The 57,671-nt window shown below is 68.4% G+C and carries 50 protein-coding genes (1 of these 50 running past the window's edge); 24 read left to right on the top strand and 26 right to left on the bottom strand.

All coding sequences use genetic code 11. The features are described 5' to 3' along the window. From VEW47_12960 to VEW47_12950, 3 genes are all read right to left on the bottom strand, one after another. Positions 1-25, bottom strand: partial view of a hypothetical protein gene (locus tag VEW47_12960; protein HYS06095.1) — the 5' portion only. Its footprint begins 1,667 nt before the window's first position; the window shows 25 of its 1,692 coding nt (coding positions 1-25); it begins with the start codon at positions 23-25; its stop codon lies off the left edge, out of view. A 398-nt stretch (positions 26-423) separates the two neighbouring features. Beyond that, positions 424-2,304, bottom strand: a complete 1,881-nt coding sequence (gene asnB / locus VEW47_12955; GenBank protein HYS06094.1) for an asparagine synthase (glutamine-hydrolyzing) — start codon at positions 2,302-2,304, stop codon at positions 424-426. 15 nt (positions 2,305-2,319) lie between these two features. Beyond that, the gene (locus VEW47_12950; GenBank protein ID HYS06093.1) at positions 2,320-4,239 is read right to left on the bottom strand and encodes an asparagine synthase-related protein; all 1,920 of its coding nucleotides are present in this window, start codon (positions 4,237-4,239) and stop codon (positions 2,320-2,322) included. A gap of 265 nt (positions 4,240-4,504) precedes the next feature. Between VEW47_12950 and VEW47_12945 the strand changes: the two genes are divergently transcribed. Next, positions 4,505-5,647: a DUF4388 domain-containing protein gene (locus VEW47_12945; protein HYS06092.1), complete on the top strand. Its 1,143-nt coding sequence runs from the start codon at positions 4,505-4,507 to the stop codon at positions 5,645-5,647. On the opposite strand, the gene carB is transcribed toward VEW47_12945, so the two are convergent. Beyond that, the gene (carB, locus tag VEW47_12940; GenBank protein HYS06091.1) at positions 5,629-9,045 is read right to left on the bottom strand and encodes a carbamoyl-phosphate synthase (glutamine-hydrolyzing) large subunit; all 3,417 of its coding nucleotides are present in this window, start codon (positions 9,043-9,045) and stop codon (positions 5,629-5,631) included. The two genes, VEW47_12945 and carB, sit on opposite strands and share 19 nt — an antisense overlap. Positions 9,046-9,073: 28 nt before the next feature. After that, positions 9,074-10,204, bottom strand: coding sequence for a glutamine-hydrolyzing carbamoyl-phosphate synthase small subunit (carA, locus tag VEW47_12935; GenBank protein ID HYS06090.1), 1,131 nt, complete (start codon positions 10,202-10,204; stop codon positions 9,074-9,076). Between the two features lie 141 nt (positions 10,205-10,345). On the opposite strand from carA, the gene VEW47_12930 reads away from it, so the two are divergent. The 3 genes from VEW47_12930 to asnB (VEW47_12920) all read left to right on the top strand — a co-directional run bounded on the left by VEW47_12930 (position 10,346) and on the right by asnB (VEW47_12920) (position 13,330). Further along, positions 10,346-11,050, top strand: a complete 705-nt coding sequence (locus VEW47_12930; protein ID HYS06089.1) for a hypothetical protein — start codon at positions 10,346-10,348, stop codon at positions 11,048-11,050. 115 nt (positions 11,051-11,165) lie between these two features. Further along, positions 11,166-11,465: a glycosyltransferase family 4 protein gene (locus VEW47_12925; protein ID HYS06088.1), complete on the top strand. Its 300-nt coding sequence runs from the start codon at positions 11,166-11,168 to the stop codon at positions 11,463-11,465. Next, positions 11,465-13,330, top strand: a complete 1,866-nt coding sequence (asnB, locus tag VEW47_12920) for an asparagine synthase (glutamine-hydrolyzing) (GenBank protein ID HYS06087.1) — start codon at positions 11,465-11,467, stop codon at positions 13,328-13,330. The genes VEW47_12925 and asnB (VEW47_12920) overlap by 1 nt, the downstream gene beginning before the upstream one ends. A gap of 15 nt (positions 13,331-13,345) precedes the next feature. On the opposite strand, the gene VEW47_12915 is transcribed toward asnB (VEW47_12920), so the two are convergent. After that, positions 13,346-14,242, bottom strand: a complete 897-nt coding sequence (locus tag VEW47_12915; GenBank protein ID HYS06086.1) for a cation diffusion facilitator family transporter — start codon at positions 14,240-14,242, stop codon at positions 13,346-13,348. 41 nt (positions 14,243-14,283) lie between these two features. Between VEW47_12915 and VEW47_12910 the strand changes: the two genes are divergently transcribed. Further along, a complete protein-coding gene (locus tag VEW47_12910; GenBank protein ID HYS06085.1) occupies positions 14,284-15,180 on the top strand; it encodes an aminotransferase class IV in 897 nt (298 codons plus the stop codon). Here the strand turns inward: VEW47_12910 and VEW47_12905 are convergent. The 9 genes from VEW47_12905 to VEW47_12865 all read right to left on the bottom strand — a co-directional run bounded on the left by VEW47_12905 (position 15,132) and on the right by VEW47_12865 (position 23,128). Beyond that, positions 15,132-15,866, bottom strand: a complete 735-nt coding sequence (locus VEW47_12905; protein ID HYS06084.1) for a metallophosphoesterase — start codon at positions 15,864-15,866, stop codon at positions 15,132-15,134. The two genes, VEW47_12910 and VEW47_12905, sit on opposite strands and share 49 nt — an antisense overlap. Continuing rightward, positions 15,853-16,308, bottom strand: a complete 456-nt coding sequence (locus tag VEW47_12900) for a hypothetical protein (GenBank protein ID HYS06083.1) — start codon at positions 16,306-16,308, stop codon at positions 15,853-15,855. Before VEW47_12900 ends, VEW47_12905 begins: the two co-directional genes overlap by 14 nt. Continuing rightward, positions 16,305-17,396 (bottom strand): hypothetical protein, encoded by a 1,092-nt coding sequence (locus VEW47_12895; protein ID HYS06082.1) that lies wholly within the window; start codon positions 17,394-17,396, stop codon positions 16,305-16,307. The genes VEW47_12900 and VEW47_12895 overlap by 4 nt, the downstream gene beginning before the upstream one ends. A 14-nt stretch (positions 17,397-17,410) precedes the next feature. Then, on the bottom strand, positions 17,411-18,643 hold the full coding sequence (gene tgt, locus VEW47_12890; protein ID HYS06081.1) for a tRNA guanosine(34) transglycosylase Tgt: 1,233 nt from the start codon (positions 18,641-18,643) through the stop codon (positions 17,411-17,413). Continuing rightward, positions 18,640-19,692: a tRNA preQ1(34) S-adenosylmethionine ribosyltransferase-isomerase QueA gene (gene queA / locus VEW47_12885; protein HYS06080.1), complete on the bottom strand. Its 1,053-nt coding sequence runs from the start codon at positions 19,690-19,692 to the stop codon at positions 18,640-18,642. Before queA ends, tgt begins: the two co-directional genes overlap by 4 nt. Next, positions 19,689-20,375 (bottom strand): 7-cyano-7-deazaguanine synthase QueC, encoded by a 687-nt coding sequence (gene queC / locus VEW47_12880; GenBank protein ID HYS06079.1) that lies wholly within the window; start codon positions 20,373-20,375, stop codon positions 19,689-19,691. The genes queA and queC overlap by 4 nt, the downstream gene beginning before the upstream one ends. Before the next feature lie 15 nt (positions 20,376-20,390). Further along, on the bottom strand, positions 20,391-21,068 hold the full coding sequence (locus tag VEW47_12875; GenBank protein ID HYS06078.1) for a radical SAM protein: 678 nt from the start codon (positions 21,066-21,068) through the stop codon (positions 20,391-20,393). Continuing rightward, positions 21,065-21,946 (bottom strand): deoxyribonuclease IV, encoded by an 882-nt coding sequence (locus tag VEW47_12870; GenBank protein ID HYS06077.1) that lies wholly within the window; start codon positions 21,944-21,946, stop codon positions 21,065-21,067. The genes VEW47_12875 and VEW47_12870 overlap by 4 nt, the downstream gene beginning before the upstream one ends. Positions 21,947-22,042: 96 nt before the next feature. After that, on the bottom strand, positions 22,043-23,128 hold the full coding sequence (locus VEW47_12865; protein ID HYS06076.1) for a nucleotidyltransferase family protein: 1,086 nt from the start codon (positions 23,126-23,128) through the stop codon (positions 22,043-22,045). Between the two features lie 210 nt (positions 23,129-23,338). Between VEW47_12865 and VEW47_12860 the strand changes: the two genes are divergently transcribed. Both VEW47_12860 and fusA read left to right on the top strand, forming a co-directional pair. Beyond that, positions 23,339-23,815: a hypothetical protein gene (locus VEW47_12860; GenBank protein ID HYS06075.1), complete on the top strand. Its 477-nt coding sequence runs from the start codon at positions 23,339-23,341 to the stop codon at positions 23,813-23,815. A gap of 26 nt (positions 23,816-23,841) precedes the next feature. Continuing rightward, entirely contained in the window at positions 23,842-25,947 is a 2,106-nt protein-coding gene (gene fusA / locus VEW47_12855) for an elongation factor G (protein ID HYS06074.1), read from the top strand. Positions 25,948-25,967: 20 nt separating this feature from the next. On the opposite strand, the gene VEW47_12850 is transcribed toward fusA, so the two are convergent. Next, positions 25,968-26,861, bottom strand: a complete 894-nt coding sequence (locus tag VEW47_12850; protein HYS06073.1) for a GNAT family N-acetyltransferase — start codon at positions 26,859-26,861, stop codon at positions 25,968-25,970. A 159-nt stretch (positions 26,862-27,020) separates the two neighbouring features. On the opposite strand from VEW47_12850, the gene asnS reads away from it, so the two are divergent. The 4 genes from asnS to VEW47_12830 are packed head-to-tail and all read left to right on the top strand — an operon-like array spanning position 27,021 to position 31,141. Then, positions 27,021-28,343 carry an asparagine--tRNA ligase gene (gene asnS, locus VEW47_12845; protein ID HYS06072.1) on the top strand — a complete coding sequence of 441 codons (1,323 nt, stop codon included), beginning with the start codon at positions 27,021-27,023 and terminating at the stop codon, positions 28,341-28,343. A 13-nt stretch (positions 28,344-28,356) separates the two neighbouring features. Next, positions 28,357-29,715 carry a 30S ribosomal protein S12 methylthiotransferase RimO gene (gene rimO, locus VEW47_12840; GenBank protein HYS06071.1) on the top strand — a complete coding sequence of 453 codons (1,359 nt, stop codon included), beginning with the start codon at positions 28,357-28,359 and terminating at the stop codon, positions 29,713-29,715. A 29-nt stretch (positions 29,716-29,744) separates the two neighbouring features. Beyond that, positions 29,745-30,197, top strand: a complete 453-nt coding sequence (locus VEW47_12835; protein ID HYS06070.1) for a phosphatidylglycerophosphatase A — start codon at positions 29,745-29,747, stop codon at positions 30,195-30,197. Next, on the top strand, positions 30,194-31,141 hold the full coding sequence (locus tag VEW47_12830) for a bifunctional riboflavin kinase/FAD synthetase (GenBank protein HYS06069.1): 948 nt from the start codon (positions 30,194-30,196) through the stop codon (positions 31,139-31,141). The genes VEW47_12835 and VEW47_12830 overlap by 4 nt, the downstream gene beginning before the upstream one ends. Positions 31,142-31,181: 40 nt before the next feature. Here VEW47_12830 and VEW47_12825 read toward each other — a convergent pair whose 3' ends face one another. Continuing rightward, complete coding sequence (locus tag VEW47_12825) at positions 31,182-31,469, bottom strand: hypothetical protein (protein HYS06068.1); 288 nt, start codon at positions 31,467-31,469, stop codon at positions 31,182-31,184. 60 nt (positions 31,470-31,529) lie between these two features. On the opposite strand from VEW47_12825, the gene tmk reads away from it, so the two are divergent. The 4 genes from tmk to VEW47_12805 are packed head-to-tail and all read left to right on the top strand — an operon-like array spanning position 31,530 to position 36,947. Beyond that, positions 31,530-32,198, top strand: a complete 669-nt coding sequence (gene tmk / locus VEW47_12820) for a dTMP kinase (protein HYS06067.1) — start codon at positions 31,530-31,532, stop codon at positions 32,196-32,198. Beyond that, complete coding sequence (locus VEW47_12815; GenBank protein HYS06066.1) at positions 32,195-33,346, top strand: hypothetical protein; 1,152 nt, start codon at positions 32,195-32,197, stop codon at positions 33,344-33,346. The genes tmk and VEW47_12815 overlap by 4 nt, the downstream gene beginning before the upstream one ends. 8 nt (positions 33,347-33,354) lie before the next feature. Beyond that, a complete protein-coding gene (locus VEW47_12810; GenBank protein HYS06065.1) occupies positions 33,355-35,097 on the top strand; it encodes an ABC transporter ATP-binding protein in 1,743 nt (580 codons plus the stop codon). Continuing rightward, entirely contained in the window at positions 35,094-36,947 is a 1,854-nt protein-coding gene (locus tag VEW47_12805; protein ID HYS06064.1) for an ABC transporter ATP-binding protein, read from the top strand. The genes VEW47_12810 and VEW47_12805 overlap by 4 nt, the downstream gene beginning before the upstream one ends. Here the strand turns inward: VEW47_12805 and VEW47_12800 are convergent. Next, entirely contained in the window at positions 36,882-37,229 is a 348-nt protein-coding gene (locus VEW47_12800) for an MGMT family protein (GenBank protein HYS06063.1), read from the bottom strand. The genes VEW47_12805 and VEW47_12800 overlap by 66 nt on opposite strands. A 46-nt stretch (positions 37,230-37,275) precedes the next feature. Between VEW47_12800 and VEW47_12795 the strand changes: the two genes are divergently transcribed. After that, positions 37,276-38,334 (top strand): P1 family peptidase, encoded by a 1,059-nt coding sequence (locus VEW47_12795; protein HYS06062.1) that lies wholly within the window; start codon positions 37,276-37,278, stop codon positions 38,332-38,334. On the opposite strand, the gene aroC is transcribed toward VEW47_12795, so the two are convergent. After that, the gene (gene aroC / locus VEW47_12790) at positions 38,331-39,500 is read right to left on the bottom strand and encodes a chorismate synthase (GenBank protein ID HYS06061.1); all 1,170 of its coding nucleotides are present in this window, start codon (positions 39,498-39,500) and stop codon (positions 38,331-38,333) included. The two genes, VEW47_12795 and aroC, sit on opposite strands and share 4 nt — an antisense overlap. 239 nt (positions 39,501-39,739) lie before the next feature. On the opposite strand from aroC, the gene VEW47_12785 reads away from it, so the two are divergent. Genes VEW47_12785 through tsaE form a run of 3 tightly spaced genes read left to right on the top strand, consistent with a single transcriptional unit; the run spans position 39,740 to position 42,425 of the window. Then, positions 39,740-41,314: an NAD(P)H-hydrate dehydratase gene (locus VEW47_12785; GenBank protein ID HYS06060.1), complete on the top strand. Its 1,575-nt coding sequence runs from the start codon at positions 39,740-39,742 to the stop codon at positions 41,312-41,314. Continuing rightward, entirely contained in the window at positions 41,311-41,970 is a 660-nt protein-coding gene (locus VEW47_12780; GenBank protein HYS06059.1) for a GNAT family N-acetyltransferase, read from the top strand. Before VEW47_12785 ends, VEW47_12780 begins: the two co-directional genes overlap by 4 nt. Positions 41,971-41,978: 8 nt before the next feature. Further along, on the top strand, positions 41,979-42,425 hold the full coding sequence (gene tsaE / locus VEW47_12775; GenBank protein ID HYS06058.1) for a tRNA (adenosine(37)-N6)-threonylcarbamoyltransferase complex ATPase subunit type 1 TsaE: 447 nt from the start codon (positions 41,979-41,981) through the stop codon (positions 42,423-42,425). Here tsaE and guaB read toward each other — a convergent pair. From guaB to VEW47_12760, 3 genes are all read right to left on the bottom strand, one after another. Next, on the bottom strand, positions 42,410-43,873 hold the full coding sequence (gene guaB / locus VEW47_12770; protein ID HYS06057.1) for an IMP dehydrogenase: 1,464 nt from the start codon (positions 43,871-43,873) through the stop codon (positions 42,410-42,412). The two genes, tsaE and guaB, sit on opposite strands and share 16 nt — an antisense overlap. A 43-nt stretch (positions 43,874-43,916) precedes the next feature. Continuing rightward, positions 43,917-46,613 carry a preprotein translocase subunit SecA gene (gene secA, locus VEW47_12765; protein HYS06056.1) on the bottom strand — a complete coding sequence of 899 codons (2,697 nt, stop codon included), beginning with the start codon at positions 46,611-46,613 and terminating at the stop codon, positions 43,917-43,919. 197 nt (positions 46,614-46,810) lie between these two features. Next, on the bottom strand, positions 46,811-47,710 hold the full coding sequence (locus tag VEW47_12760; protein ID HYS06055.1) for a peptidoglycan DD-metalloendopeptidase family protein: 900 nt from the start codon (positions 47,708-47,710) through the stop codon (positions 46,811-46,813). A 342-nt stretch (positions 47,711-48,052) separates the two neighbouring features. On the opposite strand from VEW47_12760, the gene VEW47_12755 reads away from it, so the two are divergent. Beyond that, a complete protein-coding gene (locus VEW47_12755; protein ID HYS06054.1) occupies positions 48,053-49,165 on the top strand; it encodes a glycoside hydrolase family 3 N-terminal domain-containing protein in 1,113 nt (370 codons plus the stop codon). 24 nt (positions 49,166-49,189) lie between these two features. On the opposite strand, the gene VEW47_12750 is transcribed toward VEW47_12755, so the two are convergent. Further along, entirely contained in the window at positions 49,190-50,077 is an 888-nt protein-coding gene (locus VEW47_12750; GenBank protein ID HYS06053.1) for a phosphoribosylaminoimidazolesuccinocarboxamide synthase, read from the bottom strand. Positions 50,078-50,288: 211 nt separating this feature from the next. Here VEW47_12750 and VEW47_12745 point away from each other — a divergent pair, with 211 nt between their 5' ends. Continuing rightward, positions 50,289-51,473 carry an ABC transporter substrate binding protein gene (locus VEW47_12745; GenBank protein HYS06052.1) on the top strand — a complete coding sequence of 395 codons (1,185 nt, stop codon included), beginning with the start codon at positions 50,289-50,291 and terminating at the stop codon, positions 51,471-51,473. Between the two features lie 35 nt (positions 51,474-51,508). Here the strand turns inward: VEW47_12745 and VEW47_12740 are convergent, their stop codons facing one another. Beyond that, on the bottom strand, positions 51,509-52,195 hold the full coding sequence (locus VEW47_12740) for an MgtC/SapB family protein (GenBank protein HYS06051.1): 687 nt from the start codon (positions 52,193-52,195) through the stop codon (positions 51,509-51,511). A 90-nt stretch (positions 52,196-52,285) separates the two neighbouring features. Between VEW47_12740 and VEW47_12735 the strand changes: the two genes are divergently transcribed. Beyond that, positions 52,286-53,470 (top strand): Do family serine endopeptidase, encoded by a 1,185-nt coding sequence (locus tag VEW47_12735; protein HYS06050.1) that lies wholly within the window; start codon positions 52,286-52,288, stop codon positions 53,468-53,470. Positions 53,471-53,501: 31 nt separating this feature from the next. Here VEW47_12735 and VEW47_12730 read toward each other — a convergent pair whose 3' ends face one another. Further along, on the bottom strand, positions 53,502-56,717 hold the full coding sequence (locus tag VEW47_12730; protein ID HYS06049.1) for a DNA polymerase III subunit alpha: 3,216 nt from the start codon (positions 56,715-56,717) through the stop codon (positions 53,502-53,504). 77 nt (positions 56,718-56,794) lie between these two features. Between VEW47_12730 and VEW47_12725 the strand changes: the two genes are divergently transcribed. Then, positions 56,795-57,145 carry a type II toxin-antitoxin system RelE/ParE family toxin gene (locus VEW47_12725; GenBank protein HYS06048.1) on the top strand — a complete coding sequence of 117 codons (351 nt, stop codon included), beginning with the start codon at positions 56,795-56,797 and terminating at the stop codon, positions 57,143-57,145. Position 57,146: 1 nt separating this feature from the next. Further along, a complete protein-coding gene (locus VEW47_12720; protein HYS06047.1) occupies positions 57,147-57,461 on the top strand; it encodes a helix-turn-helix transcriptional regulator in 315 nt (104 codons plus the stop codon). Positions 57,462-57,469: 8 nt separating this feature from the next. Here VEW47_12720 and VEW47_12715 read toward each other — a convergent pair. Further along, positions 57,470-57,671 (bottom strand): hypothetical protein (locus VEW47_12715; protein ID HYS06046.1); only part of this gene is annotated, 202 nt, incomplete at its 5' end.

Here is a 57,671-nt window from a genome sequence, read left to right as displayed (position 1 = left end):
CGCTGTCGTGAACGCCCGCTGGCATGGTCGGCCGCGTCAAGGCGAAGCCGATTACGGCGGAGCAAGAAACTGCGAGCAGGACTGGAAGAGCACCAACCTTCAATCGATCGATGCCCCACGAGGGCAGCATACTTGCGGCCTCCCGATCCTGCCGGAGGTCGCGGCCGTGCCGTGCCGGTTCGTCCGGGACTGAAAGGCGCGCCGGATCGTTGCGCGCCGTGCTGGGTTTGTCTGTTCACGCGCATCCTAGCAGGGCCTGCGAGGGACCGTCAACAATGCCGCAGGGACTCCATCCTCACCACGAGCAGGCTTGTGTAGACTCCCCCGACCAAGAACGTCGTGAGCAGTCCCGGGATGGTTTGCAGACTCGTGCCGCAACGCGAGCCAATCGTGGAGCTCAGCAGCGTACAGCCAGACCGCGCCTCAAGCGGCGATCTCCCCCGGGTTGTCGATGAAATTGCGGGCCCAGAGTTCGAGCGCCCCCAGAATCCACACACTGTCGGCGGAAAGCTCCGGATTCGTCTCATAGGCGCGCAGGATCGTGTCGAGCGCGCGGGGATCGAACCACTCGCGCTCGCGGAAGGAACGGCTTGCGATGAGCTCGCGAAGGTGGCGCTGCCCGCTTCCCCGAAAAAACGGGGCCGGCAAGCCGAAGCCCATCTTGGGGCGCCGAAAGAGGTCGGTGCCGAGGCGCTTCTCCGCCAGCGCTATCAGCGGAATCTTGCCCCGCTTGGGATCCAGCTTGAGCGCACCGGGAGCGCGGAAGACGTACTCGACCACACGGTGGTCCAGCAGCGGCACGCGGTTCTCGAGGCTGTGTGCCATGCACATCTTGTCGATGCGCATGAGGAGGGACACAAGGTACGTCTTCAGCTCGTAGTACAGGTGGCGATTGATGGGGTCGTCGCTCGGTGCCGCGCGCAGCAGCGGTCGCCGGTACTCCTCCGCGCGCTCGATCCCGTCGCTCCCGAAGAGCGTCCGCACGAAGCTGTTCGGGAGAAAGGCGGACGACCAGATGATGATGCCGTCGGGGTCGCGGGAGAGGTCGATGGCGGCGCGTCCGACCCTTCCGCGGAGGACCCGCGCGAGGACGGGCGCGAGCCACGCGAGGCCGGGCACGCGGGCGCGCAGGTGGCGCAGCCGCAGCAGTCTCCGGAAGCGATCATATCCGCCCAGCAGCTCGTCGCCGCCCTCTCCGGAAAGCAGCACCGTCACTTTCTCGCGGGCCAGCCTCGCGAGCAGCCAGATTCCGACCGAGTTCGGATGGTTGATCGGCTCGTCCATATGCCAGGTCAAGCGGGGAAGGCGCTCGTGGAATTCCTCCTCACCCAGCACCTGGCTGTAGTTCTCGATGCCGAGTCGCTGGGCAACCGTCCGGGCCCAGGGGCGCTCGTCGAACTCGGCTGCCGCAAAGCCAATCGTGAACGATCGCATGGTCGATGTGGCGGCCTCACAGGCCAGCGCCGTGACGAGCGAGGAGTCTACGCCGCCCGAGAGGGCGCAACCGACCGGCACGTCGGCGATCAGTCGGTAACGGACGCTCTGTTGTAGATGCTCCTCCAGCCGCTCCTGGAATTGGATCGCCGTGAGCTGCCGGTCCGCGACAGCGGTGGGCACCTCCCACCAGCGCTGCGCACGAAGACCCGTAGCGCTCACGATGAGCTGGTGTCCGGGCTCCAGCTCACGGACGTCGCGCAGCAGAGTGCGGCCCGCGGTCAGGTAGCGGAACGCGACGAGCTCCGGAAGTGCGTGTCGATCGATCCTGGGTTCGACTCCGTCTGCCTGCAGGATCGCCTTTGTCTCCGACGCGAACACGAACTGACGGGCATCCGCAAAATAGTAGAGCGGCTTGATGCCAAGCCGGTCGCGGGCGAGAAACAGTTCGCGGCGGCTGACGTCGAAAATTGCGAAGGCGAACATCCCGATGAAGCGCTCGAGGCACGCCGCGCCCCAGCGACGATACGCGAGGAGAAGCACCTCCGTGTCGCACTGCGAGCGGAAGGCATATCCCTCCGACTCCAGGTCGCGGCGGAGCTCGCGGAAGTTGTAGATTTCGCCGTTGTACACCACGATATTGCCAGTCTCGGCGTCGCGCATGGGCTGGTGCCCGGCCGGTGAAAGGTCGATGATCGCCAATCGGTTATGGGCGAACCCGACCGGACCCTCAGACCAAAGACCCTCGTCGTCGGGACCGCGGTGCCGCGTCGAGATCCTCATGCGCTCGAGCGCGCTCGCGTCGATGGGTCTGCCGTCGAAGCGGAAGATGCCTGCTATGCCGCACACGAGGGGACCCTTCGCAGACAAGGGAGCATCATCGTGCTAACTCCTCGGACGATATCGGAGGCGAGCCTCATAGCGGAGCAGGCCCAGGCGCGCCGCGCGCACTGCACCGCGGACCGCGGGAAGGTTTTGCAGCAGTCGACCCAGCTTGCCGACGGGATCGTAGGGGACGCGAACCTCGTACGTCGCCGGTCGCACCCCACCGGGGTCGAGACGGAGGCGCTTCCCTTGCGCCTCCGCCCACTCCACGAAGTGCCGGAAGCAGGCTAACCACGCAAAGATTTTGAAGGGGCTCACCGCGTACGGCCGGGCCGCGCCGTCCGGATCCTCGCGAGCCAAGCGCGACAGCTCGCGCACGCGATCTGCATCAAACAGACCCGTACCGGCGCACCAATCGGGGTCGACGCGTCGCGCGAACTCCTCGTAGAGCGGTCCGGAGATCCATCCGGCGTAGTCGTGGAAGTCGCGGCGCAACCCGGCCCGTGCACCCACAGTGCGGCCGCGGAGAGCGCGGTTGGTGCGGGCCCAGGGCAGTCTGGCCAGGTTTGGATGCAGGCGTCGAATCAGGACCGCGTACACCTCGTCGGCGCGGAGAGACGGGTGCAGCGACCACATGTAGGAGTACACGCGCGGGTCGGTGAACATCTGGTAAACGCTGCAGAAGTGATCGATGACACTCATTGCATGAGCGATCAGAGAACGCGTGTAGTGACCGTGCATCTCGTGCTCGCACAGGACGTAGGTGGGTTTGCCGGGCGAGCGCGCGTGCAGGGCGTTGAGCTCGGAGCGCAAGCCATCCGCGGCGGCCTCCAGGATCTCGCGACGCAACAGCCCGAAAGGATTCGTCGGCACGAGCGGGCGAAGCTCGAGAAGTCGCCTGCCGCTGAATTCGGCGCGTCCGACCATGTCGCCGTAGTTACCCGCGAGCACGAGGGCGTCCCTCGGCAGCGTCCGAAACCACGTCATCCGATGCAGGTGGATCGGCGACACCAACGCGCCGAGGAGCTCCGCGGTGTCTGGCAGGTTCTGCCGGAGGTGCTCGGGGCCGAGATCTGCGTGCACCCACTCGAGACCGAGGATTCGGGCCGTCTCGCGTCCGTACTGGTAGTCGCGGGAATCCGGGAGCCCCCAGGTCAAGGCGATGGGCTTGTTGGGCAACCTCCCGTCGTCGACCAATCTGGAGAGCGTCGCCGCCACGATCCGACTGTCGATCCCGCCCGAAAGGAGCACGTAGATTTCCCGGCGGCCCCGGCAGACGCGGAACGCCTCGTCGCAGAGCAGGCGGCCAAGCTCCTCGGCGATCCTCTCGTAGGATTGCCAGTGGAGGTCGTGTTCCGGAATCGACGAGAGAACGGGCAACCCCTTGGGATCGATTGACGAGAGCCATGGCCGCCGCCGGATCTCGTGGAGCAGGGTACGATCACCACAAACAAAGTTGAAAGACAAAAGGGAGAGCACCGCGGCGCCATCGAGCGTAAGCTCAGGAGCGCTCTGCGCGAGCGCATTTCCGTAGGTGGCGTGCCAGCTGCCGTCCGAGGCGCGATAGCGGGGTGGCTGAAAGAGGTGAAGGTTTGATTCGATTTCCTGCATTTGCTTCGTCCCCTCGGCCACCGGCTTCCGCGCAGAGAGCAGACCCTGCGGCGCGGCCGCCAGCGCAACGTGCGCAACGCAAGGCAGCTGTTCGAGTGGATGCTTGCGCAGCGATCCCCCGTCGAGGATGGCGCCGCGCTCTCTCGTCACGAAAGTGCCGGGAATTCTATCTTGCTCCGCGCACCCACGCCAGCATTCCGGGTTCCAGGCGCCCACCGACGACGCGCCGTGCCCGATCTGCCGAGGCGCTCCCGCGCCAGGGCTGTCGCCCCCTGAGCCGACATTGTCGTCGCCTGTAAGGTACTTGGCAACAAGTTTCTCCACGGATTGCTCGCCGCGGAAGAGGCGCAGGTACCTCGGATAGCCCATCTCCCCCATCGCCCGCAGTTTTCGCCGAACGCGCAGCGAGGGCCGTCGTTCCTCCAGGCGCCGGGCGCGCAGGCGTCCCGCAACGCCCGCTTTGTAATGTGTATCTCCTCATTCCTCCCGGTCGGTTGCCGGGCTATCGACGAGGTCCCTATATTGAGGGGGACCGGCAGCGGAGTCGTCAGGTAGATTGTCAAGATTCCGACAGTCTAGAGCCCCGCGTCGTGGTCAGAGCGCGACCCAAAGCACGCCGCGCTTCCGAGGACAGATGCCCAGCACCGGGCTCACCGGCAGTCTGAAGACCATGTCCCTCCCTGACCTTCTTCAGTGGGCCGGGTCGGGGCGGAAGACCGGCACCCTCTCCCTCAAGAGCGGTCCCCTGCACAAGAGAATTTATTTCAAGGACGGCGCCATCATCGGGTCCTCCAGCAACGACACCCGCGAATATCTCGGGCAGTTCATGCTCAGCGAAGGGATCATCACCGAGCAGCAGCTCAAGGACGCCTTCGATCTGCAGGCCCAGACGAAGGTGATGCTGGGTCGGATCCTGGTCAAGAAGGGGCTCGTGTCCGAGGCGAAGGTCAGCGAGATTCTTCGATTGAAGGCGGAGGAGACGATCTACTCCCTGTTTCTGTGGGCGGACTCCGATTTTGTGTTCCTCGAAAGCGAGCTCCCCCCGGGGGACCAGGTCCTGATCTCCATCCGGGTCGAGGACGTCCTGATGGAGGGGCTGCGGCGCTACGACACCTCCAAGAAGATCCGGCAGGTGCTGCCGCACAATGGCGTCATCCTCCGGAGGACCGCCACACCGCTGCCACCCGACATCGCCTCCAAGGCGTTCCCGAAAAGGATCTACGACATGGTGGACAGCCGGCGATCGCTGGGGGACATCACGCTCGAGACGCACGCCTCGGAGTACAACGTCTGCCAGGTGCTCTACGTGATGGTCCAGAAGGGGTATCTGGAGGTCGGCAAGGGCACGGCGCAGACAGCGGCGCGTCAGCCGGCGGACAGCCCGCAGGCTCTCATGGAGGCGGCGAAGGAGCTGATCAAGAGCGGCGACTCGGAAGGAGCGCTGGTGATCCTCGAGAAGGCCCGGCGAAGCACCGGAAAGAACCCGGAGATGAACGCCCTGATCCAGGTGGCGGAGGAGCATTTCATCGACAAAGCCTACCGGCACTACCTGCCGCCGAAGAAGATCCCTGTCCTGAAGAAACCGCTGGAATCGCTGGTGAACCAGGACCTGAGCCCGGAGGAGGGATTTCTCGTCAGCCGCGTCAACGGGTCCTGGGATCTGCGCTCCATCATCACCATTTCACCTCTGCGCGAGGTGGACGCCCTGCGCGCCTTCAAGAAGCTTCGTGAGCGCGGCATCATCGATCTCGTCGAGGCTCAGGCGAAGACCGCCTGAGACATCGACCGCCTACCGGAGGTGCTTCGCCTTCCTCCACGCCTCTCCGGTCGGCGGCCGCCCGTCTTCTCCTCTCCGCTCCCGTGTCCCTGCGCCGCCCCGTTCTTGCGGACAGGAAACGGCAGACCCTCCGTTGGGGCCGAGCCTGAATGAACGGCCGCTCCGCGGTTGCCGAGGTAATGATCGTAGGGTTCGACCTGCAGATCATCCAGGCTCTTCGCGGCGATCGACTTCACGAACAGCTCGGCCAGCTGCAGATTGGTGATGAGGGGGATCCCGACATCGGTGGCGCGCCTCCGGATGATATATCCGTCGGTCAGCTCCTTCCGGTCGTACCCGGATGGGACGTTGATGATCAGGTCGAGGCGATCCGGGCTGATGTACTCGAGAAGCGACGGCTTGCGACGCTCGTGGATCTTGTACAGGCGGACGTTCGGCACGCCCTGGTCCTCCAGGAAGCGCGACGTGTTCCGCGTGGCGTAGAGAGTGAAACCCAGGTCGCGCAGCAGGCGGGCGGAGGGCAGGAAGCGGGTCTTGTCGCGCAGCGAACCGATGGTCAGCAGGACCTGCCGGCGCTCGGGCAGCCTGAACCCGGCCGCCAGGATCGCCTTCAGGAACGCCTCAGGCAGATCCTCGCCCAGGCAGGCGACCTCGCCCGTGGACGCCATCTCCACACGCAGGGCCGGGTCGGCCCCCCTGATGCGCGAGAAGGAGAACTGCGGCGCCTTCACGCCTACGTGGCCCAGGTCGAGGAGCGACTCCGGCACCGGTCGCGCCTCCGCCCCCATCATGGCCCGCGTAGCGAGGTCCACGAAATCGACGCCCGTGACCTTGGAGATGAACGGAAACGATCGGGAGGCGCGCAGGTTGCACTCGATGACCATGACCTCGTTGTCCATCGCCAGGAACTGCACATTGAACGGTCCGGTGATACGAAGGGCCCGCGCCAGCTCGGCCGTGATCGCGCGGATGCGTCTCACGGTCTCGAGATAGAGCTTCTGCGGCGGCAGGACGACCGTGGCGTCGCCGGAGTGGACCCCGGCGTTTTCGACGTGCTCGGTCACGGCCACGGCCAGAACCCTCCCCTGGGCGGCCACGGCGTCCGCCTCGAGCTCCTTCGCCCCCTCGACGAACTTGGAGATCACCACCGGGTGCTGGCGCGACACCTCCGCCGCCCCCTTCAGGGCGGCCTGGAGGCCTGACCCGTCCGATGCGATGCGCATCGCCGCGCCGGACAGCACGTAGGAGGGTCGGACCAGCACCGGGTACCGGACGCGCGCGGCAAATCGCACCGCTTCGCGCCGCGACGTCACTTCCGCCCACTCCGGCTGGGGCACACCCAGACGGTCGAGGAGCGTCGAGAACTTGTGCCGGTCCTCCGCACGATCGATGTCCTGCGGCTGGGTTCCGAACACCGGGATGCCGGCCTTCGCGCAGGCCAGCGCGTGGTTGTTCGGGATCTGCCCGCCGAAGGCGAGCAGGATGCCGAGCGGCCGCTCCTTCCTCCAGATGTCGTGGATGCGCTCGAACGTCAGCTCCTCGAAATACAGAGTGTGTCCCATGTCGTAATCGGTCGACACGGTCTCCGGGTTGCAGTTGACCACGAGAGGAGAGTAGCCGAGTCGCCGCAATGCGGCGGTGGCGGATACGCAGCACCAGTCGAATTCCACCGACGACCCGATCCGGTAGGCCCCGGAGCCCATCACGAGGACCTTCCTCTCCGAGTCCCCCGGCACGAGGTCCTCCTCCGTGCCGTGATACGTGAGGTAGAGGTAGTTGGTCCGCACCGGCCACTCCGCGGCCAGCGTATCGATCTGCTTCACGACGGGGACGACGCCGCAGGCCAGGCGCCGGCGAGTCACCTGCGAAATGGAGCGGCGGGAGAACAAGGCGATCTGCTCGTCGGAGAACCCGCCCTGCTTGGCGGTCCTGAGAAGATCGGCCGGGAGCGCCGCCCGTCCACCGCCCCGGCGTCCCGCGGCCACGATCGCATCGCGCAGGCCGACGATTCTCTTCATCTTGTCCAGGAACCACGGATCGATGCCGGTCCTGCGGGCCAGATCGGCGACCGCGCTCCCTCGAGCGAGCGCCTCCGCCAGCGCAAAGACCCGGCGCGGCGTGGGCCGCGACACATCCTGGAGCGACTGGCGGATGTTGAAGTCGTTGCCGACCAGTCCGCGGGCGCCGTCCCCCAGCATGCGGCAACCCTTCTGCAGCGCCTCCTCGAAGGAGCGGCCGATGGCCATGACCTCCCCGACCGACTTCATCTCGCTGCCGATGAAGTGCGAGGCGCCCTGGAACTTGTCGAGATCCCACTTCGGCATCTTCACCACGAGGTAGTCCAGGGCCGGCTCGAAACAGGCCGTCGTGGTGTCGTTCATGGAGTTCTTCAGCTCCGGCAGGAGGTGCCCGAGCGCGATCTTGGCGGCGATGCGTGCCAGGGGATATCCGGTCGCCTTGCTGGCCAGCGCGGAGGAGCGCGACAGCCGAGCGTTCACCTCGATGACGCGGTACCGCTCGGAGCGCGGATCCAGGGCGAACTGGATGTTGCACTCGCCGACGATCCCGAAGTGCCTGATCACCTTGAAGGACAGGGACCTCAGGAAAAAATACTCCTCGTCGTTGAGTGTCTGCGACGGAGCCACGACGATCGACTCGCCGGTGTGCACACCGAGCGCATCGATGTTCTCCATGTTGCACACGGTGATGCAGTTGTCCGCGGCGTCACGCACGACCTCGTACTCGAGCTCCTTCCATCCGGTCAGGTCCTCCTCGATCAAGACCTGGGGAGAGCCGGTGAACGCTTCCGTCGCCATGCGCCTCAGATCCGACTCGCTCCGGGCGATGCCGGAGCCGCGGCCGCCCAGGGTGAACGCGGTGCGCATCATGACCGGATAGCCGATGCCGCGCGCCACGCGCAGCGCCGATGAGACGTCGCGCGCCGCCTCGCTCCTCGGCACGTCCACGCCGATCGAGCGCAGCTCGCGCGCGAACCGCTCCCGGTCCTCCGTCCGCTCGATCGCGTCGATCGGCGTGCCGAGGACCTTGACGCGATGGCGGCGCAGGACGCCCTGGCGGTGCAGCGCCAGTCCGCAGTTCAGGGCCGTCTGTCCGCCGAACGACAGCAGGATGCCGTCGGGTTTGCCGAGCGCGATGACGCGGGCCACGAAGTGCGGCGTGACCGGCAGGAGGAAGATGCGATCCGCGAGACCCGGTGAGGTCTGGATGGTGGCGATGTTCGGATTGATCAGCCAGACTTCGACCCCTTCCTCCTTGAGCGCCTTGATCGCCTGCGACCCGGAGTAGTCGAACTCCCCCGCCTCTCCGATCTTGAGCGCGCCCGAGCCCAGGACAAGCACACGCATGGGACCGTCAGGCCTGCCACGCCCCGCCTTCATGCTCTCCACCTGGACGACCTCTCCTGGATCAGCGGATTTCCGCCAGGAACTCTTCGAGGATCCACTCGGTGCCCGTCGGCCCCGGCGCCGCCTCGGGATGGAACTGGACCGAACGCCACGGTCCGCTCTTGTGTCTCAACCCCTCGTTCGTTCCGTCGTTCGCATTGCTGAACCACGTCTCCCAGCCACGGGGCAGACTCCGGCCGTCCACGGCGTATCCGTGGTTCTGGCTGGTCTGATAGCAGCGCCCCGTCTTCGAGTCCACGCACGGCTGGTTGTGCGCCCGGTGGCCGAACTTCATCTTGTACGTGCGCGCGCCCGCCGCCAGCGCCAGGATCTGGTGACCGAGGCAGATCCCCAGGATGGGGACCTCGCGGCGCATCAGGACACGCGCCGTCGCGACGGTCGCGGCGGCGAGTTGCGGATCGCCCGGACCATTGCTGATCACAACACCCGCGCACTCCCGTGCGAGACGCCGGAGGTCGTGATTCCATGGCGCGACCGTGACCTCGGCCCCGAGGCGGACGAGCATGCGGACCTGGTTGCTCTTGCGCCCGCAGTCGATCAGGACGACGGGTACTCCCCCCTTGCCGTGACGCTCGACCCCCCGCGTCGAGACCTCCTCCACCAGGTTGCGCCGGTTCGGATCGTCGAACTCGGGCGAGGGCCGGCCGTCGATCTCGATGCGCCCCAGCAGCGCTCCGTGCATGCGGATTTTCTTGGTCAGGGCCCGCGTGTCGATCCCGGTGAGCGCCGGAACGCCTTGCCCGGCGAGCCAGTCTCCCAGGCTGACGGCGGCGGTGCGGTGCGAGTAGGTCTCGGAGTAGGAGGCGCAGACCACGCCGGAGAGATGGACACGGCTCGACTCGAACGGCCTATCCGGCAGGTCGTCCGCCCGCCCGGACGTTGCCGGGTCGCTCAGGGGCGGCCGGGGCACCCCGTAATTTCCCTGCGAGGGGTAGGTGAACACCAGGATCTGACCGCGGTAGGAGGGATCGGTCAGGGCCTCGGGGTACCCGACCATCCCCGTGGTGAAGACGACTTCACCCGCCGCGGGGCGGGGTGCGCCGAAGACGGCGCCGGGGAACACCGCGCCATCCTGGAGGACCAGCCTGCCCCTGCGTCTCCGGCGCAGTTCATCCGGACCCGTGACCCGCATCCCCCTCCCGGCCGTCCTTGCGGACCCGACGCGGCGGACCTCTCTCTCACGCGGCGACATTCCGTTCCGGTCCGTCGCCGCGCAGAATAGCACAGCGGTCGAAACGTGGGGACGGTGCTAGAATGCCTGAAGGAGAACAGCATGCGTGCCCTGCGACAGACTCTCCGCTTCTTCCACCTCGGCCCCGAGGTCGCGGCACTGGCCGTGGTGCTGGCCGGGCTCGGGGGGAGCGCGAGCCTGGCGGAGCCGGCGTCCCAGGACTGCATCTACCAATCGGTTGGGCTGAGGATCTACCGCACCACCTCGCGACTGGGAACACCGGTCGTGGTTCTGACCAACCTCGACGACGACGGCAATGTCCTTGCCGGTCATGATGGAGCCGGCGAAGCGGCCATGCCGCCACCCCGGGTCCCGGCTGCCGAAGACGCGGAGGCCGCTCCCCCACCGCTTTCCCCGCGGCCCGCGATTCCAGGCGCTTCCGGCGTGAGCGTTCTGGTCCACCAGGGTGGTGATGCGGTCGCCGTCGACGAACGGGATGTCGAGGTCCAATCCGACGGCGCGGGGGCGACGACGGTCGTCATCAACATCAACCTCCCGGCTGCGCCGGCCGGTGGGACGACGTTCGTCCCGGCGCAGTCCTACCCCCTGGTCCCCTACGGCGGCCTGGTGGGGCCGTTCCATTATCCGGACCATCTCTACTTTCTCGGCTACGGCCCCGGCAACGACACCCCGGTCTTTTTCGGTGGACTCGGCCTCAGCTCGACGGACAGATATGCCCGGGCCTCGGGTCACGCCCGCGTCACGGGAGCCGGCCATCCGCGAGGAACGCGGTCTCCCTCGCCATAAGCGCGCCGAATCAGAAGATGGACCCGTCCGTTCACCCCTCCGTGCGCCCGCGATTGTGCTTTCTCGGACCGATGGTCGGGAGGAACGCCGGGTTCGTGGTGACGCAATCGACAACATGCCGGTCACCGTGGTCGAGGCGTGCGCCATGGGCCTGCCCGTGATCAGCGTCGACGTGGGAGGGATCCCCGATCTGCTGAGCCACGAGAAGACGGGCCTGCTCGTCCCGGACGACGACGTGGAGGCGATGCTGGCCGCGATCCGACGTCTCCTCCAGGACGCGTCCCTGGCCGAGCGCCTCTCGTCCAATGCGCGACACCTCGCCGAGCGCTCGGAGTGGGAACGGGTCCGTGTTCAGTGGGAGGGCCTGTTAGCGCGGGTTCTTCCGCCCTGGTCGCCCGCCGGAGCGAGGCCCTGATGTGCGGCATCTGCGGCATCGTCTCATTCGAAACCGACGAACCCGTCCACGAGCACCAGATCGTGGCGATGCGCGACTCGCTCGTTCATCGCGGGCCCGACGACGCAGGCGCATTCCGGGCCCCGGGTGTGGGCCTTGGAGCGAGGCGCCTGGCCATCCTCGATCTATCCGAGCGCGGCCACATGCCGATGAGCACGCACGATGGCCGGTACTGGATCGTCTACAACGGGGAGATCTACAACTACCGCGAGCTGCGTGGACGGCTCGAGGGACGGGGATATGGCTTCCGGTCGAACACGGACACGGAGGTCCTTCTCAGCCTGTACGCCGACGAAGGGCCCGCGATGCTCGATCGCCTGAATGGCATGTTCGCCGTGGCGATCTGGGATACCGCTCTGAAGGTCCTCTTCCTGGCCCGCGATCGTCTCGGGGTGAAGCCCCTCTACTACGCGATCGACAGGCGCGTGTTGAGATTCGCCTCGGAGGAGAAGGCCCTGTTCGCCGCCGGCCTGTCGCCTTCGTTCGATCCGTCGACCTGGGAGGAGATCGTCTGCTTCCGATACGTGGCGGGCGAGGGGACGCCTTACCGGGGCGTCCGCCGTCTTCTGCCGGGGCACTACCTGCTCTGGGCCGACGGGACGATCACCACGCGCCGCTGGTGGAACCTCTCGGAGAGGACCCGTGCCCGGAGGAGTTCTCCCCCATCCAACGCCGTTTCATGGTTCCGGGAGGTGTTCGATGATTCGGTGAGTCTGCGTCGGATCAGCGACGTCCCGGTCGGAGTGCTCCTCAGTGGTGGCGTGGACTCATCGAGCGTGGCGGCGTCCCTGGCGGCGCAGGGCGCCGGAGGGATCGCGAGCTTCACGGTCCGGTTTCCCGAGAAAGAGTTCGACGAGGGGCCCCTCGCCCTCCGGGTCGCCCAGGCCTGCGGCCTGGAGCACCACGAGCTGAGCCTGTCACCGGAAACCCTGGGCGACCGGCTGCTCGAGGGTTCGTGGTTCCGGGACGAGCCCCTGGGGCACGCGAGCGACCTGCATATCTGGGCCATCTCCCAATACGCCAAACCGCGCGTCACCGTGCTCCTCTCGGGCGAAGGAGCGGACGAGACCATGGGTGGCTACGTCCGGTATCGGCCCCTGCGTCTCGCGGGCTTGCTCGACAGGACACGCCCGCTCCTCCGACTGGGACGGGGGGTCCGCGGACGTCTCGGGAAGCTCGCCCGTCTCGCGTCCCTCGGGTCGCCGGAGGACCGCGTGCTGTTCAACGCCTGCAACGTGCTGCCGGACGATCTGTGCGACTTCGGCATGCATATCGCGGCGGACTTCGAATATCGCAGGCGTGTCCTCTCGGAGGCCGTGGCCCTGTATCCCGGCGATCGCGTGCGCCAGGCGATGTACAGCGACCAGCACACGTTCCTGTGCTCGATCCTCGACCGCAATGACCGCATGACCATGGGCGCCTCGATCGAGTGCCGCGTCCCGTTCCTCGACTTCCGCCTGGTCGAAGGACTCGCGGCGCTGCCGACCCGTGACCTGGTGTCGGGACTGCGCGGCAAGGCGTTGCTGCGCCGGGCCATCGGCTCCCGCCTGCCGCCTCCAGTCCGCAGGCACCGAAAATGGGGATTCGGTGTCCCCTGGGGCCGCTACCTCCGGGAGACCCCTCGACTGCGCGAGCGCGTCGCGGCGCTGCCGGAGCTCGAGCCGATCCGGGGCGGTCCGTTCGACGGCGCTGCCCTGCGGCGGCAGATCGCCTCGTTCCTGGGCGGGGATGGACGGCACGAGGCGCTCATCTGGGGGCTGGTGATGATGACGGCATGGGCCGAGGCCTGCCTGCGGCCGGCCCCCGCCACCGCGCGCCGGGCCTGAAGCGGGTCCGGGAATTCAGTGCACGTCCCCCAGCTCCTCGTAGCCCCGCGACTCGATCTGGATCGTCGTGTGGACGATCCCGAAGCGGTCTCGCACGGTCTCCTTGATCCGGTTCAGCATGTCATCGCCGGCGCCGGTCGGCGCGCCGTCCAGGCGCACGTGGCCGCTGAGGGCCGGCAGACCGGTCGTGATGCTCCAGATGTGCAGGTCGTGCACTTCGATGACTCCGGGCACCGTGGCGATGGCGCGGCTGACCTCATCGGGATCGATCCCTTCGGGCGTGGCCTCGAGGAGCACGTCCACCGCCTCGCGCACCAGACGGATCGAACCCACAGCGATGATCACGGCGATGACACCGCCCGTGATCGCATCGAGGCGCTCCCATCCGGTGAGGGCGATGATCCCCCCGGCCGCGAGGACCCCGACCGAGGAGACTGTGTCTCCGATGACGTGCATGCGGGCGCAGCGCAGATTCAGGTTCTGCGGCGCACGCGACAGGAGGAAGACCCCGGCCAGGTTGGCCACGAGGCCGAGGAGCGCCACGCCGATCATCACCGAGCTCTCGATCGGCTCCGGCGCGAGGAAGCGCCGGACCGCCTTGTACAGGATGCCGGCCGAGATCACGACGAGCAGGGATCCGTTGAGCAGGGCCGTCAGGATCTCCAGCCGGTGGTACCCGAAGGTCTTCGCGGACGTCGCGGGGAGCGACGCGAACCGCACCGCCATCAGGCTGAGGACCAGGGCGAGGACGTCGGTCAGCACGTGACCGGCGTCCGACAGGAGGGCCAGGCTGCCGGACAGGATGCCCCCCGCCACCTCGATCAGGAGCGTCCCCGCCGCGAGCAGGATGGCGAGCCTGAGCTGGCGCGTCTGCAGGCGGCGCGCGTCGGCGGTCCTGGATTCGTGGCTCATGGGATGACCGGCACCTTCGCGGGAGACAGTATGATACCACCGTGTCCGAGACGATCAACGTCAACGGGACGATCACTCCGGCCGAGGCCGCGGTGGTGTCGCCTCTGGACCGCGGCTTCCTGTTCGGGGACAGCGTCTACGAGACGATCCGCACCTACGGCGGCCGTCCCTTCCTGCTGCGCGAGCACCTCCTGCGGCTGCGCCGCTCGGCCGAACGGCTGGAGATCCCCCACGAGCGGACGGTCGTCGACATCGAGACCGAGATCCACCGCACGATCGCCGCGGCCGGTCTGCCCGAGACGGCGATCCGCGTCGTCCTGACCCGCGGCCGGGGACCGCTCGGCTACGCGCCGGAAGACTGCGGCCCCCCCACCCTGGTCGTTCACGGTCGCCCTTGCCCCGGCATCCCCGAAGCCCTCCTGCGCGAGGGTGTCGACGTGGCGATCGTCGACGTGACCCGCAACGCCCGGACCTCCCTCGACCCGGCCATCAAGTCCAGCAATCTCCTGAACAACTTCCTCGCCTGGCGCGCGGCGCAGCGTCTCGGCGCCTACGAGCCGATCCTGCTGAACGCCGCGGAACGGCTGACCGAGGGAGCGACGAGCAACCTGTTCGTGGTCCGCTCGGAGAGACTCCTGACGCCCCCTCTTGAAGACGGACTCCTCGAGGGAATCACGCGCGGGCTCGTGCTCGGCCTGGCGGGCGGGGCGGGTCTCGGAGCGCTCGAAGAGTCTCTCGGACCGGACGACCTGCGCACGGCCGACGAAGCCTTCCTGACCTCGACCCTGAAGGGAGTCCTCCCGATCCGCCGTTGCGACGGCTGGCCCATCCGGCACGGCCGGCCCGGACCGATCACCCGCCGCGTGATGGATCTGTTCCATGAACGCGTTCAGGTCGAGACGAAGACCGGCTCCGCACCCGGGTCGATTCTCAGATAGCGGTGGCCGGCGCGCCAGGCCGGCAGCACGAACACCGATCCGCTCCCCTTCCCTTCCTTGAAATCGAGGCGGCGCTCCTCGTGGAAGTGCCCGAACACCAGAATCCGGGCCCCCTCCCCGATTCGCCGGCGGGCGTACGCCTCGCACTCTGCGAACGGGAAGCCGGTCCGGAACTCCAGATTGGTCCGGGCCATACGCGCCTCGAGACCGTCCGCGATCGAGACTCGTGTCCGCGCGGGAAGCAGATTGAAGACGGAGTAGAACGGCCGGCTCTTCGACACGGCCCTCCAGGCAAGGTACTGGCGATCGCGTCCGTTCACCAGATCGCCGTGCGCCAGGTGCGCGCGGCGGCCGGCCAGGTCCAGGTCCAGGACATCGGCCGAGAACCGATCGAACAGCGTGCGCGCGTAGAGGCGATCGAGGAAGTAGTCGTGGTTCCCCTCGACGTACAGGAGGGCGCAGCCACGCGCGCGCAGCCGCGCCAACGCCTCGATCACGCTTCGGTGGTGGGGCTTCACGAGGTCCGCCGATCCGATCCAGACGGAAAACAGGTCCCCCAGGATGGCGAGGGTGCGGATGTCGCGCGGCAGGGCATCGACGAAGCGGACGAATTCCGGGACCTCCGCATCGCCTTCGCGCAGGTGGGCGTCGCCCAGGAGCGCGATCGGCGCGTCAGGAGTCGGCATGCCCCGTGGCGCCGGTCAGACGGTTCAGAGTCTCCTCCAAGCGCATCATCCGGTCCTGGATGACCCGGGCCCAGGTCTCGGCGGTGCGGCTGCCGTCCTCCGCCGCCCGACCCAGCACGTCCTCGCCGCGCTCGAGCGCGCGGCGCGCCTCTTTGCGCGCCTTCGCCGCCTGGCGGCTGGTCGGAGCGGCACGGGAGGACAGGAAGGCCTCGGCGGACCGCCGCGCCGCATCGAGGTCGTTGCGCGCCTCGGCGGCCTTCTCCTCGAAGGCGCGCTGGAGAGCGGCCGCCTTCCGGGACGCGGCCCGCGCGGCGTCGGCGGCGGGGGCGCCCGCGGAGAGGGGCGCGTCGTCGCCGGCCCGGCAGCCGGCGATCGCGAACGCCGCCACCGCGCCGAGGACCAGGAGACCTCCGACCCGACACGCGGTCCAGGCGGCCTTCATCGGCGCACCAGGTCTGCGATACCCTCGTGCAGACAGAATTCCTGGATCGCCTGCGTCCGGACGAAGTACTCCCCGATCAAAGCGCAGAATCGCTTCTGGTGCAGCGCCACTTCGGGCGCCAGCGGATCCCCGGGGCGGTAGGAATTCTTCTCACGGGCGGCCCGGAACGCCTTGGCCGCTTCCAGCACCCGCGCCTGAAGAGCGCCTTCCGGCAGGGCGCGGAAGGGCGCTCCGTCCGTGTCCTTCTCGTCGAGAGGAGCCACGTCCCTCGATTTGCGCGCCAGGTCCGCGGCGTACTGGGATTCACTGTTCGTGTCGGACGTGTCCGCGGCGAAGCGCGCGGCGGCCTCCTCGAAGCGATGATCCGCCAGGAGAGCCAGTCCGTGCGTGAACGGCCGGACCTGGCTGTTCGCCGGAAACAGCTTCAGGGCCTGATCGAACTCCTCCGCCGCCGCGCGGTACCGCACCATGTGCACATCGTATTCGCCCACTTTGGCCAGCGCCAGCGACCGATAGATGGCGCTGCCCGACTTCTCCTTCGTGAACGCGGAGACCGACCGTCGGTAGGCCGCCTCGGCCTCGGACGGCTCGACCACCAGGTCGTGCAGCCGGCCCAGGCGGAACCAGTCCTCCCCGGAAAGAGCGTTGGGGTTCGATCCCTTCTCGAACTGTTCGATCGCCTGGCGGGCATACTGTTTCATCGTGTCCCATTCCTTGCGATCCGAGTGGATGACCGACAGGTCGTACAGCTTTTCCAGCGACGACCCGCCCCTCTGCGCGACTTCCTGGGCGAGGAGCGCTTCCGCCTCGTTCCAGGTCTCCCTCCGGCCGTCCGGCTTTCCCTCGACGACCTCGCGGCAATACCCGATCTGGTAAAGGAGGGTCCCGTCCTTCAGACCGTCCCCCTGGGCCTTGCGGAGGAGGCGCAGGGCCTCGGCGTACTTTCCCTGGTCGTAGAGAGCCGTCGCGTCGCGGTGCGTTCGGCGCGCCGGTTCCTCTTTCGAGCAGCCGGAGCACGCGAGTACCAGGGCCGCGCCGAACAGGGAGAAGGACCGGGGGATCGAGTGTCTGGAGCGGGCGCCGGACATGGCGCGCGATGATATCACTCGATCTGCCGCCCCGCAATCGTACGCGGTCGCCTGGATCGTACATCCGTACGGCCTTGAGCGCCGTTCCGCTCCGGGACCTCGCGTCCCTGCGCGCTCTCCTGCTCCGCACCGGCGCCCGGGAGCCGCGTTCGGAACTCCTCGAGAAAGCGGAGGTACTGACCCGCGTCGATTGCCGACCGGGCCCGCCGCATGAGGTCGGCGTAGTGGTGCAGGTTGTGCAGGGTGTTCAGCCGCATCGACAGGATCTCGCCGGCCACATACAGGTGACGGAGGTAGGCGCGGGTGAAGCGGCGGCAGACCGGGCAGCCGCAGGTCTCGTCCACGGGCCGAGGGTCGGCCGCGAACTCCCGTCTCTTGATCTGCAGGCGGCCGGTCGAGGTGAACAGTGTCCCGTTCCTGGCGTTGCGCGTCGGCAGCACGCAGTCGAACAGGTCGCATCCCAGGGCGATCATCTCCACCAGATCGGCGGGCGTTCCCATCCCCATGAGATAACGCGGCCGGTCCTCGGGCAGATGCCCGGCCGTCATCGCCACGATCGAACGGCTGAGCTCCGCCGACTCCCCCACCGATACCCCTCCGATGGCGTACCCCTCGAAACCGATCGCGGTGATCTCCGCGACGCTCTGCTCCCTGAGCCCGCGATCGTCACCTCCCTGCACGATGCCGAACAGCGCCCGACCGTCCGCCGGAAACACGGCGCGGCTGCGCCGCGCCCACAGAGTCGTCCGGCGCACCGCCTGGAGGATCCGGTCGCGCCCGGAGGGAAGGGGCGGGCAGTCGTCGAACGCCATGGCGATGTCGCTCCCCAGGGCCTCCTGGATCGCCATGCTGCGCTCCGGAGTCATATCGAGAAGGGACCCGTCCAGGTGGGAGCGGAACGCGACACCCTCGTCCGAGATCGAACGCAGGTCCGCGAGACTGAGGACCTGGAAGCCGCCGCTGTCGGTGAGGATAGAGCCGTCCCAGCCCATGAAGCGATGCAGGCCTCCGAGCCTTCGCACGATCTCCTCGCCCGGACGCAGCGCCAGGTGGTAGGTGTTGCCGAGAACCATCTCGAACCCGAGCGAGACGAGGTCCTCGGGGGTCATCGCCTTGACCGTGCCGGCGGTGCCGACCGGCATGAAGGCGGGGGTGTCGATGCTCCCGTGGGGCGTGACGATCAGCCCGCGGCGCGCCCGCGTCCCGGGGTCGCGCCTGAGCACGTCGAACGCGAAACGGCCGCTCACTGGATCAGCATCGCGTCGCCGTACGAGTAGAAGCGATATCCCGTCTCGACCGCCCTCCGGTACGCCGCCAGGACCCGCTCGCGGCCGGCGAAGGCGGACACCAGAATCAGCAGGGACGTCCGGGGGAGATGGAAATTCGTCAGGAGCGCGTCCACGATGCGGAAGCGGTGCCCGGGAGTGATGTAGGCCCCGCACAGACCCTCGCCGGGCTCGACCCGGCCGTCGTCACGCGCGCGGTCTTCCAGGACGCGGACGACCGTCGTTCCCACCGCCACCACGCGCCCCCCTCGGGCCCGGCAGGACGCGATCGCGAGCGACGTCTCCTCCGGCACGCGGAATGCTTCCGCCTCCAGCCGGTGGTCCTCGATCTCCTTCGTGCGGACCGGCCGGAACGTTCCCGGCCCGACGTGGAGCGTCAGGGTCGCTGTGGCGATGCCCCCGCCTCGCAACAGGTCCAGGAGCTCTTCGGTGAAGTGCAGACCGGCCGTCGGGGCGGCGATTGCCCCCTCCTCGCGGGCGTACACCGTCTGGTAGCGCTCCTGATCGATCACCGCGCGCGGGTCAGGGTCGTCCCGGAGGATGTAGGGGGGCAGCGGCACGGAACCGTGCCGGCGGACGGCGCCGTCCGCGTCGCCGTCCTCGCTCACGAGACGCACCCGCACCCGGCCGCCCTCCGCCTCACCCAGGAACTCCGCTTCGAACCCCGGCGCCACCTTCAGGCGGCTCCCGGGCCGGAGACCGCGTGCGGTCGAGGCGAGGCAGCGCCATGTGGCGCCGGAGGGGTCCGCCGTCTCGCGACCCAGAAGCAGGAGCTCGACCCGACCTCCTGTGATCTTGTGCGTGTTCAGGCGCGCCGGCAGGACGCGCGTATCGTTGAGCACCAGCAGATCCCCCGCGCTCAGGTGATCGCCGATGCGCCTGAACGTGGTCTCCACGATCCGATCGGCCGCGCGCTCGAGGACCATCAGGCGCGACCCGTCGCGCGCCGCGCACGGCTCCTGCGCCACGCGCCCCTCCGGCAGGCGGTAGTCGAACTCTTCCAGTCTCATGTCGCGTAGGGAATCGGGTCGCGCGCCCCCGCCGCGTCGAACCCCTTCAGGCGGAGCAGACAGGACTCGCACCGCCCGCAGGCGACCTCCTGCCCCGTGTAGCAGGACCAGGTAAGGTGCAGCGGTGCCCCGAGACGCAGTCCCTCCCGGACGATCTCGTCCTTGCCCAGGTGGATGAGAGGTGTGATCACCTCGATGCGGGTCTCGGGGCGGGTGCCGAGCTCCACGAGCCGGTTGAAGGCCGCGTAGTACTCCTCCCGGCAGTCCGGATAGCCGCTGCTGTCCTCCTGGACCGCGCCGATATAGACGGAACGAGCGCCCAGGACTTCCGCCCAGGAGACCGCAATCGACAGGAGCTGGGTGTTGCGGAACGGCACGTAGGTATCCGGGATGGCCGAGACCGGCCCGCGGGCCCGGACGGCATCGCGCGACGGGTCGGTCAGGGCCGAGCCGCCGACCGCTCCCAGGTGATCGAGCCGCGCCACGAGCGTGCGCTTCACGCCGTAGTGCCGCGCGATATCGAAGAAGGCGCGTCGCTCCCGTTCCTCCGTCCTCTGGCCGTAGCTGATGTGCAGGAAGGCCGTCTCGCACGAACGGCGCGCGATGGCCGCGGTGACGCACGAGTCCATGCCTCCGCTGACGAGGACGACCGCGATCGGTGTGTCTCCGGGTGACGGCCGCATGGGCGGGGGCGCGTCTCAGACCCCCCGCGCATCGGGGGACCAGATGTATTTGTGGATCTGCAGCTGCAGGCGGACCGGCAGGCGGTCCGACAGGATCCACTCGGAGAGCGTTTGCGGATGGAGGACGCCGTGCGCCGGCGAGAGGAGCACGCCGAACCGCCCGGTGAGCCCCCGGCGGGCGATGACCTCGCGGGCCCACTCGTAGTCGGCGCGATCGGTGAGGACGAACTTAACCTCGTCCGTCGGCTTCAGGAGATCGAGATTCTCGAAGCGGTTCCTGTCGCTCATGCCGCTGCCCGGACACTTGAGATCCATCACCACCATGGCGCGCCGGTCGAGGGACGAGACGTCCAGGCTGCCGCCGGTCTCCACGGCGACCTCGTAGCCGCGGTCGCACAGCTCGCCGATCAGGTCGTGGACGCCCTCCTGGACCAGCGGCTCGCCGCCGGTGATCAGGACGTACCCGGTTCCGTACGCAGCCACGCGCGACAGGATCGCGCCGACCGGCAGATCGATCCCCCCCTCGAAGGCGTACGCCGTGTCGCACCACGCGCAGCGCAGGTTGCAGAAGGTCAGGCGGACGAACACGCACGGCCGGCCGGCGTGTCTGGACTCCCCCTGGATGGAGTGGAAGATCTCGTTGACCTTCAGGACGGTCGCCGCGCGCTCCCTCTCCAGGACCGCCGTGCTCACGCGTTCCTCCCGGCCGCCGCGGCGCGCGGCTCCGATCGGCGGGCGCCGGCCTCGACCAGACCGATGAGCGTGGTCAGATTCTGCACATCCTCCCTGCACGTGGCCTCGTCCTTGGGCGTCTCCAGAAGGAGGGGCACCTTCAGGAATCGCGCGTCGTTCATGAGAAGGCGGAACGCGTCCAGCCCGAGGAATCCCTTGCCGACGTGCTCGTGGCGATCCACCCGGCTCCCCAGCTCTTTCTTGGAATCGTTGACGTGCACGACCCGCAGGCGCTCGAGGCCGATCTCTCCGTCGAATCGTTGCATCGTTTCCGCGTAGGCCTTCGGTGTGCGCAGATCGTAGCCCGCGGCGAACACATGGCAGGTGTCCAGGCAGACGCCGAGACGCTCCGGCCGCTTCACGCCCCGCAGGATCGCCGCGATCTGCTCGAACCGGTGACCGATGATCGTCCCCTGCCCCGCCATGGTCTCGATGGCGATTTCCGTCCGTTCGCCCGGCAGGCGCCCGTGGATTTCGTCGATGGCACTGGCCATGCGGCGCACCCCGAATTCCTCCCCCTGTCCCATGTGACCGCCCGGGTGCACCACGAGCCAGTCCACCCCCAGCCGCCTGCAGCGCTGCAGCTCTTCGACGACCGCGCCGATCGAACGCGCGTACAGCGCGTCGTCGGGCGAGCACAGATTGATCAGGTAGGAGTCGTGCGCCACGACCGGGTCGATGCCCGCTCTCGTCCGCGCCGTCCGGAAGCGCTCCACCTCGGCGTCTCCCAGGGGGCGGGCGGCCCACTGAGTGTTGCTCTTGTCGAAGATCTGGATGGCCGTGCAGCCGATGGCCGAGCCCCGCTCGATGGCGAGATCCAGCCCCCCCGCGATCGACATGTGGGCGCCGAGAGGTCGCCTCGCAATGGTCCATGCAATGGGCTTCACAGGGAGTTTCACCACGGACGCTAGCGTACCATCCGCCAATTCACAGGGTCAATCGAGCGAATCCCAAGGGGGAGCGAAGCTCGTCCCCATTCCAAGAGCCTGCGCGATCGGCCGGACCAGAACCCGCAGGGACTGACGCACGACATCGATCGGTCGGTCGATCAGAAGCCCCTGCATCGCAACACGCGACAGGAATCCGTCTGGCGGCGTGAGCATCTGCGTGGAATCGGAAGTCAGGAAGGGAACGAGAAGACGACTGCGGATGGAACCGATAGCGCCTCCGTTCCGCAGGCCGGATGGCGCCGCACCGGGAAAGAGCTTGTTGAGGTGGCGCAGGGCGAGACCGAGGGCGACGCGCAGGCGCCACTCGGCTGCCCGCAGCTGCAATCGTTCCAGGTCCAGGCGCCAGCGAATGAACATCTCTCGCAGATCGATGGTCCATTTGAGCGAGGGGCCGAACAGATGATCGGCCTGATGAGCCACGTGGTAGAGCAGCGCATCCTCGGGTGACAGGCGGAGGCAGGAGACTCCCTCGAGAAGGGCGGGAGTGGCGCGCGTCCAGATTTCCTCCTGGGAGATTCGGGAGCGGAGAGGACGACCCAGAAACCAGTGGAACTCGAAGTGACAGCTCGGCCGCCCGCGCGCTTTCACCTCGAACCGCCGAAACTCCCGGTCGCTGACGACGATGTCATACCCGACGCGCGAAAGACGTCGCGCGAGGCGCTTGATATCCTCCCGTTGGACCAGGAGATCGATGTCCGTGAGCAGCCTCTCCCCCGGATCGTCGTAGAGATCGATCAGGTAGGCGCCCCCCTTCAAGAGGATGAACGGCACGCGTTCGTCGACGAGATTCCGTCCGACCGCCCGGAACTCGGCCAGCGCCTCGAGGTTGTCCAGGGCGGTCTTGCGGTGCGCCCGGGTCAGGGCCTGCGCCCATACGGACGGCAGCGTTTCGAGCCGGCGCGTCGAGCGCCAGAGACGGTGGAGGTACCCCCCGCACTCGTACCTCTTCAGCGAGGCATCGAGCGCATCCGGGGACCCATCGTTCGCGGGCGGCTCCAGCCGCAGGAGGGAGGCGATCGAGTCGCTCAAGATCCGGGAGGGGAGGACCGGGCGAGTCGGCGAAATCGGCATCTCTCCAGAAGGCTCCGTCGGCGTGTCCGGAGCACTGCCTGATCATTATAGCCCCGCAATCCGCGCTCCACGGGCACTCCCTGCGGTTGCTCCCGTGGCCTCGACGACAGCCGGTTTCTTGACTTGATGCGGGGCCGGCGGTACACTCCCGGCTTCTCTCAGGTTTCCGGTTCGAGAAGGAGAAGCACAGTGTACACCGCCCGCGGACGCATGTTACTCATCCTCATGCTCCTGGCCTGCTGTTCGGCCGTTCTGTCCTGCTCCCGCTCGGGGGGTACGGGCCCGTCTGCCGGCGCGGCCCCGGCAGCCCAGACGACGCCTGCCCCTTCCCCGGCGGCCCCCGCGACGGAGGCCAGGAACGCGGAGACATCCGCCACGGACCCCGCCGCCGACGCGCCCGAGCTCAAGCCGGAAAACGCCGCGGGCGCGGTGCGAGGCGTGCCGGCCCCGACGAACACCGTGCCGATCGTGGCGGTTGCCAACTATTTCACCGAGCTCCCGGGCATCGACGTCGCGGGGCTGAAGCGCGGGCAGAAGGAAAAGTTTCTGCAGCGCGTCAACAGCGAGATCTGCTCCTGCGGCTGCAAGAACGACACGCTGGCCCGCTGCTACGTCAACGATCCACGCTGCCCCCTCGTGAAGACGCTGGTGCAGAAAGTCTACGACGAGGTGAAGGCCGGGAAGTGACGTGCGCGGGTTGAGGGAATCCTCGCATGAAGCTGTATGAGATTTCCGAAATCCGCAATGTCGGCATCATCGGTCACGGCTCCTCCGGAAAGACCTCCCTCACATCCGCCCTCCTGTTCTCCTCCGGCACCGTCAACCGGCTCGGCCGGGTCGACCAGGGGAACACGGTCACCGACTTCGACGAGGAGGAGATCGCCCGCAAGGTGTCGATTTCGTCCGCCCTCTGCTACCTGGAGTGGAAGAAGATCAAGCTGAACATCATCGACACTCCCGGCTACGGCGCCTTCATCGCGGACGCCAAGGGCGCCCTGCGGGTCCTGGACGGCGCCCTCGTCGTCGTGGACGGGGTGGCGGGCGTCGAGGTGCAGACCGAAGAGGCGTGGGGGTACGCCGAGGAGTTCGAGCTCCCGCGCCTGTTCGTGATCAACAAGATCGATCGCGAGAACGCCTCCTTCGCGCGCGCCCTGGAATCCATCGGCCGATCCTTCGGCCGCCAGGCGGTGCCGGTGCAGGTCCCGATCGGATCCGAGAAGTCCTTCTCGGGCGTGGTGGACCTGGTCTCGAACAAGGCCTTCGTCTACGAGAAGGACGACAGCGGCCGGCACAAGGTCACCGACGTTCCCGCCGACATGGCGGCCGCGGTCAAGGACGCGCGCGACACGCTCATGGAGATGGTCGCCGAGGTGGACGACGCCCTCATGGAGAAGTTCTTCGAGAGCGGCACGCTCTCCCAGGAGGACCTTGCCGCGGGCCTCGCCCGCGGTGTCAGGCAGAGGAAGATCTTCCCCGTGCTGTGCGTCTCCGCGCTGGCGAACATCGGAGCGCACCCGCTCCTGGACGCCTGCGTCGCCTACCTGCCCCATCCGGGGGAGCGCGGCCCCTTTCGGGGAGAGAACCCGAAGGATCACACGCCGGCCGAGCGACGGGGGACGATCGACGAGCCCTCCTCGGCGTTCGTCTTCAAGACGTTCGCCGACCCCTACGCCGGCAAGGTCTCGCTGTTCCGCGTCTACTCGGGGGTCCTCAAGTCGGACTCGACCGTTTACAACGTCACGCGGGACGTGCAGGAGCGCTTCGGCTCGATCCTGACCCTGCAGGGGAAGGAGTCGCAGGCCGTGACGGAGGTGCGGGCGGGGGACATCGCCGCCGTGCCGAAGCTGAAGGAGACCTCGACCGGCGATACGCTCGCCGACAAGGCGCATCCGATCGTCTATCCCAAGGTGACCTTTCCCGAGCCGTCCATAGCGTTCTCCCTCCAGCCGAAGTCGCGCGCCGACGAGGAGAAGATCTCCTCCGTCCTGCCGCGACTGGTCGAGGAGGACCCGACCATCCAGTTCCGCCGCGACCTGCAGACGCACGAGCTTCTCATCGCCGGGAACAGCGACCAGCACGTCGAGGTCACCCTGGCCCGCATGAAGAAGAAATTCGGCGTCGAGGCGATCCTGCACGCCCCGAAGGTGCCCTATTTCGAGACCATCAAGAAGAAGGCGGAGGCCCAGGGGAAGCACAAGAAGCAGACCGGGGGACACGGCCAGTACGGCGACTGCTGGATCCGCCTCGAGCCGCTGCCGCGCGGCGCCGGCTTCGAGTTCCAGGACGATGTCTTCGGCGGCGCCATTCCCAAGAACTTCATCCCCTCCGTCGAGAAGGGCATCCAGGACGCCCGCATGCTGGGGTTCCTCGCCGGGTATCCGGTCGTCGACTTTCGCGTCGTGCTCTTCGACGGCTCGTACCACGACGTCGATTCGTCGGACATGGCCTTCAAGATCGCCGGCTCGATGGGGTTCAAGAAGGCGATGGAGGAAGCCTCCCCCACGCTGCTGGAGCCGATCATGGAGGTCGAGGTGACCTCTCCGGGGCAGTTCATGGGGGATCTGATGGGTGACCTGAACTCGCGGCGCGGCCGCGTCCTCGGCGTCGAGGCGAACGGCCACAACGAGGTCATCAAGGCGCACGTGCCGATGTCGGAAATGCTCTCCTACGCGTCGATCCTCAAGTCGATCACCGGCGGCCGCGGCTCGTACCACATGAAGATGGCCCACTACGAAGAAGTCCCCGCCCATCTGCAGACGAAGATCATCGCCGCGCACAAGGCCGCCAAGGAAGGCTCCGGAGCGCACGCCCCGCACTGAGCCTCGCCGCCGGGGGCGTCTCAACCTCGCCACTGCGTGCGGACATCCGGCATTCCCATCAGCTCCTGGAACCGGATCGGCCCCGGGCGATCCGCCAGGGATCGGGGCAGTCCGCGGAGTCGGATCTCGTCGTCGCGGCGCGATCTCGTCGCGAGGATCTGGAGGGCCGAGCGCGCCAGGAGCCCGGCGTCGCAGGCGGCGGGATCGGCGAAGAGCACCGGGCCCGTCCCCGCCCAGATCACGAGCCCCGCGGCGGCTCCCTTCCCCGCCGGACCCCCGCGCGCCACGGCGACCGCGATCGCGCGCAGCCCGCCGGGGGCCCCATCCAGGAAGTTGCGCGGGCCGAGCCCGGGATGGAGCCTCAGCCACAGACTTCCCATCGCCCGGGCGTAGATCGCGAACAGGACGTCCCAGTCGCGCGTCCGTACCGCGTCCAGCCTGAGGGCGGGGGTGGCAGCCCCGATCGTGGAGAGGGCTCCCAGGGTCGCGCTGCCGCGCAGCGTGCTTCCGGACTCGAAGCCGAGCCGGGCGTGCGCCTCCTTCGAACCTTCGTTGTCCCACTCGACGTAGGAATAGAGTCGCCGCGCCCCGGTCAGCCCCCGGGCCCCTTCGAGGAGGAGGCTCCGGCCGATGCCTCGCTTCCGTACGGCAGGGGCCACGCGCCAGTGTCCGAACATCCAGGTGTGAGGCGATCGGCGCGATCGCAGGAATTGCACGCAGCCCAGCACGGTGCCGGTGCGCCTCTCCACGGCGGCGACCGAGACGGCGCGCGTACCGGAGACACGCCACGCCATCCGGCGCGGCAGCGACGGGCAGAGGATGGCCGCCACAGCAGGCGGGTGTCCGAGGCGCTCGACGGAGGCGCGGTCGCCGGCGCCGCAGACGCGCAGCACGATCGGGTCGGGAGGCGGCATGATCGCGTCTCTCCTGCCGACGACCGACGACTCCGGAGCCGACCGGGAAGCCTCGCGCACGCGCTAGTTATATCACCCGCCCGCCGCGGGCCCTCCGGTCCGTTCCTTGACCCCGTTCTCACGCGACCCCTATAATTCCCGCCTCTCACCGGAGCGTTCATGCACACGACGACCATCAGGACCATCGGCGCCCACGACGGACAGGAGGTCCGGGTCCGCGGCTGGCTGTACAACAAGCGGGAGAAGGGGAAGCTGGCCTTCCTGATCATCCGTGACGGGACCGGGTACCTGCAGGCGGTGGCCTTCCAGCCGGAGGTCGGCCCCTCGGTCTTCGAGACCTGCCAGAGAGTGACGCAGGAATCGTCTCTGGATGTGACCGGAGTCATCCGCAAGGACGATCGCGCCCCAGGGGGCCACGAGATGCAGCTCCGGTCGATCGTCGTTCACCAGCTGGCGCACGACTATCCGATCAGCCCGAAGGAGCACGGGCCCGACTTTCTCCTCGACCACCGCCACCTCTGGCTGCGCTCCTCCAGGCAGCACGCCCTCCTGAGGCTCAGGAGCGAGATCTCGCAGGCGATCCGCGATTTCTTCTACGAGCGCGACTTCGTGCTGATCGACTCGCCCATCCTGACGCCGGCCGCGTGCGAGGGCACGTCCACTTTGTTCCAGACCGATTACTTCGACCAGAAGGCGTACCTGAGCCAGTCCGGCCAGCTCTACCTGGAGCCCGCGGCGATGGCGTTCGGCCGCGTGTACTGCTTCGGGCCGACCTTCCGCGCCGAGAAGTCGAAGACACGCCGGCACCTCACCGAGTTCTGGATGGTGGAGCCGGAGGTGGCGTACGCCGAGCTCCCGGATCTTCTCGACCTGGCCGAGGACTTCATCGTCGCCCTGGTGGCGCGGGCCCTGGATCGCTGCCGCGCCGAGCTGAAGACCCTCGAGCGCGACACCGCAAGGCTCGAGACCGTGAGGAAGCCGTTCCCCCGGATGACCTATGACGAGGCGGCGGCCCTCCTGCTGCGGCCGGATGTGCAGGCGCGCGCGAGGGAGCAGGACGCGCCGCCGTTCGTCCGGGGCGACGATTTCGGAGGATTCGACGAGACCGTCCTCACCGAAAAGCTGGAGCGTCCGGTGATGATCACGCACTACCCGGCGGCCATCAAGGCCTTCTACATGCAGCCCGATCCGCAGACACCGGAGCGCGCGCTGTGCGTCGACGTCCTGGCGCCCGAGGGGTACGGCGAGATCATCGGCGGCAGCCAGCGCATCCACGATCACGACCTCCTCCTGCGGCGTATCCAGGAGCAGGGGCTGCCGCTCGAGGCGTTCCGCTGGTACCTCGACATCCGCAAGTACGGCTCGGTGCCGCACGCCGGCTTCGGGATGGGGATCGAGCGTTTCGTCTCCTGGGTGGCCGGCATCCACCACCTGCGCGAGGCGATCCCCTACCCGCGCACTCTCAACCGGCTTTATCCTTGAGAAGGACGCCCTGTTGATCAAGGTCGGGATGGTCAGTCTCGGTTGCCCGAAGAACCTGGTGGACACCGAGGTCATGCTCGGCACGCTTCGGCGCGGAGGGTACGATCTGACGCGCGATCCGTCCGAGGCGGACGTGATCGTCGTCAATACCTGCACCTTCATCGAGCCCGCCCGGCGGGAGTCGATCGAGACGATCCTGGAGATGGCCGAGTTCAAGAAGACCGGCCGCTGCCGCAGGCTGGTCGTCGCGGGCTGCATGGTGCAGCGCAACCACGACGAGCTCCGGGCGGCGATCCCCGAGATCGACGCCCTGGTCGGTCTGAACGACATCGAGCGCATCGCGGAGGCCTGCGTCCTGGAGACCGGGGCGCGCTTCGAGCCGAGCCGGGAACGCGCGACCTATCTGTACAGCGAAGCCTCGCCGCGGCTGCTGGCGACGCCCGGACATTCCGCGTATCTCAAGATCTCGGAGGGGTGCGACCACACCTGCTCGTTCTGCGCCATTCCGTCCTTCCGCGGTCTGCAGCGCTCGCGGTCGATCGCATCGATCGTCGAAGAAGCCCGGCGCCTGGCGGCGCAGGGCGTGGTCGAGATCAACCTGATTGCCCAGGACACGACCGACTACGGGTCCGACCTCAAGGACGGCACCGACGCCTCGGGTCTCCTGCGGGCGCTCGACGACGTCGAAGGTCTCCGCTGGATCCGGGTCCTCTACGCCTATCCCAACCGGATCACACCCGAGTTCGTCGGAGCGCTCGCGTCGTGCCGTCGCGTGGCGCGCTATCTGGACCTGCCGCTGCAGCACGCCGACGCGTCGCTTCTGAAGGCCATGCGGCGCGGCGGCAGCGCGGCGACGCATACGAGGCTCCTGGAGACGCTGCGCGCGAGCGTGCCGGGGATCGCCCTGCGCACGACCTTCATCGTCGGCTTCCCGGGCGAGAGCGATAGGCAGTTCCAGACGCTCTGCTCGTTCGTGCGGGGCGCCGAGTTCGATCACGTCGGTGTCTTCACCTACTCGGAGGAGAAGGGGACGTCCGCCGCCGACCTCCCGGACGACGTTCCCGCGGAGGTGAAGGAGGAGCGCCGCGCCGCGCTGATGGCCATCCAGGAGGACATCGCCGCGCGCCGTGCCCAGGCACTCGTGGGCCGGGTCGTGGAGGTGCTGATCGACGGACCGCCCGAGGACAGCGACCTGCTTCTGTGCGGCCGGACGGAGGGGCAGGCGCCCGAGATCGACGGCCGGGTCATCCTCACCGACGCTCCGGGCCCGCTGAATCCGGGAGCGTTCGTCCAGGTGCGCATCGACGAGGCGCACCCGTACGACCTCGTGGGCGCGGCGATCGGCCCCGGCCCCGACGGCCGCCGACCGTGATGGAGCGGGGTCCAGGAACGAGAGCCGCCGTGCTGGTCGCCACCCTGTTCGGCGCGGGGCGTGCCCCCGTCGTCCCCGGAACCTTCGGCACCCTGGCCGCCATTCCCCCCGCGGTCCTTCTGTCGCTGTGGCTGCCGCCCTGGGGTTTCGCGCTCGCGACCGGCGTCCTGTCCGCCATCGCCATCGGGACCTCCGGACCGGCGGCCCGGGCCATGGGGCTGAAGGATCCGTCGCCGGTCGTGATCGACGAAGCCGCCGGGATGTTCGTGACGCTCCTGTATCTTCCCGCCGGCCCTCTCACGGTCGTCCTGGGGTTCGTGCTGTTCCGGGTGATGGACATTCTGAAGCCGCCCCCTGCGCGGGCCGCCGAGGGCCTCCCCGGCGGCTGGGGGATCGTCGTCGACGATCTCATCGCCGGCGCCTACGCCAACCTCGCGCTGCGGATCCTCGCCACCCTGTCGCTTCTGCGGTCCGGAGCATGAAGATTTTCGACGACATCGAGCTCCTGCGCGCGCACCTGCGTGCGCCGATCGCCACCATCGGAAATTTCGACGGTCTGCACCGCGGACACCAGGCGATCGTCAGGACCGTCCTGTCCCGCAGCCGTGAGACCGGCGGCAGCAGCCTGCTCATCACCTTCGACCCGCACCCCTTGAAGATCCTCGCCCCGGAGCGCGCGCCACGCATGCTGACCACCCGCCGGCAGAAGCTCGCGCTCATCGACTCCACCGGTCTCGAGTTCCTGCTGATCCTGCCGTTCACGGTGGAGCTCGCCGAGGTGACCGCGGAGCAGTTCGTCAGGCAGTACCTGGCCGAGGGCCTGGGCGTGAAGGAGGTCCACGTCGGCGCGAACTTCAATTTCGGGCGGGACCGGGCCGGCAATGCGGAGATGCTGATCCGTCTCTGCGGTGAGGTGGGCATCCGGGCGGCACAGGTCGAGGAAGTGCGATCCCTCGACAGTCCGATCAGCAGCAGTCGCATCCGGCGCGCGATCCAGTCGGGGGAAGTCGAGCTCGCGCGCGAGCTGCTCGGTCGTCCCTACGTGATCGAGGGGACGGTGATCCATGGTGAGTCGCGCGGTGCCCGGCTGGGGTTCCCCACGGCCAATCTCGAGAGCCCGAACGAGCTCATGCCGCAGGACGGCGTGTACGTCACGGAAGCCGCGCTCGACGGCGTGCCACACCCCGCCGTCACCAACATCGGGTCCCGCCCGACGTTCGTGGCGGCGTCCTACGCGGTCGAAACGCACATCCTGGATGCCCCCGGCGATCTCTACGGCCAGCCGATCGAGGTCCGCTTCCTGGCGCGGCTGCGCCCGGAGCTCAAGTTCGATTCCGCCGAGGCCCTCGTCGCTCAGGTCCGCAAGGACGTTCAGCGGGCGCGTGACTACTTCGGGGGGCGCGGCGGCACGACGTCCGCCGCCTGACCGCGGGCCGCGCGCGTGGCCCGCGGCTCCGGACCGGGCTCTAACCGCGGAACAGCTTGTTGAAGCGGTCGCGCGCCGATGAGGCGTCTCCCGGCGCGGCACGCGGTCGAGCCCCCTCGAGGAAGCTGAAGAACTCGCAGAAATTCCCCTTGATCTTCTCCGTCACCCAGTCGGCCTGTGGCTCACGGCACTGGTTGCTCACGGCGGGGTCGTAGAACCGGCAGTTGCGGCAGCAGTGCAGATCCGAAGAGCAGTGCGGACATTCCGCGTCGCGCGGAACAGTGCGGCCGGCCGGAATCTCCTGGCCGCACTGAAAGCAGAGGCGCATCCTTCCTCCGCCGCCGAGTATAGCAGAGTGTGCTAGGATGTCCGCCCGTCCGCGGAGCCTATGACAGCGAGCCCCCGTCCGATCCACTTCATCACCTTCGAGGGAATCGAAGGATCCGGCAAGACGACGCAGATCCAGCTTCTGTCGAACTCCTTCGAGGACCGAGGGATCGATCACGTCCTGACCCGGGAGCCGGGCGGCACGCCGATAGGCGACCAGATCCGCAGGCTCGTCCTCGACCCCCGGAACTCCGTCATGACGCCGGTCTGCGAGCTCCTTCTGTACGCCGCGGCCCGCGCCCAGCACGTCGACCAGGTCATCCGTCCGGCCCTCGACGCCGGCCGCCTCGTGCTGTGCGATCGCTTCAAGGACGCGACGTTCGCATACCAGGGGTACGGCCGCGGCATCCCGCTCGACCTGATCGACGCCCTGCACGATCTCAAGACCCTGGCGCTCCGCCCCGACCTGACACTCCTGTTCGACATCGACGCGGGTCTGGCGCTCAAGCGCGCCCGCGAGCGCGAGCACGGCGGCTCCCAGGACCAGACGCGCTTCGAGCAGGAGGACCTGGCGTTCCACGAGCGCGTCCGATCGGGTTACCTCGAAATGTCCGGGCACGAACCGGAGCGTTTCGCCGTCCTGGACGCCCGCGGCTCGGTCGACGAAGTCCATCTCCGGGTCATCGAGACGATCGCGAAGCATCTGCCCGTCCGGAGCGCCCGCGGGTGAGCCCGCGGCGGGTGCGTCCTCTGGACGAGATCATCGTGGGTCAGCCGCGCGCCACCTCCGCGCTGCAGCGGGCCCTGGAGGAGGACAGGCTCTTCCCGTCTCTCGTGTTCCACGGTCCTCCGGGTGTCGGGAAGCTCTCGGCGGCGCTGCTCGTCTGCCGGACGCTGCTCTGCGGCGCCGATCAAGGGCGGCCGTGCGACGCGTGCCGCTCCTGCCGGCGAATCACCGGGACGGTCCTGGTGCATCCCGACGTCCGTCTTGTTCTCCCCGAGAAGAAGTCCGACTTCGATCGGCCGGCGCCCGATGAGGAGACGACCGCCGGTGTCGATCCGCAGGCGGCGCAGGCGGACGCGCTCCGGAATCCGGTGTGGTCCGTCCTGATCGACCGCGTGCGTCAGGGAATCGGCTTCCTTCAACGCCGGCCCTCGGAAGGGCGTCACTCGATCCTGATCGTGGACCAGGCGCACCGCATGGAGGCCGCGGCCGCGAACGCCCTCCTGAAGACCCTGGAGGAGCCCCCTCCATACGCCATCCTGATCCTCGTCACGCCGTCGTGGCACGCGCTTCTTCCCACCCTGCGATCGCGCTGCCAGGCCGTTCCGTTCCAGCTCGTGCCGCGCACCGGGATCGTGTCGTACCTCGTCGAGCGGCGCGACATGGGGGCCGAGGAGTCGGTGCTGCGCGCCGGCCTGTCCGGCGGCCGCATCGGCGCGGCCCTCGACCTCGACGTCGAGGAATTCCGGAGGCGGCGCGAAGTCCTCGTGGCGCTTCTGCTCGAGATGGCGGGGCGCGGCGACCCCGGCCTGGCCGTGGCGCGCGCCGAGGCGATGGTGCACGGCGGGGAATCGGTTGAGGAGGACCTTCAAATCCTCCTGACCCTGCTGCGCGACGCCCTGATCGTGGGGGCGTCCCCCGGCAGCGAGGCCGTCCTCGTCAACGTGGACATCGTGCCGAGGCTGCGCGAGGTTGCGGGCGGCCTCCAAGCCAGGGCGGGGACCGCCCTGGAGGCGCTGGAATCGACCCTGGAGTCCATTCGCCACAAGGGGAACCGGCAGCTCCTCATCGAAAACTTCCTCATGGACCTTCTGCCGGACCGACCGGCCACCGCGACGCCGCAGTCGGGGAGCCTGGTCGCCCCGCGCGGCTGACCCCGCGCGTGTCGTTGATCCTCCGTTACCTTCGACTCTACCGCAGGCCGTTCCTCCTGGGACTTCTCTGCCTCATCGTGACCAATGCCCTGACGCTGATCATCCCCTGGCTGTTGAAGGAGGCGATCGACTCCCTGGGTCCGGGCCCGCGCCCCGTCCCGTACTGGTCTTACGCCCTGGCCATCGTCGCGGCCGCGCTCGTCCTGGCTGTGATCCGCACCTGGTCGCGCCTGCACATCCTCGGCGCCTCCCGGCGCATCGTCTACGACATCCGCAACGACCTGTTCGCGCACCTCCAGACCCTGCCGGCGTCGTTCTACGCCCGCCACCGCACCGGGGAAATCATGTCCCGCGCGGTGAACGACCTGATGCTGATTCGATCGCTGTTCGGACCCGGTATCCTCAGCGTCCTCAATGTGGTCCTGCTGTACTCCGCGGGGCTCCCTCTCATGGCGCTCCTCGATCCGACCCTGACCCTTGCGGCGGTCCTCCCCTACCCGATCATCCTGGCCGGCGTGTTCCGGGTCAGCCGGACGATCCATGAGCGCAGCAACCGGACACAGCAGCAGCTGGCCGAGATCAGCAACGAGGCCCAGGAGACCTTGAGCGGCATCAACATGGTCAAGGCCTACTCTCGCGAGGCGGGGGAGGTCGAGGCGTTCGCCGAGCTCAGCCGGGAGTACCGGCGCCGCTCGCTCCTCCTGGCCAGGAGCCGCGGGCTGATCGTGGCCCTGATGGGAGGCATCGACAAGACGAGCACGCTCGTGGTGCTCTGGATCGGCGGGCTCCACGTCATGGCCCACACCCTCACGCCCGGCGCCCTGATCGCCTTCCTGGCGTACCAGACGCTCCTGTCCGGGCCGACCGTGATGATGGGCTGGGTCCTCGGCGTGTTCCAGCGGGGATTGGGGGCGATCCAGCGCGTCCAGGAGATCCGGTCGCAGACCAGCGACCTTCCCGGCGACCGGGCCCCGGGGCCGGGTCCCGAGATCAGCGGCTCCGTCGCCTTCAGACGCCTCGACTTCTCGTATCCGGACGGAGGACGGGAGGCACGACCGATCCTCCAGGGGATCGATCTCGATGTGCCGGCGGGAACCACCGTAGGAATCGTCGGCCCGGTCGGGGCGGGCAAATCGACGCTGGTCCAGCTCGTGGCCGCCGTCCATCCGGTTCCCGCGGGGGCCATCCGGATCGACGGGCGGGACCTCAACACGATTCCGACCGCCCATCTGCGCGCCCATCTCGGCGTCGTCCCGCAGGAGACCTTCCTGTTTTCGCGCAGCATCGCGGAGAACATCGCGCTGGGACGTCCCGCGGCCTCCAGGAGGCGCATCGAAGAGGTGGCGCGGGTTGCGCAGATCACGCGCGACCTTCCGGATCTGCCCCAGGGCCTGGATACGCTCGTGGGGGAGCGCGGCGTGACCTTGTCCGGCGGTCAGCGCCAGCGCGTGGCCCTGGCCCGGGCCCTCCTCCTCGATCCACGCATCCTGATCCTGGACGACGCCTTGAGCAGCGTCGACGCGGACACGGAGGAGGCGATCCTGACCGGTCTCCGCGAGTTCATGCGCCGTCGCACCACATTCGTGGTCTCCCACCGGGTCTCGACCGTGATGGGGGCCGACCGGATCCTGGTCCTCGAGGACGGTCGCGTGGCGGAGACCGGTAGCGCCGCGGAGCTCCTGGCGCGGGACGGACCGTTCGCGCGCATGCACAGGCAGCAGCAGATCGAGAGGGAGCTGGAAGGACTGTGAGCGGCACCGGAACGGCGCACGACGACGAAGTCCTCGGCAAGGCCTACGACGCCCGCCTGATGCGGCGGCTCCTGGAATTCGTCCGGCCTCAGGCACGTTTGATCGCCCTGTCGGTCGCCCTGATGTTCGTGGTCATGGGGGCGAACCTTCTCCAGCCCTATCTGCTGAAGATTTTCTTCGACGAGCATGTGACGCGGGGCGACCGGCACGGCCTCGCCGCACTCGTCCTGATTTACCTGGTCACGGTCACCGTCGAGCTCCTGGCGCGTTACGGCCAGCTCTATTCCATGGAGCTGACGGGGCAGAACGTCATTCTGCACCTGCGTGACCGGGTGTTCCGCCACCTTCTGTCGCTCGATTCGGCCTTCTTCGATCGTTATCCCGTCGGTCGCCTGATGACCCGCGTCACGACCGACATCGAGGCTCTCGCCGACCTGTTCTCCTCCGGGGTGGTGTCGCTCCTGGGAGACAGCGTCAAGCTCCTCGCCATCGTCGGCATCCTCCTGTGGCTCGACTGGCGGCTCGCCCTGGTCACCTTCGCCATCACCCCCGTCCTGTTTCTCCTGTCGGCCATGCTCCGCGGCCGCATCCGCCAGTCATACCGGGACGTGCGCCGGCGCATCGCGCGCATCAACGCCTACCTGCAGGAATCGATCTCCGGGATGCTCCTGGTGCAGCTGTTCCGGCGCGAGGACGTGAATCGGGGGGAGTTCGACGCGATCAACCGCGACCACCGGGACGCCGAGCTGCGCTCGGTGGTCTACGAATCGGGCTTCTCCGCGATCATCGAGATGGTGAGCAACGTGGCGACCGCGCTCATCCTCTGGTACGGAGGAGGAAGCATCGTGCGCGGCGCGGTGACGATCGGGACCCTCGCCGCCTTCCTGAACTACACCTCCCGCTTCTTCGGCCCCATCCAGGACCTGTCGGGGTTCTACGCCGTCCTGCAGGCGGCCATGGCGTCCCTGGAGCGGATCTTCTCCCTGCTGGACGAGCGCCCGGCGATCACCTCGCCCGCGACGCCCGTGGCGCTGCCGGATCGGGTCGCGGGGAGGATCGAGTTCGAGAACGTGCGCTTCGCCTACCGGGATGGAGGGGACGTGCTGCACGACATCCGGCTGCGCGTCGAGCCGGGGGAGAGGGTGGCCATCGTGGGCGCGACCGGATCCGGAAAGACGACTCTCATCAAGCTTCTCATCCGCCTCTACGACCCCGGCTCCGGAACGATCCGCATCGACGGACGGGACATCCGCTCCTTTCCCCTCGCCTCCCTGAGGCGCCAGGTCGGTGTCGTCCAGCAGGACCATTTCCTGTTCACGGGGACCGTCGCCTCGAACATCGCCTTCGGCCGGCCCGGCCTGCCGCCGGAGCGCATCGAGGAGGCGGCGCGTCTCGTCCACGCCGACCGATTCATCCGGCGCCTCCCGAAGGGGTTCGGGGACGAGGTGCGGGAGCGCGGCAGCAACCTGTCGGTGGGTCAGAAGCAGCTGCTGTCGTTCGCCAGGGCCCTGGCCTACGACCCGGCCGTGCTGGTTCTGGACGAGGCGACATCGAGTGTCGACACGGAGACCGAGATCCTGATCCAGGACGCCCTGCGTCTCCTGCTCGAGGGGCGCACGTCGATCGTCATCGCCCACCGTCTCTCGACGATCGTGGGGGCCGATCGCATCCTGGTGATGCACCACGGCCGGATTGTCGAGGAAGGGACGCACCGCGCCCTGCTCCTCCTGCGCGGCATCTACCACAGACTGTACCAGCTGCAGTTCGGGCTGGAGAGCGACCCCTCAGGAGGAGCGCCCTGGGCCGGCCCACCGGTAACGACGCAGGTCGATCCGGCCTCCGGTCAGTAGCACGATTCCCTCGCGCCGCAGCGCCGCGGCCTGGCGCGACGCTCCCCCGCCGTCCCAGCCGCGCAGGCTGATCGATCCCTGCGCGTTGATCACGCGATGCCAGGGCACCGGCCGGCCCTTCACGCGGTGACCGGACGGAAGGGCACGGAGCGCCCAGCCGACCGTGCGCGCCCCATGGACCAGCCCCGCCATGCGGGCGATCTGCCCGTAGGTCGCGACCCGGCCGCGCGGCACCCTGGCCACGAGCCGCCAGATCCTCTCGAACGCGGGGATGTCCTTCACGACACTCGCCTGATGAACGCCGGGCCGAGGGAGGCTCGGCCGGCGCATGCTAGCATACGGTCGCATGCCCGGCGCCCGTCCCGCCTCGAGCCTCACCGACGTCCCGGGGTTTCGCGTCGGGCACGCGACGGACAGCCGCGGCCTCACCGGCTGCACGGTCGTGCTGTGCGGCGACGGCGCCGTCCCCGGCCTCGATGTCCGCGGTCTCGCGGCCGGTCTGCGCGACACCGGTCCCTGCGAGCCCGCGCACCTGGTCCCCGTCGTGCACGCGCTCCTCCTGTCCGGCGGCAGTGCCTACGGCCTCGATGCCGCGGCCGGTGTGATGTCGTTCCTCGAGCGACGGGGGATCGGCTTCCGCGTGCGCGACGCCATCGTGCCGATCGTCCCGGCTGCGATTCTCTTCGATCTGTCGGCGGGGAGCCCGCGCGCCCGCCCCACCCCCGCCATGGCCCGGCGCGCCTGCCGGGCGGCCTCCTCGCGGCCGGTTCTCCAGGGGAACGTGGGCGCGGGGACGGGGGCCAGCGTGGGCAAGATGCATGGCATCCGGCGCGCCATGAAATCGGGCCTCGGCTCGGCGTCGCGTCGTAAGGGCGCGCTCGTCGTGGGCGCCCTGACCGTGGTGAACGCCTGGGGCGACGTCATCGACCCGCGCACCGGCTCGATCGTCGCGGGTCTGAGGGACCGCCCGGACGGCTCCGCTCTCCCCGGCACGACGCGGGAGCTTCTGCGTGCCGGGCTCCCGTTCCGTGCCGGAGCGGGTGCCCGCGCCCGCGGGCGCCCGGCCGCGACGGGGGACGCTCCGCCTCCTCCCTCCACGACGCTGGGCGTGGTGGCGACGAACGCCCGGCTGACCAAGGTCGAGGCCACCTCCGTGGCGAGAGCGGCCCAGGTCGCCTGCGCGCGCTGCATCGCTCCCGTCTGGACGCGCTTCGACGGGGACGTCGTGTTCTGCCTGTCGCGCGGCAGGGTCCGGGCCGACCCTCTCGTGGTGGGGGCCCTGGCGACCGAGGCGATGCAGGAGGCGATCCTGCGGGCGGCGCTTCTGGCCCGCGCCGTGGCGGGACTGCCGGCGGCGCGCGATCTCGATCGCCGCGCCGATCTCTAGAATTCCCGGAGCTGCTCGAGATATCCCCGGTGGTTCCGGGTGATCTCCTTGAGCGAGTCGCCGCCGAACTTCTCCAGGAACGCCTCGGCCAGGACGAATGCGGTCATCGCCTCGCCCACGACACCCGCGGCGGCGATGGCCGATACGTCGGTGCGCTCCACCTGCGCCTGGAACTCGTCCTTCGATTTGAGATCGACGCTGTGCAGGGCCTTGGGCAGCGTGGACAGCGGCTTGACGTAGACCCGCACACGGATCTCCTCGCCGTTGGTGATGCCCCCCTCCAGGCCGCCGGCGTGATTCGAGGTGCGGTAGAAGCGCCGCGCCGGCCGGTCGTAGTGAATCTCGTCGTGGAACTCCGACCCCATCCTTCCCGCGGCTTCGACGCCGTCCCCGATCGCGATCGCCTTGATCGACTGGATCGAGCAGATCGCGGCCGCCAGCCGGGCGTTCAGGCGCAGGTCCCAGTGCCTGTGGCTCCCCAGACCGGGGGGAACGCCGCGCGCCACGACCTGGAACGCGCCGCCCACGGAGTCGCGCGCCTGCATGGCGCGATCGATCTCCTCGACCATCCTCTGCTCGACTCCGGCGTCCGCGCAGCGCAGCGGCGACCCTTCCGCCGCCACGATCCGATCCCACGGCACCTCGGTCAGGGGAGGGAGCGCGGCCGCTCCCAGCGACACCGTGTGGCTCGCCACCTCCACGTCGAACTCCCGCAGGAACTTCTTGCACACCGCCCCCACGGCCACGCGCGCCGTCGTCTCGCGCGCCGAGGCCCGCTCGAGGATGTCGCGAGCGTCCTCCACGTCGTGCTTCAAGGCCCCGGCCAGATCGGCGTGCCCGGGCCGCGGGCGCGTGACCCGCTTGCGCTCGACGTCCTCGACGTCGACCGGTTCGATCGCCATCGCCTTCTGCCAGTTCGCCCAGTCGCGGTTGGCGATCTGGAGCGCGATCGGGCTGGCGAGGGTGCGCCCGTGCCGCACGCCGGAAAGGATCGCGACCCGGTCCTGCTCGATCTTCATCCGCCCGCCGCGCCCGTAGCCGTGCTGCCGGCGCTTGAGCTCGACGTCGATGTCGGCGGCCAGGAGCCCGAGCCCCGCCGGCATCCCGTCCAGGATGGCGACCAGGGCCGGACCGTGCGATTCCCCTGCCGTCAGAAAACGCAGCACGTCGGCTCCGCAAGTGTGCCGCTCGTCGCAATTTCGCGACAGATCGAGCGGAGCGGCGATTATCCTTGACCCTTCGCGACCCTGTCAACGCGCCGTCCGGCGCGGAAAACGGTCACCGCGCTCGTCCGTGAGGGGCGTCGCCGAGACGGGAGGGCTTCGCTTGATTCCGACCGGTGACCTGTGTAAAGTGGGCCACTTCCCGGGGGGCCGCCGTAGTGGAAATACTGACCTCGCAACAGATGCGCCATATCGACAGGCGCGCCGTCTCCCGGTTCGGTGTGCCCGAAATCGTCCTGATGGAGAATGCCGGTCTGAGGCTGCTCGAGGTCCTGCAGCGCATCGAGGGGGATCTCAGGACGCGGCGCATCCTGCTTCTGTGCGGGCGTGGAAACAATGGGGGAGACACCTTCGTCCTGGCGCGGCACCTCCACAACCAGGGGATTCCGTTCGCCGCCCTCCTGTTCGGCCGGCGCCGCGACGTGCGCGGCAGCGCCCTCGTCAACCTCAAGGCCCTCACGCGGCTCGGCGCGCCGCCGCGCGAAGTGACCGGGCGGGGCGAATGGAGGACCGCCCGCGCCCTTCTCGACACGAGCGATCTGATCGTGGACGGGATCCTCGGCACCGGGCTGTCGAGGCCCGTGCAGGGGTTCCTCGCGACGGTCATCGAAGACGTGAACGCGGCGCGTGCCCTGGTGCTGGCCGTCGATGTCCCGAGCGGTCTGTCGGGCGATTCCTTCGAGATCCCGGGGCCCTGCCTGCGGGCGGACCACACGGTCGCTTTCGTCCGGCCGAAGCTCCCTCACGTGTTCCCTCCCGCCGAGTCGATGTGCGGGCGACTGCACGTGGTCGACATCGGGCTGCCGAACGAGGCGGTCGTCGCCGAGCGGGCCGACCTGGACCTGCTGCGCGCGGAGGAGCTCTCATCCCTCCTGCCGAAGCGCCGGGCCGACAGTCACAAGGGGGACTACGGTCACGCCCTGGTGGTCGCCGGGTCGCGCGGCAAGGGCGGGGCCGCGCGGATGTCGGCTCTCGGCGCGCTGCGCGCGGGCTGCGGCCTGGTGACCGCTGCCGTGCCGAGCGGTCTGCAGTCCGGCTTCGTCTCGCGGGCGATGGAAGTGATGACCGAGGGACTGCCCGAGACCCCGGAGGGGACCCTGGCCGAATCCGGGCTCAATCGGATCCTGGCCCTTCTCGAGGGGAAGCAGGCGATCGGCATCGGCCCGGGATTGACCACCCATCCGGAGACGTGCAGGATCGTCCGCGATGTGGTGCGCCGGGCGCGCGTGCCGGTCGTCCTGGATGCCGACGGCGTGAACGCCTTCGCGGGGAACGAGACGGCCCTTTCCGGACGGCTCCGCCCGCTCGTCCTGACCCCCCACCCGGGAGAGATGGGGCGTCTCCTGGGGATGTCCGGCAAGGACGTGCAGTCCCGCAGATTACAGCTGGCGCGCGAGTTCGCGCGTCGCCATCGCTGCCATCTGGTCCTCAAGGGACACCGGACGCTGGTCGCGACACCCGAGGGCCGGGTGCACGTGAATCCCACCGGCAATCCTGGCATGGCCACCGGCGGGTCCGGGGACGTCCTCACCGGCCTCCTCCTGGGTCTTCTGGCCCAGGGGATCGAGACCACCGACGCGGTCAGGCTGGGTGTCTACCTGCACGGGCTGGCCGGCGACCTCGCAGCGGCCGAGGTGGGCGAGGCGCCGCTCATCGCGCGCGACATCCTGCAGCACTTCCCCGCGGCGCTCCTGAGTCTCCGCCCGCCGCGGAGCAACGAACGAGCCGAGGCTCGCGGCGCCCGGAGGACCGGATGAAGGACAACCAGGGAACGACGTCTTCGGGCCAGCGCGCGGCCGGTCCATCGGGCTCGGTGATCGCCGGGGCGCCGCGGGGCGCGCCCGGCCGGGGGGTCTCGTCCGTCGCCGCGCGCGCGGCCATCCTGCGGGTGGTCATCCGTCCCGCCCGGCCCGGCGATCTGGAGGAGGCGACGCTCGTCGAAAGGAGGGTGTGGGGCCGGCTGGGCGCTTCGTTGAACGAGCTGCAGAGGCGCCTGTTCGCGCTGCCCGAGGCGTTTCTGCTCGCCGAGCTGCAGCGCCCCGGCCAGGCGCCCCGGATCGTCGGCCTGACCAACGGACTCCTGTGGACGCGTGACTTTCCGCGATCCTACCTCGACTACGAGCGGATCCTGCCTTCCGCATCCCACAATCCGCGCGGGGACGTCCTGTATCTCGCTTCGGTGGGCGTGGAGCCGAATCTCCGCGGTCACGGCATCGGTCTGCGTCTCGTCCAGGAGGCGATCGAGGTGGGCCGCCGCCGCCACCTGAAGCAGGTGCGGCTGATCGGTAACAGCCGATCGCGTCCGCTCCACGAGCGCGCCGGTCTCGAGGTCGTCCGCACACTCCCCCGGCTGTTCCGGCAGCACCGCGACCTCATGCCGCAACCGGTGCTCATGGAACTGTCGCTCGTCTGAACGACCGGATGCCCTCCCGGACCCTGGTCACGCGCTCGGAAGAGGAGACCCGCCTCCTCGGACAGGACCTGTCGCGGAGCCTCCTGGCGGGAGACGTAATTCTTCTCACCGGCGATCTGGGCATGGGCAAGACCGTCTTCGCCCGCGGCATCGCCCAGGGCCTGGGCGTGTCCGAAGAGGATGTGCGCTCCCCCTCCTTCACCCTGGTGAATCGCTACGACGGCCGGGTGACGCTCTACCACATCGATCTGTACCGTATCGACCGGCCGGAAGACCTGGACGAGCTGGGGCTGGAGGAGATTCTCGGGGTGGACGGGATCGCCGTCGTGGAGTGGGCCGAGCGTCTGGGACCCTACCATCCGGAGCGCGTCGTCTCCGTCCGTCTCGTCGACCGCGGCGGCGATGTCCGCGAGATCACGATCGAGGACCGGCGGTCCTCTCACTCCATCCGGTAGTTCGGGGCTTCCTTGGTGATCACCACGTCGTGCGCGTGGCTCTCCTTGAGACCCGCGCTCGTGACGCGGATGAAGCGCGCCTGCTGCCTGAGAGTCTCGATGTCCGCGGCGCCGCAGTACCCCATCCCGGCGCGCAGGCCGCCGACCATCTGCGGGACCAGCGCCTGCAGCGAGCCCTTGTAAGGGACCATCCCCTCGATCCCCTCGGGCACGAGCTTGTCTTCCGCGGCCGCGTCCTGGAAATATCGATCGGCGCTGCCCCGCCGCATCGCCCCGATCGACCCCATCCCGCGGTAGGCCTTGAACGTCCGGCCCTGGTAGAGGATCGTCTCGCCGGGCGCTTCCTCGGTGCCGGCGAAGAGCGATCCGATCATCACCGAGGAAGCCCCGGCGGCCAGGGCCTTGGTGATATCGCCGGAGAACTTGACGCCGCCGTCGGCGATGAGCGGGACGCCGTGCCGCCGCGCCGCGAGCGCGCTCTGGGCGATGGCGGTGATCTGCGGCACGCCGACCCCCGTCACCACGCGCGTCGTGCAGATCGATCCGGGTCCGACTCCGACCTTGACCGCGTCGACGCCCAGCTTCATCAGGTCCTCGGCGGCCTCCTCGGTCCCGACATTCCCCGCGACGAGGTCCACGCCCGAGAGCGTCTTGCGCAGCCTGCGCACCATGTCCATAACGCCGGCCGAATGGCCGTGCGCCGTGTCGACCACGATGACGTCCGCGCGCGCCTCCACGAGCAGGCGGGCCCGCTCGATCTCGTCGGGCCCGACGCCCACGGCGGCGCCGACGCGCAGCCTGCCGAGCGCGTCCTTGCACGCGTGGGGGTACTTGATCATCTTCTGGATGTCCTTGACGGTGATCAGGCCCTTCAGGTGGTAGTCCCGATCGACGACCAGAAGCTTCTCGATCTTGTGCTTGTGCAGGATCGACTTGGCCTCCTCGAGCGTCGTGCCGACGGGGACCGTGACCAGGTCCTCCTTCGTCATCACCGCCGAGACCGGAAGATCGGTGCGGGTTTCGAATCGCAGGTCGCGGTTCGTCAAAATTCCGAGCAGGCGGCCGCCCCGGTCGGTGACCGGCACGCCCGAGATCTTGAACCGCTGCATCAGCTCGAGCGCCTCGGCGATCTTCTGTTCCGGCCCGATGGTGACCGGGTCGACGATCATGCCGCTCTCGGAGCGCTTCACTTTGTCGACCTCGGCCGCCTGCGCCTCCATCGGCAGGTTCTTGTGCACGATGCCGATGCCGCCCTGCTGGGCCATGGCGATCGCCAGCCGGGAGTCGGTGACCGTGTCCATGGCCGCCGAGACCAGAGGGATGTTGAGCCGGATGTTGCGGGTAAGATGCGTCGTGACGTCGACCCGGCTCGGCACGACGTCCGAGCGGGCGGGCAGCAGGAGCACGTCGTCGAAGGTCAGCGCGTCCGGGATCGCTCCATCCAGCATATGCGTCGGCACCTCGGGCCGCGGTGCGGCCCCGTCGATCGTTCTAGACCCGCGCTCCATGCGGGGCCGCGGGCCGGGCCGGAGTCCCGCTCCCCTCTTCCGAACCGTGGCACTTCTTGTATTTCTTTCCCGACCCGCAGGGACAGGGATCGTTCCGGCCCACGCGGGCGCCGGCGCGCTGCGCCGGCTGGGGCGCCTCTTTCGCCGGGGCGCTGTACGTCAGGTCCCGCTCGCGGCGGGTGCGCATCTCCTTCTGCTGGGTCGCCACCGCGGCGTCCATGCGCCACAGGTTCATGATGATCTCGTCTTCGATCCGCTCCTTCATCAGCCCGAACATGACGAAGGATTCCTTCTTGTACTCGGTCAGCGGGTCGCGCTGGCCGTAACCCCGCAGGCCGATCCCCTCCTTGAGGTGGTCCATCGCCAGCAGGTGGTCCTTCCAGGCGGTGTCGATGACATAGAGCATGAGGGCGCGCTCGTGCTGGCGCATGGCGTCCCCGCCCATGGTGCGCTCCTTCTCCTCGTAGCGCGCCTGGACCTGCGCCCAGAGACGCTCGCGCAGCTCCGGGGCGCTCACCTTCGACCAGTCGATCCCGAGCGTCTGCACGTCGAGACCGAAGTACCGCAGGAGACCGTTCCGCAACTCGTCGGTCTGCCAGTCCTCGGGGTCCGCGTCGGCCCCGCAGGTCGAGTCGAGGAGGTAGTTCAGGATCTCCTCGGCTTTCTGCAGCAGGTATTCCTTCTGGCCTTTCCCTTCGAGCAGCTCGCGGCGCAGGCGGTAGATTTCCGTGCGCTGCTTGTTGTTGACGTCGTCGTACTCCAGGAGGTGCTTGCGGATCTCGAAGTTGCGCGCCTCGACCTGCTTCTGGGCCCGCTCGATCGCGCGGGTCACCATGCGGTGCTCGATCGGGACCCCCTCCTCCATGCCGAGGCGTTTCATCAGGCCGGAGATGCGGTCCGACCCGAAGATGCGCATCAGGTCGTCCTCGAGGGACATGTAGAACCGGGACGAGCCCGGGTCGCCCTGGCGCCCGGCGCGGCCGCGCAGCTGGTTGTCGATACGCCGCGCCTCGTGCCGCTCGGTGCCCAGGATGTGCAGCCCCCCGAGCGCCACGACCTGGTCGTGCTCGGTGACGCAGCGCGCTTGGTGCCGCTCCATCCTCTCCTTCCACTGCTCGGACGTCACGGTCGCCGGGTCGATCCCCTGCTCCCCGATCTCCCGGCGCGCCAGGAACTCGGCGTTGCCCCCGAGCAGGATGTCGGTGCCGCGCCCGGCCATGTTGGTGGCGATGGTCACCGCCTGGAGCCGCCCGGCCTGCGCGACGATCTCGGCCTCCTTCTCGTGGTACTTGGCGTTCAGGACGACATGCGGGATCCGTCGCTTCTTGAGGAGCTCGCTCAGGTGTTCCGACTTCTCGATGGAGATGGTGCCGACCAGGACCGGCTGCCCTTTCTTGTGCAGGTCCTCGATCTCCTCGACGACGGCGTCAAACTTCTCCCGCTCCGTGCGGTACACCACGTCCGCGTTCTCGACGCGGATGAGCGGCCGGTTCGTGGGGGCGATCATGACCTCGAGTCTGTAGATCTTGTCGAACTCGACGGCCTCCGTGTCGGCGGTCCCGGTCATGCCGGCGAGCTTGCCGTACATCCGGAAGTAATTCTGGAAGGTGATGGTCGCGAGGGTCTGGTTCTCCTTCTGGACCTTGACCTTCTCCTTGGCCTCGACCGCCTGGTGCAGGCCGTCGCTCCAGCGGCGGCCCGGCATCAGGCGGCCGGTGAACTCGTCCACGATGATGACCTGCCCCTCCTTCTCCACGTAGTCCACGTCGCGCCTGAACAGGACGTGCGCTCTGAGCGCCTGCTGGACCGCGTGGTTCAGCTCCATCTCACCGGGGTCGTACAGGTTCTCGACCCGCAGGAGGGTCTCGGCCTTCTCCACACCCTCCTCGGTGAGCGCCACCGTGCGCGCCTTCTCGTCGACGGTGTAGTCCTCCTCCTTCTTCAGGCGCGGGATGATCGTGTCGGCTCGGGCGTAGATCTCGGTCGATTCCTCGGAGGGGCCGGAGATGATGAGCGGCGTGCGCGCCTCGTCGATGAGGATCGAGTCGACCTCGTCCACGATCGCGTAGTGATGTCCGCGCTGCACCATGGCGTCCAGCGAGTACTTCATATTGTCCCGCAGGTAGTCGAACCCGAACTCGTTGTTGGTGCCGTAGGTCACGTCGGCGGCGTAGGCCTCCTTCCGGGCGGCGTCGTCCATGTCGTGCTGGATGACGCCGACGCTCAGCCCCAGGAAGCGGTAGATGGGGCCCATCCAGGCCGCGTCGCGCCGCGCCAGGTAGTCGTTCACGGTGATCACGTGGACGCCCTTGGCGGTCAGGGCGTTCAGGTAGGCGGCCAGGGTCGCGACCAGGGTCTTGCCCTCGCCGGTCTTCATCTCGGCGATCTTGCCGTGGTGCAGGACCATGCCGCCGATGAGCTGGACGTCGAAATGCCGCATGCCGACGGTCCGCCGGCCGGCCTCGCGGCAGAGGGCGAACGCCTCCGGCAGGACGTCGTCCAGGGAGGCGCCCTCCTGCACGCGCTGTTTCAGCTCGAGAGTCCTGGCCCGGATCTGATCGTCGGTGAGGAGGCGCACGCCGGGCTCGAGGAGGTTGATGGCGGCGACCCGAGGCTGCAGCTTCCTGAGCTCGCGCTCGTTCTTGGTGCCGACGATTTTCTTGAGGATGGCATCGATCAACATCGGGGTGTAGGTTTCGACCTCCGCCCCCCGCGGGGGGCCTCGACCCTGGGAGCGCGCTGTGGAGGGATCGGATCCAGGGACTGCCAAGCCCGACGCGGCTTCACCGGGACCGGATTGGAACGCCGCAGCACGGCCCAGATCGCCTGCGCGAAACTATAGCAGAATGGAGCGCGAAGTCAAAGCCGGACGGAGATTTAGAACGACCTGTACTCTTCCAGGATGTACTTGATGGGGTCGACGTTGCGCTGGTGCACCAGGAGCTCGTAGTGCAGGTGCGGCCCGGTGCTGCGCCCGGTGGTGCCGACCATCCCGATGACATCGCCGCGCTTGACCCGCTGCCCCACCTTGACGTTGTAGGCGGAGAGGTGGCCGTACCGTGTGATGATCCCGTAGCCGTGGGAGACGAAGATCGAGTTGCCGAATCCGCCGCTCTGGCCGACCCGGGTCACGATGCCGTCGGCCGGGGCCACCACCTTGGTCCCGATCGGTGCCACCAGGTCGAGGCCCTGGTGGAAGTCGCGCATCCCCGTGAACGGGTCACGCCGCCAGCCATAGCCGTTCCCCAGGAGCCCGTGCACCGGGTAGATGCTGGGGGTCGACGACAGCAGGAGCGACTGCTTCTGGAACGCCACGTCGAGCACCCGGAAGGTGTCCTGGAGGACGCCGGAGCGCTCCTTCAAGGTGTTGATTTCGGACTCGATGACGGCCTGCGACGCCTTCGGCGACAGCCCCTTGAGATCGAAGGAGCTCCCCCCCGCGGCGAGCTGCTGGGACTGGGGATCCTCCACCCCGGCCAGCATCGCGAACTTGGTCGCCTTGGTCTCGAACTCAGCCAGCCGCGAGCGCAGGTCAGCCAGGGACTCGTCGAACTTCTCGTTCGCCTTCCGCAGCTCCTGGTTCTCCTGGGACATCCTCTGGAGGTTCGCGGACAGCTGGCTGGAGCGGAGGAGATAATGAGGAAACATGAGGCCGGCGGTAAAGACCAGACCGAGGAAAGAGCCTGCCGCGATGAGGAAGTTCCGGGAAATCTTGATGCGCCGGAACTTCGCGGCGGCATGCGGGACAATCATGATGGTGTAGAACTTCTTGTTCATCACCTGCCCCCTGATTTGGTTGCTGAAAAGCTGCCGATGCTACCATCGGATTTCGGGCAAGTCAAGAAAACGGGGCCCGAATGTCACCACAAGATACAGTGGTGACAGTGCTTCTCGCTACCAGATCTGGCCTTCCTCCTTGAATCCATCCTCCTGCCTGTCCATCTAAGTATGCATTATCGGGTGACTGAACTATAAATCACTTATTTCGCATATCTACGAGGCCAATTTAGCTTCGCGAGGGGCGCGGGTCAAGCGCCGTAACAAAATCGTTAGAGGAATGCCCAGTGGGACGCCCCCTTGCCTTGCAGGGTCCGCCACCATCGATTACAGTACGACTCGATGCCGGTCGGCGCTCTTTCCCTCGAGGAACAGGTCGGGCAGCTCTTCTGGATCGGATTCCAGGGGACGACTCTGGGAGCCCCGCTCCGGTCGCTCCTGGGCCGCGTGCAGCCGGCGGCCATCATCCTTTTTGCCCGGAACATCGAGAATGCTCCCCAGGTTCGCTCTCTCATCCAGGACGTGAACGGCATGCTGAAGATCCCCCCCTTCGTGGCGCTCGATCAGGAGGGTGGACGGGTCAACAGGCTCAAGCCGATCCTCGGACCGATCCCGGCGAATTTCCTCCTCGCCACCCGGGAGGACCCGGCCGACGCGGTCAGGCGGCAGGCCGGCGCCATGGCCACGGCGCTCAGGACGCTCGGCTTCAACGTCAACCTGGCCCCGGTCCTCGACCTGTCGGGACCGGACGGGCGGAACGGCATCGGCGATCGAGCCTTCGGAAAGGACCCCGGGACGGTCTGCCGGCTGGGCCGGCTCTTCCTGGAGGCCCATCTGAAGAGGGGCGTCGTCCCGGTGGGCAAGCATTTTCCGGGACTGGGGTCGGCCGGGGGGGACACCCATCTGACCCTGCCGATCATCTCGAAGACTCGGGCCCGGTTGTACGACGAGGACCTGCTCCCCTACCGCCGGCTCAAGCGGCTTCTCCCGATCGTCATGGCGGGGCACGCCTCCTACCCGGCCCTGCAGGGGCGCTCGACCGGCCCGGCGACCCTGTCGAGAGCCGTCATCGATGGCCTCCTTCGCCGTCGGCTGCGCTACCGGGGGGTGATCGTCACGGACGATCTCGAGATGGGAGCCGTGGAGCAGAAGCAAGGGGCGGCCGCCCAGGCCCTCGCCGCCCTCTCGGCGGGCAACGACGGGCTGATGTTCTGTGGCTCGGAGGAGAAGATCCTCGCGGCCTACGAGGGGGTCCTCGCGGCGGCGCGCCGGGGGGAAATCAACGCGAAGCGCCTCATCCTTTCGCTCGACAGGATCGGGGCGGTCAGGACCGCCTACCTCAAGAAGCGCCGCGCCCCCCGCGACCCGGCCGCCGCGCTGGAGCGTTCGCGCCGGGCCATCGCGGCCCTCGGGGCGGACGACATCGCGGGCTTCGACCCTACCGCCCGATCCTGACGCTGCGGCGGCGCGGGAGCGTCCCTACTCGAGTGTCCTGCCTGTCAGTCTCTTGAAGATGTCCAGGTAGCGTTTCCGAGTCCCTTCGACGATCTCGTCCGGGAGACGCGGCGCCGGTGGGTTCTTGTCCCAGCCGACCGACTCGAGGTGATCGCGCACGTACTGCTTGTCGAGGGACGGCTGCGGTCCGCCGGGTCTGTAGCTCTCCCGGGGCCAGAAACGCGAGGAGTCTGGAGTGAGGACTTCGTCGGCCAGGACCAGACCCTCCCGATCGCGGCCGAACTCGAACTTCGTGTCGGCGATCAGAATGCCGCGTGACTCGGCGTGCTCGCAGGCGCTCTTGTAGATCGCCAGGCTGAGATCGCGCACCCTCTCCGCGTCCGCGCGGCCCACCAGGTCGACGACCTTGGCGAAGGGGATGTTCTCGTCGTGCCCCGTGACCGCCTTCGTGGACGGAGTGAAGATCGGTTCCGGAAGCCTCGACGACTCCTGGAGTCCCTCCGGAAGCCGCACGCCGCAGACCGTCCCCGTCTTCCGGTAATCCTTGAACCCCGACCCGGCCAGGTAACCGCGCACCACGCACTCGATCGGCAGCATCTCGAGACGTTTCACGACGACCGAGCGACCGCCAAGGACCTCGGCGTGCGGCGCCAGGGGTCCGGGAAACCGCTCCACCCTGTGCTCCTTCAGATGATTTCGGACCAGCCCGGCCGTCATCTCGAACCAGAAGATCGAGATCTGGTTCAGGACCTTCCCCTTGTCCGGGATGCCGTTCGGGAGGATGTGATCGAAGGCGGAGATCCGATCGGTCGAGACGATCAGCAGGGAGTCTCCCAGGTCGTAGTTGTCCCGCACCTTGCCGCTACCCAGCAGCTTCAATCCGGGGAACTCGGTCTTCAGGAGAGCCTTCATCGTCCGGCGCCTTCTCGATGCCCGCGCATGGGCCTGGGCTGAAGGGGCGCATCCTAGGACGTCTTCGGACGCTGTGTCAATGCCGCGCGGGGGCCCCTCGCCCATTGACCTGCCGGCCGCAGAGGCCTATAAGTGGGGATAAGAACGCTGCCACCTTGGTTCGGGGGTCCAGCGAAGTCGGGTCGCCGTCCCGGGCGCCCTGGAGGTCCCGATGATCAGAAGACGCCGATCGCTCTTTCTGGCGGCGGCACCCCTCGCCTGCCTCTTCCTGTCCATCACACTGCAGGCCTCGCAGGAGGTCGCGACGATCTCCGGTGTCGTGGCCGACGCTTCCGGAACGCCCATCCCAGGCGCCATCGTGACGATGAGCGGCGACGGTATCACGACCAGCCGGGCGACCACGGACGCGCGCGGACGCTACCGCTTCCCCGCGATTCCTCCGAATCACACCTGCTCGGTGAGCGCCGAGGGGACGGGGTTCCGTTCCCTGGCCTATTCGGGGATGTTCTCCGAGGCGGGCCGCACCCGCACGGTCAATTTCCGTCTGAAGCACCCGGGGGACCGCGACATCGTGGCGCTCGTCACCCGCGACCCGTTCCCGTACGAGGAGTTCATCCGCGGCTTCGAGACGCATGTCGGTGTCCCGGTGCGTGTCGTCGAGCTCGACCGCGAACGGGATGCCGCCGAGACGGTCAGGCGCGTCCGAGCCGAGCACCCGGACCTCATCGTCGGCGCCGGTCTTCGCGCGGCCCGTCTGATCCGGCGGGACGTCCCGGACATCCCCTCGATCCTGACCCTGATCACCGACCCGCGTCGTTACGACCTCGAGGCCGAGACGATCGGTTTTCTGATCAACCAGCCGGACTCCGACCGCCTGTTCGAGCGTGTCGCCTCGGTCCTGCCCCACCTGCGCCGCGTCGGGCTGGTGTACCAGGCCGACACCTCCTCGCTCCTGGCGCGCGACCTGAAGGACAGCGCGCAGCACCGCGGGCTGACGGTGGAGCTCCGACTCTGCCGCACGACCGGCGAGCTGCTGCCGGCCCTCAACGGATTGCGGGGAAGGATCGACGTTCTCATCGCGCCCAACGACGACCTCACCTCCACGCGTCGCGCGCAGGACATCATCACCTCCTGGTCCCTGAAGAACCACGTGCCGCTGGCCGTCCCGACGCCGGAATGGGTGGAGCGCGGCGCGCTGTTCTCGTACGGCGCGTCGTACGAGAGGCTGGGAGAGGAGACCTCACGCGTGGCCCAGGAGATCCTGCGCGGCGTTTTTCAGCCGTCCGACTTCAAGATCCTGCGCTCCAGGGAGTTCGAGCTGGCCGTGAACGGGTCCACGGCGAAGCTTCTGGGCCTCGAGATCCCGAGCGGGCTGCAGGTCGAGACGACCTACTGAGCGGGGAGCGGGGTCGTCCCCTCCGCAGTCGAGGGTCAGCGCAGGGGCCGGACTTCACGCACGCCCTCGATCTTCCACAGCTCCCCCAGGAACTTCTTGTGGTGGGGGTGGGCGTCGCAGTACGGGACGGTCAGGACGAGGTGGTCCCCCGCCCGCCTGAGGTTGAACGCCTCGAGGGGTCGTCCGAGGGAACGCAGGGCGTGCTCGATTTCGCGCCGTGTCCGCCCCTGGTCGTCGTCGAAGGCGATCTGCAGATCGTAGAAGATACAGCGCCGGAACACCCGCCGCTCCAGCAGTCCCAGCCCCACCAGCACCAGGAGCACCAGACCCGTGGTGATGACCCCGATGATGCTGTACCCCGCGCCGATGGTCATGCCGACCGCCGACACCACCCAGATCATCGCCGCCGACGTCAGGCCGGTGATCCGTCCCCGCGACTGGATGATCGTGCCGGCGCCGAGGAAGCCGATCCCCGCCACCACCTGCGCCGCGATGCGGCCGGGATCGGCCGGTCGCCCGACCGCGACGACCATGGCGACCTGCGCCGACAGCCACATGAACAGCATCGACCCGAGACAGATGAGGATGTTGGTGCGGAAGCCGGCCGGCTTGTTCTTGATCTCGCGCTCGACCCCGATGAGACCGCCGCAGGCGATCGCCAGGAGCGCCTTCGGCAGGAAATCGATCACCAGGGGACTCATCGTCTGCCAGGACTCGAGCACGTTCGTTCTCCTCCTCGAAGACCGATCGGACCGCGGGTATAATTACATCCTTTTTCAGAGGGATGCAATGAACCGGCGTCCTCGCACCGCATGAAGCCCGCGACCGCGCTCGCTCTTCTCGCTACGGGCGCATTTCTGGGGGCGGCGCTGTCCGCCGTGGTCCCGGCCGGCCGCGCCGTCCCGGCGGCTGCGATGGACAGCGGTCCGGCTGCGGGGGCCGCGCCGGCTTCCCCCGTCGTCCCGGCGGTGCCGTCTCAGGACGGCTACGCCGCCGTGGCCCGCGCCGTCATGCCGGCGGTCGTGAACATCTCGTCCCTCAAGGTGATCCGCACCTACGAGTACTCGCCGTTTCTGGTCGATCCGTTCTTCCGCGACTTCTTCGGGCAGCAGTTCCCGGGTCTCGTCGTGCCGCGCGAGAAGCGCGAGATGAGTCTGGGCTCCGGCGTGTTCGTCGACGAGCGCGGGACCATCCTCACCAACTATCACGTCGTCGAGCAGGCCCAGGAAGTCAAGGTGGCCCTGTCGGACGGACGTGAGACCAAGGCGCGCATCCTGGGGGCCGATCAGCGCACCGATCTCGCCGTCCTGCGGGTCGAGAAGGATTCCCTGCCGCACGCCGCCATGGGCGACTCGGAAAAGATGGAGGTGGGCGACGTCGTCCTGGCGGTCGGCAATCCGTTCGGCCTGGGCGAGACGGTCACCATGGGGATCATCAGCGCCATCGGCCGCGGCAGCCTGGGCCTGGCCGACTACGAGGACTTCATCCAGACCGACGCAGCGATCAACCCGGGCAACTCCGGCGGTGCTTTGGTGAACACCCGTGGCGAGGTGATCGGCATCAACACCGCGATCTACTCGCGCTCCGGCGGCTACCAGGGGATCGGCTTCGCCATCCCGTCCAACATGGCGCGTGACGTCCTGGACAGCATCGTGAAGACCGGCCGGGTGGTGCGCGGCTACACCGGCCTCGCGATCCAGGGGCTGACGCCGGAGCTGGCGCGCGCCTTCGGACTGGACGACGCGCGCGGCGCCGTCGTGGCGGGCGTCGATCCGGACGGGCCGGCGGCCGAGGCCGGTCTGAGGCGCGGCGACGTGATCGTCTCGTTCCGCGGCCGCCCGGTCGTCTCGGACAACGACGTGCGCACCCAGCTGTCGCGTCTCAAGCCGGGTGAGCGGGCCGTCCTGGAGATCGTGCGGGACGGCCACCGCCGGGAGGTGACGATGGTCCTGTCCGAGCCGCCGGCCGAGCCGGCGCAGCGCCGGCGCCGGGGCTGAGGCCGGGCGCGATTCCGCGGTTCTCTCTGCATCATGAAGGACCCGCGACCGCGTCATTGTAATCGCGATCGGGCGGCGCCGGGCGCTGCGCGCCGCGACCCGGCGCCGCGCGGTCGAGAAACTCCACGTCCTCGACCGTCATCGCCAGCGCGCCGAAGTCCTCCTCGATCCTCCCCCTCAGCACGTACGGCCGCGCCGTCGTCAGCATCCGGCAGAAGCGCTCGTAGACGCGCGGGAAGAAGGTCGTCTCGTAGATCGCCGTGGTGTCCTCGAAGGAGATGAACTCCATCGGCTCGTCGTCTTTCGTGGTCACGACCTTGCCCGTGATCAGCCAGCCGATCGTGGTCACGCGCCGGCCGACGTGCTCCTTCAGGGCGGTGGCGCGCACCGGTATCGTGCCGGATCGCCGCAGCGCCAGGAGGTGCCCGCGGTACAGCGTCAGCGGATGGCGGCTCACCAGAAAACCGAGCGTGTCCGCCTCGTCCCGCAGGAGATGCTTCTCGTCGTACGACCGCGGCTCGGGCAAAGGGCCGAGATCGGGAGGAAACAGCGAGCGCGCCGCCGAGCACCGCCCCCCCGTCTTCACCTCCCACTCGGCGAGGCGCCAGTGCAGGCGCGGCCGGATCGCCAGGTCCGGGGCGGCTCGGGCCGGACGGCCGTTCGCGCCGAAGCCGACGGCGTCGAACACACCGGCGCGGATGAGGAGCCGCGCGTCGGAGGGATCGATCGGCACGCGCCTGAGGAACTCGTCGAACGAGGCGAACGGCCCGCCCCCCTTCCGCTCTCCGACGACCGCCTCGACCGCCTCGTCGCGCAGCCCCTTGATCTGCATCAATCCGACGCGCACCCGCCGGTCCCGCCCGGTGTACGCCTTGTCGCTGTCGTTGACGTCGGGCGGCAGGACCTCGAGCCCCATCCGCCGGCACTCGGAGACGTAGGCGAAGGTCGAGTAGTAGCCGCCGCCGTTGCTGATGACCGCCGCCATGAATTCCGCCGGGTGGTGCGCTTTCAGGTAGCAGGACTTGAACGACACGAGCGCGTACGACGCCGAGTGCGGCTTGCAGAACGAGTAGCCGGAGAACGACAGGATCATCCGCCAGACTTCCTCGACGACGTGCGGCGCCACGCCGCGCGCGAGCGCGCCCCGGGTGAACTGCTGCCGGTAGTCCTCGACCTTCTTCCCCGCCCATTTCTTCGACAGGACCTTGCGCAGCCCGTCCGCCTCGGCGTCGGTGAACCCGGCCATGCGGATAGCCGTGCGCGCCACGTCCTCCTGGTAGCACATGATCCCGTAGGTCTCGTGCAGCACCTCGTCCAGGATCGGGTGGAGCGACGTCCAGGCGCCGCCGCGCAGCCGCCTCACGTACTCGCGGATGTAGTCGTTGGCCGCCGGCCGGATCATCGACGAGTGGATGACCAGGTGCTCGAAGTCGCCGCGGCGCGTCTTCTGCTGCAGCTGCCGCATGGCGGGCGACTCGACGTAGAACACCCCCATCGTGTCGCCGTCGCGCATCTTCTCCTGTGTGCGCGGATCGTCGATCGGATCGAACGAGCCGTACGGCAGGTCCGGCCCGCCCGCCGCGCGCACCGCGGCGCAGGCGTCGCGGATGACCGACAGCGACCTGTTCCCCAGGAGATCGATCTTCACCAGGCCGGCCTCCTCCGCCTGGTCCTTCTCCCACTGGATGACCCGCACCCCCTTGGCGGCGCGCTCGACCGGCACGTGGCGTTCGACGCCCTCCGGGGCGATGACCACGCCGCCGCAGTGCACCGACAGGTGGCGCGGGAAGCCGTCGAGACGCGCGGCCGCGCGCAGGATCTCCGGCCACGGCGGCCGCGCCAGCATGCCCCCCTGCTTCGGGTCGAACTCCCCGCCGCGGAACAACGGACTGCGCGCCGTCGCCTCGAGCGCCGTCTCGGCCCCCCAGTAGCGCGACAGGCCGGTCGCAACCCGGGCGATCTCGGCGTCGGGCAGGCCGTACACCTTCGCCACCTCGCGCACCGCGGCGCGCGCCCTGAAGGTGACGTGGTTGGCGATCATCGCGGTGCGCTCCTCGCCGATCGTCTTGAACACCCAGTCGAGCAGGTCGTCGCGCTCGTCCCAGCAGAAGTCCACGTCGATGTCGGGGGGATCGACGCGGCCGCGGTTCAGGAAGCGCTCGAAGTACAGGTCGTGCCTGATCGGCTCGACGTGCGTGATGCCGAGGACGTAGGAGACGATCGACGCCGCCGCCGAGCCCCGGCCACAGGTACGAGGCGAGCGCTTCACGATCTCCTGCACGACGAGGAAGTAGTCGGCGAACCGCTTGTCGCGGATGATCCCCAGCTCGTGGTCGAGCCGGGCGCGCACGGCGGGGGTGATGGCACCGTAACGCCGGCGCGCCCCCTCCTCGCAGCGCGTCTTCAGCAGGGTAAACGAGTCGCCCCCCGGGTCCGCCGGTGCGCCGTCGATCGACAGATCGGCGAAGCGCGGGAAGACGAGCGCGCCCCAGGGCGGCTTATCGAGGACGCACTCCTCGGCGATGCGCGCCGTCGCCGCGAGCGCCTCCGGGCAGTGCGGGTAGGCGCGCTCCATCTCGGCGGGCGGCTTCAGCCACGCCTGGGACGAGGCCAGCTCTTCAGGCGGGACGCGGTCGAGCGTCGTGTTGAGGGCGATGGCGCGCAAAAGCCGGTGCAGGTCGAAGCCGCCCGCGTCCACGAAGTGCACGTCGTTGACCGCGACCGGCTCGATCCCGAGCCGCCGCACCGCGCGCAGCCTTTCGAATGTCCCCTCCGCGGCCGACGGGGCGGCCGACGACCTCAGCGCCAGGTAGAGGTCGCGCGGTCCTTTCGCCTCGAGCGCCGCCCGCAGGACGGCGAGCGACGGCGACAGAACGAGAAGCCCCGCCGAATCATCCCGCAGCGCGTCCTGGACCGAGAAGCCGGGGTCGAGGTGCCGCCGCGTCAGGATGCGGCAGAGGTTGGCGTACCCCTCAGCCGTCTTCACCAGGAGCGTCGCCCTCTCCCCCGCCCGCGCGCGCCCCGCCTCGGGCGACGTCACCTCGGCCCCGAGGATCGGCCGCAGTCCGCACTCCAGGGCGATCTCCCGGAAACGGACGACCCCGTACAATCCGTCGACGTCGGTGCAGGCGATCGCCCGCATGCCGCGCCCGGCCGCGGCATCGCACAGCGCCTCCAGGCTCGAAGCACCGCGCATCAGGCTGTAGTGCGAACGGACTTGGAGGTGGACAAACCCGGGATCGTTCACGGCATCAACTCCGTCGTCCCCAACAGGCATCTCCACTTTGCGCTTGACCGTACATACAAGTACTTATATATTGAGCCGTGTCCGACAAGCGGCTCCAGTGGCTCGGCAGCTCGCGCAGGGACATTCGCGCTTTTCCCAGGGCTGCCAGGCGACTGGGAGGGTTTCAGCTTCGCCGTGTCCAGCAAGGCTTGGAGCCGCTGGATTCGAAACACATGCCAACCATCGGGCCGGGAGTCCGGGAGATTCGGATCCACACGGCGCTCGAGCACCGCGTCCTGTATGTCGCCAAGTTCGTGGAGGCCGTCTATGTGCTCCATGCGTTCGAGAAGCGCACGAGAAAGACACCTAAAGTCGACGTAGAACTCGCCAGCGAACGATTCCGAGCTCTGCTCGCTCAGCGGCGTACTGGGCATTTGACGGGAGGATAGAGTGACCACGAAGCTCAAGGTAACGCCCTCGACCGGCAACGTGTTCCGGGATCTCGGCTTCCGTCGCGAGGAGGCCGAGCATCTTCTTGTCCGCGCGGATCTGATGATCCAGGTCCAGAAGCTCATCACGACTCGCCGCCTCAAGCAGCGGGAGGCAGCGAAGGTGCTGCGCGTGTCCCAGCCGCGCGTCAGTGACCTTCTCCGCGGTCGGATCGATCTCTTCAGCACCGACGCTCTCATCGACATGTTGGCTCGCCTCGGAGCGCGGGTTCACCTGAGCGTCAAGCCAGGCCGTCGGAACCTGAAAGTCGCATAAGGCACCTGTCACCGCCGGCGGACCGGCTCATCGCCGGACGTCGGGTGTGTGCCGAACAGGTCGAAGCGCTGCGAGAACACCGTGGCGAAGCTGTACCCGGCGACCTGCCAGAACCAGACGCTCGTCACCAGGAACCCCAGCCCCAGGCCGAGGAGTCCGACAAAGGAGATCGCCAGGGCGGCGAGCGTGATCCCCCACGCGTGCCAGTAG

The organism is Candidatus Dormiibacterota bacterium, assembly GCA_035635555.1.
GTDB lineage: Bacteria > Acidobacteriota > Polarisedimenticolia > Gp22-AA2 > Gp22-AA2 > Gp22-AA3.
This window is presented reverse-complemented; position numbering and strand designations above follow the sequence as displayed.

Excerpts from the sequence above, each read along its gene's own strand:
- asnS (HYS06072.1), top strand. The coding sequence starts at position 27,021 with ATGCACACGACGACCATCAGGACCATCGGCGCCCACGACGGACAGGAG.
- carA (HYS06090.1), bottom strand. The coding sequence starts at position 10,204 with ATGCGGGTCACGGGTCCGGATGAACTGCGCCGGAGACGCAGGGGCAGG.
- VEW47_12900 (HYS06083.1), bottom strand. The coding sequence starts at position 16,308 with ATGAAGGCCGCCTGGACCGCGTGTCGGGTCGGAGGTCTCCTGGTCCTC.
- VEW47_12750 (HYS06053.1), bottom strand. The coding sequence starts at position 50,077 with ATGAAGGCTCTCCTGAAGACCGAGTTCCCCGGATTGAAGCTGCTGGGT.
- VEW47_12950 (HYS06093.1), bottom strand. The coding sequence starts at position 4,239 with ATGGGCTATCCGAGGTACCTGCGCCTCTTCCGCGGCGAGCAATCCGTG.
- queC (HYS06079.1), bottom strand. The coding sequence starts at position 20,375 with ATGCGGCCGTCACCCGGAGACACACCGATCGCGGTCGTCCTCGTCAGC.
- VEW47_12745 (HYS06052.1), top strand. The coding sequence starts at position 50,289 with ATGATCAGAAGACGCCGATCGCTCTTTCTGGCGGCGGCACCCCTCGCC.
- carB (HYS06091.1), bottom strand. The coding sequence starts at position 9,045 with ATGAAGGCGGGGCGTGGCAGGCCTGACGGTCCCATGCGTGTGCTTGTC.
- VEW47_12785 (HYS06060.1), top strand. The coding sequence starts at position 39,740 with ATGCGCCATATCGACAGGCGCGCCGTCTCCCGGTTCGGTGTGCCCGAA.
- VEW47_12915 (HYS06086.1), bottom strand. The coding sequence starts at position 14,242 with ATGAGCCACGAATCCAGGACCGCCGACGCGCGCCGCCTGCAGACGCGC.
- VEW47_12860 (HYS06075.1), top strand. The coding sequence starts at position 23,339 with ATGTTACTCATCCTCATGCTCCTGGCCTGCTGTTCGGCCGTTCTGTCC.
- VEW47_12930 (HYS06089.1), top strand. The coding sequence starts at position 10,346 with ATGCGTGCCCTGCGACAGACTCTCCGCTTCTTCCACCTCGGCCCCGAG.
- tsaE (HYS06058.1), top strand. The coding sequence starts at position 41,979 with ATGCCCTCCCGGACCCTGGTCACGCGCTCGGAAGAGGAGACCCGCCTC.
- VEW47_12895 (HYS06082.1), bottom strand. The coding sequence starts at position 17,396 with ATGTCCGGCGCCCGCTCCAGACACTCGATCCCCCGGTCCTTCTCCCTG.
- VEW47_12925 (HYS06088.1), top strand. The coding sequence starts at position 11,166 with ATGCCGGTCACCGTGGTCGAGGCGTGCGCCATGGGCCTGCCCGTGATC.
- VEW47_12780 (HYS06059.1), top strand. The coding sequence starts at position 41,311 with ATGAAGGACAACCAGGGAACGACGTCTTCGGGCCAGCGCGCGGCCGGT.
- fusA (HYS06074.1), top strand. The coding sequence starts at position 23,842 with ATGAAGCTGTATGAGATTTCCGAAATCCGCAATGTCGGCATCATCGGT.
- VEW47_12870 (HYS06077.1), bottom strand. The coding sequence starts at position 21,946 with ATGTCGATCGCGGGGGGGCTGGATCTCGCCATCGAGCGGGGCTCGGCC.
- VEW47_12795 (HYS06062.1), top strand. The coding sequence starts at position 37,276 with ATGCTAGCATACGGTCGCATGCCCGGCGCCCGTCCCGCCTCGAGCCTC.
- VEW47_12945 (HYS06092.1), top strand. The coding sequence starts at position 4,505 with ATGCCCAGCACCGGGCTCACCGGCAGTCTGAAGACCATGTCCCTCCCT.
- VEW47_12830 (HYS06069.1), top strand. The coding sequence starts at position 30,194 with ATGAAGATTTTCGACGACATCGAGCTCCTGCGCGCGCACCTGCGTGCG.
- guaB (HYS06057.1), bottom strand. The coding sequence starts at position 43,873 with ATGCTGGATGGAGCGATCCCGGACGCGCTGACCTTCGACGACGTGCTC.
- VEW47_12905 (HYS06084.1), bottom strand. The coding sequence starts at position 15,866 with ATGCCGACTCCTGACGCGCCGATCGCGCTCCTGGGCGACGCCCACCTG.
- VEW47_12825 (HYS06068.1), bottom strand. The coding sequence starts at position 31,469 with ATGCGCCTCTGCTTTCAGTGCGGCCAGGAGATTCCGGCCGGCCGCACT.
- VEW47_12735 (HYS06050.1), top strand. The coding sequence starts at position 52,286 with ATGAAGCCCGCGACCGCGCTCGCTCTTCTCGCTACGGGCGCATTTCTG.
- asnB (HYS06087.1), top strand. The coding sequence starts at position 11,465 with ATGTGCGGCATCTGCGGCATCGTCTCATTCGAAACCGACGAACCCGTC.
- VEW47_12760 (HYS06055.1), bottom strand. The coding sequence starts at position 47,710 with ATGAACAAGAAGTTCTACACCATCATGATTGTCCCGCATGCCGCCGCG.
- VEW47_12755 (HYS06054.1), top strand. The coding sequence starts at position 48,053 with ATGCCGGTCGGCGCTCTTTCCCTCGAGGAACAGGTCGGGCAGCTCTTC.
- VEW47_12865 (HYS06076.1), bottom strand. The coding sequence starts at position 23,128 with ATGCCGATTTCGCCGACTCGCCCGGTCCTCCCCTCCCGGATCTTGAGC.
- tmk (HYS06067.1), top strand. The coding sequence starts at position 31,530 with ATGACAGCGAGCCCCCGTCCGATCCACTTCATCACCTTCGAGGGAATC.
- queA (HYS06080.1), bottom strand. The coding sequence starts at position 19,692 with ATGAGACTGGAAGAGTTCGACTACCGCCTGCCGGAGGGGCGCGTGGCG.
- VEW47_12850 (HYS06073.1), bottom strand. The coding sequence starts at position 26,861 with ATGCCGCCTCCCGACCCGATCGTGCTGCGCGTCTGCGGCGCCGGCGAC.